Raw genomic sequence first — 55,522 nt, 5'->3', positions numbered from 1 at the left:
TGCACATCGTAAGGGCACCGATCGGCGGTATCTTCCGCCATATTTCCGACCTGGCGCTTGCCCAGACGCGCGACGGCCATCACGTCGGCGTCGTTTGCGATGCTTCCAGCGGAGGCGCGTTCGAGGATCGCGCCATCGCCGATCTCGCACCGCGGCTTGCCCTTGGCGTCAGGCGTTTTGCGATGCGCCGGGCCGTGGGGCCGGGCGATCTTTTCGCCGCTTTCGGCATTTACCGGCAAATTCGGGAGTTGAAACCCGACATTCTGCACGGTCACGGGGCCAAGGGCGGCTTCTTTGCGCGCGCCGTCGGCACGATGTTTCGCCTTCGCGGCCACAAGGTCACGCGCATTTACTGCCCCCACGGCGGAAGCCTCCACTTCGATCCCACCCGGTGGGACGGGCGCATCTACTTCCTCCTAGAACGGCTTCAGCAGGTGGTGACCGACGGTATCGTCTTCGTCTCCGATTACGAAAACGCCGCCTATGAAGCCAAGGTCGCCACTCCGAAGGTGCCGGCCCGCGTTGTCTACAACGGCCTCGCCCCGCATGAATTCGCGCCCGTCGAAGTTGACGGGGATGCAGCGGACTTCCTGTTCATCGGCATGCTGCGCGACCTGAAAGGGCCGGATCTTTTCATCCGCGCCTTGCACAATCTCACGCTCGCCCATGGGCTCACGCCGACGGCGACGATTGCCGGCGAAGGTGAGGAGCGGGCGAAATACGAGCGTATGGTTGCGGATTTCGGGCTTGAGAGCCGCGTCCGCTTCGCCGGTTCCCTTCCTGCGCGGGAAGCGTTTCGCAAGGCACGTTGCGTCGTCGTTCCCTCGCGGGCGGAAGCTATGCCCTACATCGTGCTTGAAGCCGTTGCCGCCGAAATGCCGTTGATCGCGACCCGGGTCGGAGGCGTACCGGAGATTTTCGGGCGTTTCGCGGATCGTCTGGTGGAACCGGGCGATCCGGCCGCACTTACCGCCGCGATGGTCGCCGCCTGTGTGGAGCCGGAGAAAATGCGCCGTTTCGCGGTCACGCTGCGAAAGGGGCTGGCGGAAAGCTTCAACATCGACCTGATGAACGACCGCATCACCTCGCTCTACCTCGGCGTGCGCAACGGTTCGCCGGCCGGACTGCCGCCCGCCGGCGCCGGTAGCATTCCACACCTGACACCGTCCGAAATGCTCGCGCGCACCGGCGAGGCCCCTTCCAGCCGTCAATTCGACTGAACTCTCGGGAGCGAAGATGTTCGACAACGATGCTTCGGGAAATCTGGTCAAGAAGTTCGACCTGCACGAGGTCAGCACCGATCCACACTATCCGGAGGGCTTCAGGCAGGACGAGCTTGAAGACCATCGCCTGCCACCGCGCGCGGCCGAAATCGCCCGTACATTGCAAACGTCGACGATCTCTCCGTCCGTGCTCGGCGGGTCGTTGCGCCTGATCGACCTTGTAATCGTCGGCGGGCTTGGCCTTGCAACCCTTCATTCTGCCGTTCCGGGGCTCTCCTCGGTGGGATGGATGCACATCGTCCCGCTGATTGCGGCAATCGTGCTTTCGGCGGCCTTCTTCCAGGCGGCGGATTGCTACCAGATCCCGGTCATGCGCACGGTCTTGCCTCAAGTCGGGCGCACGCTGATCGCATGGTCGATGGTTTTCGCCGTGTTCCTCATCGCCGGTACGTTCTTGAAGCCGCTTCAGGCATTGCCGAATGCCTGGTTCGGGTTGTGGTATGCGTTCGCATTGATCGCATTGACGCTTTCACGCACGGTACTTTCCGTTTTCGTGCGCGGCTGGACGAAAAAGGGCCGGCTGGAACGCCGCGCGATCATCGTCGGCGGCGGAGAGGCGGCGGCCGACCTTATCCACGAGATCGAGGCCCAGTCGGACAACGACATCCGCATCTGCGGGATATTCGACGATCGGGGCGATGATCGTTCTCCTCCGCTCGTTGCCGGGTACCCGAAGCTCGGCACCATCAAGGATCTTGTGAACTTCGCCCGTATCGCGCGCATCGACATGCTCATCGTCACAATTCCGCTGCGCGCGGAAAAGCGTCTGGTGGAGTTTCTCCAGAAGCTCTGGGTGCTTCCCGTCGATATCCGCCTGTCGGCCCATACCGACAAGGTGCGCTTTCGCGAGCGCGCATCCTCCTTCATCGGCACGGTTCCCTTCGTCGACGTGGTTGAAAAGCCGATCGCCGATTGGGACGCGATTTCGAAGCGCGTATTCGACCTTCTTTTTTCCGCTCTTCTGCTGGCCGTCCTGTCCCCGGTCATGCTTGCGGTCGCGGCTGCCATCCGTCTTGACAGCAAGGGGCCGGTGCTTTTTCGCCAAAAGCGCTACGGCTTCAACAATGAAGTCATCAACGTCTTGAAATTCCGCTCCATGTACCAAGACATGGCGGACCCGGCGGCAAGGAAGGTCGTGACAAAAAACGATCCACGCGTCACCCCTGTCGGGCGCTTTATCCGCAAGACCTCGCTCGACGAGCTGCCGCAGCTCTTCAACGTGCTGCGGGGCGAGCTTTCGCTCGTCGGCCCGCGCCCGCATGCCGTCAACGCTCACACCAACGAGCGTCTTTGGGAACAGGTCGTCGACGGTTATTACGCCCGTCACAAGGTCCGCCCCGGCGTGACCGGCTGGGCGCAGATCAACGGCTGGCGTGGCGAGGTAGATACGCCCGAGAAGATCCAGAAGCGCGTGGAGTTCGACGTTTACTACATCGAGAACTGGTCGGTGCTGTTCGACCTATACATTCTGCTTCGCACCCCCTTCGCCCTGCTCAATACGGAAAACGCCTATTGAGCACGTTCAGCGCCCCGGCGCCCCCCTTCACACACACTTTTCGTTCTCCAGTCAGGCCCACGGCCGCCGGCCTGTCTCTGGCCTCCCTTTGGGTTGCGGTATTCCTCGGCGGCTTCGTGATCCGCGAGCCAGCCCCGTATGAGCTTTTCATGCTGGTGCTCGTCAGCGTCTGGGCCTTCTTCGGGCTCAAGCTTTCATCCGGCATCGGGCCGATGGTCGTCTGCTACCTGGTCTATATCGCCGGCGGCCTGCTTTCGGTCACGGTCGCGGGCAATATCGGCCAGGCGGCCATGTATATCGCCGTCAGCGGCTTTCTGGTGATCACCGCAATCTTCTACGCCGCCGTCGTGGCGGAGGACCCACGGCGCCTGAACGTTATCCGCAGCGCCTATGTGGCAAGCAGCGCCTTGGTCGGCGGCATCGGCATTCTGGGCTATTTCGGCCTCATTCCGGGAGCGGAGCTTTTCACACTTTACGACCGGGCGAAGGGAACCTTCGAGGACCCGAACGTCTTCGGGCCGTTCCTCGTGCTTCCGGCGGCCTTTCTCATTCGCGATATCCTCACCCGTCCCTTGCGGGAATGCCTTGGCGCGATTGCGCTTACAGCGCTTCTGGTGCTGGCGATCTTCCTGTCCTTCTCGCGCGCGGCATGGGGACTTCTCGCCTTTGCCGGGCTTGGCCTCTATCTTCTGGTCTTCATCGGGGAAAAAAGCATTTCACGGCGGGCGAGGCTCGTCGGCCTTGCGATCGCCGGCACCGCTTTCCTGATCGCGCTTCTCGCCGTTGCTCTGTCTTTCGACACGGTCTCGTCGCTGTTTGAAGAGCGTGCCCGGCTGGTGCAGGACTATGACGCCTCCCGCCTTGGCCGTTTCGCGCGTCACGCCGCCGGTTTTGAAATGATCATGGACAAGCCGCTTGGCCTTGGCGCGCTGGAGTTTCGCAACTTCTTCCCCGAGGACGAGCACAACTCCTACCTAAAGGCGTTTACGAGCTACGGCTGGCTCGGCGGCTTTTCGTACCTGATCCTGATGGTGTGGACACTTGCGCGCCTGTTTCCGTTGGTCTTCCAGACGCGCGAATGGCAACCTTTCGCGCAGTGCATTTTCGTCGTCTTTTTCGGCCATGCCTTGATTGCCGTCGTCATCGATACGGACCACTGGCGGCATATGTACATGCTGGTGGGCCTCGCCTGGGGCCTCATCGCGGCGGAATCCGACGTGCTGCGCCGTCTGCGCGCCAGAGCATGTCCCCCAAAAGTGTGAACCGGTTTTGGGACAAGGACATGCGAAATATTAAATACATAGAGCGCGTCCGGCGCGTCCGATTAAACGAGACGCGCTCTAACAGCTGTGGAAGGGAAAAAGAATATCCACCGCCGTTTCAAGGCCCCTTGCGCGCGCGTCATGAAGCGGATAGGTAGAGATCACCGTTTCCTGACGGGCAGTAGCGCAGCCTGGTAGCGCACTTCACTGGGGGTGAAGGGGTCGTCGGTTCAAATCCGGCCTGCCCGACCATTTCTCGAAAAAATCGTCATTCCTGCCTTCTCGCGTAAATACACGCGGGTTTTCCTTATTTCGTCTAAAATAGTCCTTGTTCCGGCTGCTCGTCCGAGAAACGGGCACGGCGCGGGGATAATGCGATGGCAAAGCGTTTTTCGGGCAAGGTGTCAATCGTAACGGGTGCCGGCAGCGGGATCGGGCTCGCCACCGCAGGGCGTCTTGCGGCGGAAGGCGCGGTCGTCGTCGCCGCCGTTTTCGACCGAAATCAGCTCTCATCCGTCGGCAGATTCGACGGTCAGCTGCTGGACGTGCGGAGCGAGGCCGATTGGGACCGCGTCCTGGCGCAAACCGAAACGGCGCACGGCGGACTTGATATTCTGGTTAACAACGCAGGCGTGCACCGCGTCGCCAGTGCGGAGGATACCACTCGCGAACTCTGGGATTTCATCAGCGAGACTAATCTCTACGGCACATTTTTGGGCTGCCGCAAGGCGATCCCCCTTCTCCGTCGGCGCGGCGGCGGCGTGATCGTCAACCTCGCCTCCTTCGCAGCAATTCGCGGCGTGCCCAGGCAAGTGGCCTACGCGACGTCCAAAGGCGGCATACTGGCGATGACGCTTGCGCTGGCCGTCGATCATGTCCATGAAAACATTCGGGTGAACTGCGTCTGTCCGGGCGCGACCGGCACGCCCATCATCGACGCTCTCGTTGCCACAAGCGATAACCCCGACCGGTTTCGCGCGGAGCTTGCGGCGCGCTCGCCCATGGGCGCAATGGCAACGCCCGAGGAAGTCGCCGCCACCATCGCGTTCCTTGTCAGTGACGACGCCTCGCATATCACCGGAATCGCGCTTCCCGTAGATGGCGGTCGAAGCGGCAGGTGATCCACCATTTAGATTTGGGTGCTTTTCAGGAGCTGTTTTAAAGGATTGCGGCGGGATTGTATGTGCGATGAACCGCCGCTTCAGCGTCGCCCCCCTTACCGCGCCTGATCGAGAATGCGCTTGCACTCCAGAAGTTCGAAAAGCGTGGCCTGCATGCGACGTATGTCGTCTTTTGAAAGCTGACCGCCGGCCTGAGGCTCGGAGCGTTCGCGCCAGAGACGGTCCATAAAGCGCAGGCCCCCGCGCTGGCCGCCTTCGTCATCGCCGACGAGGACATCGCGCGGCGCAGGTTCCTGGTCGTCTTCCCCACCCGGCTCGGCGGTGCGGGGCTCCCCGCTCTCATCCTCCGTTTCGCCGGCCCCGGCGGCCTGCCGTGCCCGCGGCGAACGGTAGGCACGGTCGTCGTCGGGCGCCTCGTAACGTCCGGCGCCTTCACCACCGCCCCCGCCTGCCGGCGCGACGGCTGCCACAGGCACCGCGATCGCGTCTTCACGCCAGATCTGCATGACGAACCGCGGCCCCTGTTCCTTCAGGATCCGTTGCACGCCCTTGATCGTGTAGCCTTCGTTGTAGAGAAGGTGGCGGATACCGCGCAGGAGCTCGACATCGTCAGGCCGGTAATACCGCCTGCCGCCGCCGCGCTTCAGCGGCTTGATCTGTGAAAATCGCGTTTCCCAGAACCGCAGGACATGCTGCGGCAGGTCGAGCGAATCCGCCACTTCGCTGATGGTACGGAATGCGTCGGGGCTTTTGTCCGTGCTCACCGGTAGATGTCAGCCTTGTGGGTCACCCTGTCGGGACGGTTTCAGGAAATGCCGGCTTTGCTTTCGCTGGACGAGCGAACGGTCAGTCCGCCACACCCACGTAGGACAAGGCCTCGTTGATGCGCTGTTTCAGCACGTTTGATGGTTTGAAAACCATGACCCGGCGCGGTGAAATCGGCACTTCTTCGCCGGTTTTCGGATTGCGCCCGATCCTTTCCCCCTTGGACCGGACGACGAAAGACCCGAATGAGGAAAGTTTCACCGCTTCGCCCGTCACCAGGCAATCCGCAATTTCCGACAGGACGCTTTCCACGAGTTCAGCGGATTCGGATCGCGATAGCCCCACCTTCTGGTAGACCGCTTCGCAGAGATCCGCGCGAGTAACCGTCTTACCGCCCATGGCCCCTCCTTGGCCAGGATCAAAGATCTGGCTTTTATATGACACAAGTCTTTGAAGTTGCGAATTACGGTATTGGTTCAGAGGGATACGGTCAACAGCTTCCAGCGGACGTTGTGCGAAAAATGGAAAAAACTCGCCTCCAGTGGCTCTTTTACCAGCGAAGCATCACCGATCCCCAGGTAAAGCCGCCTCCCATCGCCTCCAGAAGCACCGTCTGGCCCCGTTTGATGCGCCCGTCGCGCACCGCCGCGTCAAGCGCAAGCGGAATGGACGCGGCGGAGGTGTTTCCGTGCTCGTCGACCGTCACCACCACCTTTTCGGGCGCGATGCCGAGCTTCTTGGCGCTCGCGTCGATGATGCGCCGGTTCGCCTGGTGCGGCACGAACCAGTCGAGGTTATCCGCAGAAATGCCCGTATCGTCGAAAGCGTCCTCGATCACGTCGGTAATCATGGAGACCGCGTGCTTGAAGACCTCGCGCCCTTCCATCTTCAGCGTGCCGACGGTCTGCGTCGAGGAAGGGCCACCATCCACGTAAAGCTTTTCCTTGTGCCGCCCGTCGGAGCGCAGGTGCGACGATAGAATACCCCGGTCGAAAGCCGTCCCCTCGCCTTCCTGTCCTTCAAGCACGACAGCGCCTGCCCCGTCTCCGAAGAGCACGCAGGTCGTGCGGTCGTTCCAGTCGAGGATACGCGAGAAGGTCTCCGCGCCGATCACCAGCACCCGCCGGGCGAGGCCGCCGCGGATATAGGCGTCCGCGGTCGCCATGGCATAGACGAAGCCCGAACAGACCGCGTGAACGTCGAAGGCGAAACCCGCCGTGATGCCGAGCTTTGCCTGCACCGTGACGGAGGATGCGGGAAAGGTGTTGTCCGGCGTCGCGGTTGCAAGGATGATGAGGTCGATGCTTTCGGGCGCCACGCCCGCCGCTTCCAGCGCCCTTTTCGCCGCTTCTACCGCCAGGTCCGACGTCATCTCGCCCTCGGCCGCGATATGGCGGGCCTTGATGCCCGTTCGCTGGACGATCCATTCGTCCGACGTGTCGACCATCTTTGCCAAGTCTTCATTTGTGAGCCGTTTTGCGGGCAGGTAGCTTCCCGTGCCCAGAACCACCGATCGCGTTACCGTCACTTCACACCTTCCGTCGCGCCGGCAAAACGGCCGCGATGATAATGCACGAGATCCTGTGAGATCTTGTCCAGCAGTTTGTTACGCTGCATTTCATATGCAAGTTCGACGGCGGCGGCGAAGCCTTCGGCATCCGTCCCTCCGTGGCTCTTGATGACGATGCCGTTGAGGCCGAGGAACACGCCGCCGTTCACCTTGCGCGGGTCCATCCTGTCGCGCAGCCGGTCGAATGCGCTTTTCGCCAGTATATAACCCAGTTTCGCCAGAAATGTGCGCTTCATCGCGGAGCGAAGGTATTCGCCGATCTGCTTGGCTGTGCCTTCCGCCGTCTTGAGCGCGATGTTGCCGGCGAAGCCTTCGGTCACCACCACGTCGACTGTGCCCTTGCCGAGGTCGTCGCCTTCCACGAAGCCGGCATAATCGAGCGAAGGAAGCCCCGCATCGCGCAGGAGCCGCCCGGCCGTCCGCACTTCTTCGAGGCCTTTCACCTCTTCCACGCCGATGTTCAGGAGCCCGACGCTCGGCCTCTCGATGCTGAAGAGCGCACGTGCCATCGCGCCGCCGAGAATGGAGAAATCGATCAGCTGCTGGGCATCCGCGCCGATCGTCGCGCCCACGTCGAGGACGATGGATTCGCCACGCATCGTCGGCCAGATTGCGGCGATTGCCGGGCGCTCGATATTCGCCATCGTCCTGAGGCAGAATTTCGACATGGCCATCAGCGCGCCGGTGTTGCCGGCGGAAACGGCCACATGCGCCTCGCCGGTCTTCACCGCCTCCAGAGAGCGCCACATGCTGGATTTCCAGCGCCCCTGGCGCAGTGCCTGGCTCGGCTTTGCGTCCATGGCGACGGCAATGTCGCAATGGTGGAAGGTCGAAGCCGCCTTCAGTGCGGGATAACGCTCAAGGATCGGCAGGACGATCTTTTCGTTGCCATAAATGGCAAATCTTGCGTTCGGCCGCCGTTCCAGCGCGATTGCCGCTCCCGGAATGACGACATCGGCGCCATTGTCTCCACCCATGGCGTCGAGCGATATCGTAATGGTATCCGCCATATATCGTGTCTTGCCGTTCGGCCTTTCCTCTTCGCGCGCCACCGCGCGGGGCAGCCACTTTTCGGTGCTCCAGCGCCGATCGGCAGAGCGATCAAAACCAGCGCCCCGGGGTCCAACTGCCCTTACTTTTTCTTCAGTGCAGCTTGATTGATTCTCGCAGACTCGGGCAACGTCCTAAACTCCGGACGCCCGCGAAGGCGCACCGGGAAGCCGGAACATACCCGTTTCGCAAGCGGAGACAACCGGATTCTGTTCGCTCGAAATTCTAATCCGGCATGCCCGTCTTGTCCTTGAGCGCCTGCAGCGCGGCGAAGGGCGAAGGCGGCCGTTCGTCTTTCCCCTCGTCGCCTCCCGCCCGTGCCACGATCCCGTCGGGCGATCCCGCGCCACTGGCTCTCGGGAAGGGGTCGAGCATCAGCGCGAACTGTTCGCAGGCCACCGCGCCAAGGTCGATCGACCCGCCAATGATCGCCTCCGGCGGATCGTCCCTTTCGAAGTCGACGTCGATTTCGGCATCCTCCACGCGCGGGACTGCGCGCGCCGCTTCCTCCTCCGGCAGGAAGCGCACCTGAAATGTTTCGTCGATCTCCTGCGTCACCGGTTCAAGCGTGACGACACATTCCTGCACGGCCGTGGCCCGCAGTTGGCCTTTCACGGCCACTCCGGTTTTTCGCCATGGCCTCAGTTCCATTTCGACATCGAACGACGGCAGCTCCACAAGGCCGTATGCGGCGACCATAGCGGCGCTTTCTTCCTCGCTCAGGCGAATGCTGGCGGTTTCGGGCTTGTCGCCGATACGGGTGACGTCCCGCACACGCGAGACGGGAGGAGTAAATTCCGGCATGGTTCTTTTCTTTATGCGGTAAAGGCGGTCTCGTCGATCCAGGCGATATCGCCTGAAAGCAGGCTGTCGAGCGGTTGCTTTTTCAGGTTTTCCGTCGTCGCCCCCATATAAGCGGCAATCGCGCTTGCCGCCACCGGATCTCCGTCCTCGGGAAAGATGTTACGGTCGATCGCGCGCGTCAGCGCCTCATGGTCTCCCATCTCGATCGCCTCGGTGTAAACCCCCGCGCGCCCATAGAACATTTCGGCCATCTTCTTGATCTTCTTCGGCACGATCACGTCGCCCACGCCCAGTTCGCGCAAGTTCCGGTCCATATCCTTGAAGAAAAGGTCGAACACCTCCTGGGAAAAGGCGGCCGCTTTTTCCTCCTTTTCCTTGCCGAGACGATAGAAAACAAGGATCGCATGCAGCACGACAAGGTCGTAGCGCCCGTCGATCGTGTCCGGCACGCGCAAGACTTCGTAGAAATGCGGCCGGCGCGCCTGTTCCACGATCTTGTTGTAAACCTCATAGACCGATGGATTCTCGCGCTTGCGGAAAAATCCGAACACCATTTCACGCCTCACTCCGACCACAGTTGCCAAGTGGCCTATCGCAGGTTAGGGAGTTTGCCAAGAACGGCGAAGGCAGACGGCACAGGGTGATTACAGATGAAGTCATGGCTACGCGGCGCGGTTCTGGCAAGCGCGCTCGCTCTTCCTCTCGGCGGATGTTTTACCACGACACTGACTCATGGTCATGTCATCTCGCCGGATACGGTTCAGGACGTACAGATCGGCTCCAGCCGCGAGCAGGTCGAACTGGTGCTCGGTTCCCCGTCGACCACGTCGCGCCTTAACGGCGATGCCTATTATTACATTTCTCAGATCACGGAGACGACCGCCTTTCTGCCCCCGAAAGTGGTGGAGCAGCGCGTGGTCGCGGTTTATTTCGACGATGACGGCTTCGTGCGCGATGTCGGCTTCTACAGCCTGGAAGACGGCAAGGTCGTCGACATCCTGACCCGCAAGACGCGCACGGGCGGCGAGGATTACGGCTTCCTGACGCAGATCCTGAGGGGCGCTCAGAACCCGACGCTCGGCCTTTAATCCGCTCTGTCTGTAATCGGGACGGTTGAACCAACGAAAAACCCCTCGCGAGGATCTCGCGAGGGGTGTTTTTTCATCTTCCGTACGATCAGTGCGCCAGCACCGCGAGCAGCAGAAGCGCCACGATATTGGTGATCTTGATCATCGGGTTCACGGCGGGCCCCGCCGTATCCTTGTAAGGATCGCCGACGGTATCGCCGGTCACCGAGGCCTTGTGCGCTTCCGACCCCTTCTCGTGGCGCGTTCCGTCCTTGTCGACGAAACCGTCCTCGAAAGATTTCTTGGCGTTGTCCCAGGCGCCGCCGCCCGCCGTCATGGAAATGGCGACGAAGAGCCCGGTCACGATCACGCCGAGCAGCATCGCGCCAAGGGCGGCAAAGCCGTTGTCCTTGCCCGCAATCGCCGCGATGACGAAATAGACCACGATGGGCGAGAGCACCGGCAGGAGCGAGGGCACGATCATCTCGCGGATCGCCGCCTTGGTCAGCATGTCGACTGCCCGCCCGTAATCCGGCTTTTCGGTTCCCTCCATGATGCCGGGTTTTTCGCGGAACTGGCGGCGCACTTCCTGCACCACCGCGCTGCCCGCGCGCCCGACCGCCGTCATGGAAAGCCCGCCGAAGAGGTAGGGCAAAAGGCCGCCGAACAGGAGGCCGACGACGACATAGGGGTTCGACAGCGAGAAATCCACCTGGACGCCATCGAAGAAGCCGCCGGTTCCCGCCTGCTGTTCGGCGAAGAACTTGAGATCCGACGTATAGGCCGCGAAGAGAACCAGCGCTCCGAGGCCGGCGGAGCCGATGGCATAGCCCTTGGTCACCGCCTTGGTGGTGTTGCCCACCGCGTCGAGCGCATCCGTCGTGGAGCGCACCTCGTCGGGCAGGCCCGCCATTTCGGCGATGCCGCCTGCATTGTCCGTCACCGGACCGAATGCGTCGAGCGCAACCACCATGCCGGCGAGCGCCAGCATCGTCGTCACCGCGATGGCGATGCCGAAAAGACCCGCGATATTGAAGGAGAACAATATGCCCGCGATGATGATGATCGCCGGCAGCGCGGTTGCCTCCAGCGAGACGGCAAGCCCCTGGATCACGTTCGTGCCGTGGCCCGTCACCGAGGCTTGGGCGATGGAGCGCACCGGGCGGTAGTCCGTGCCGGTGTAATATTCCGTCACCCAGATGATGAGGCCGGTCACGACGAGCCCCACAAGGCCGCACAGGAACAGCCCAAATCCGGTGAAGCTGCCGGCAACGGCGCTGGAGTACTCGGTCCCCAGGCCGAGCCACAGCGCGATGACGGCGAACAGCGCCACCGCGGAGAGCACGGCGGTTGCCACGAAACCCTTGTAGAGAGCGCCCATGATCGAGTTGTTGGCGCCGAGCTTCACGAAGAACGTGCCGATGATCGAGGTCACCACGCAGGCCGCGCCGATGACGAGCGGAAGCAGCATCAGGTCGATCGCGGCCCCGCCGGTGAAGAAGATCGAGGCGAGCACCATGGTCGCGACCACGGTCACCGCATAGGTCTCGAACAGGTCGGCGGCCATGCCGGCGCAATCGCCGACGTTGTCGCCCACGTTGTCGGCGATTGTCGCCGGGTTGCGCGGATCGTCCTCGGGAATGCCGGCTTCCACCTTGCCCACAAGATCGCCGCCGACGTCCGCACCCTTGGTGAAGATGCCGCCGCCGAGACGCGCGAAGATCGAGATCAGCGAGGCGCCGAAGCCGAGCGCCACCAGCGCGTCGATCACCACGCGGTCGGTTGGCGCGTAGCCGGCGAATTGCGTGAGGATCATGAAGTAGACGGCAACGCCAAGAAGCGCGAGACCGGCAACAAGCATCCCCGTCACCGCGCCGGATTTGAAGGCGATCTCAAGGCCCGCGGCAAGAGACTGGCTCGCCGCTTGCGCGGTCCGCACGTTCGCGCGTACGGAGACGAGCATGCCGATGAAGCCCGCTGCGGCGGAAAGCACCGCGCCGATGGCGAAGCCGATTGCAACGGGGAGCCCCAGGAGAAACACACCGATGACGAAGATGACGACGCCGACGACGGCGATCGTCGAATATTGGCGGGTGAGGTACGCCTGCGCGCCTTCCTGAATGGCGCCGGCGATTTCCTGCATCCGTTCATTGCCTGCGTCCGACGCCATGACGGACCGGATGGCCCATATGCCGTAGGCGACGGACAACAACCCACATAATACGACTAATACGAGCTCTGTCATAAGCTCCCCCCTACAAGGATGATTCCGGACGGCGAATTGTTTTTGTCTTTGTCGCCGGTGCGGAAACGGTATCCGGCCTGCGTCAGCCGTCAAGCTGGACTTTCGAGTGGGAGGAACTAACGTTGGGAAACAGTGCTAGGAAGCAACAGCTTTTCTTTCGCCCGTCACCAGCCAGACAAGCAGGACAACGCAAAGCGCCGTGAAGGGGAAGACAAGCAGGTTCACGCTGCCCCAGCCGAAGGTGTGCAGCAGCTTCCCGGAAGAAAAAGACGCTGCTGCGACAAAGCCGAAGACCAGAAAGTCGTTAACGGCCTGAACGCGCGTGCGCTCCTCGTGGCGGTAAGTGTCGGTCAGCATCGAGGTCGCGCCGATGAAGGCGAAATTCCAGCCGAGGCCTAGCAGGACGAGCGCTGCCCAGAAATTCGCGACGTCAAGGCCCGAAAGCGCTACGGCCGAACACCCTGCAAGCAGCAAAAGGCCAAGCGCGACGGTACGCTCCTTGCCGATTCGCGAAATCAGGTTGCCGGTGAAGAAGCTCGGACCGAACATCGCCAATACGTGCCACTGGATGGCAAGCGCCGCATCCGTCTCGCTCAACCCGCAGCCGATCATGGCAAGGGGTGTCGCCGTCATGACGAGGCTCATCAGCGCGTAGGTGGTGATCGCGCAGGCCGCCGCAACGAGGAAGCGTCGCTGCGCCACGATCTCGCCGAGCGGGCGGCCCTTCGCTTTCGTCTCGCCGCGAACGGGCTTCGGAATGCGCAGGAACGAAAGGACGGTGAATGAGACGAGCGCAAGCCCGCCTTGCGCCAGATAGGTTCCGGCAAAAAGGATCGGCGAGAAAAGATCCTTGGTCCAGATCACGGTCTGCGGGCCTACGATGCCGGCCAGCACGCCGCCCGCCAGAACCCAGGAAATCGCCTTCGGCTTGAAGCCCTCGCTCGCCGTATCGGCGGCTGCGAAGCGGAACTGCTGTACGAAGGCGCCGACGAAGCCGGTGCAGAGCACCGCAAGGCAAAACAGCCAGAAATCGGCCTTAAAGACCGCATAGGCCGCGACTATCGAGGCTGACGCGCCGAAAAGCGATGCCCCCATGAAGCCGGCGCGCCGCCCGAAGCGGTGCATGATCGCGCCCGCCGGCAGCGTGCCGAAGGCCGTGCCCAGCACGAAGCAGGAAACGGGCAGCGTCGCCAGCGACTTGTCGGAGCCGAGCAGGCTCGCCCCGACCAGCGATCCGGTGGCGATGACGATGGAAGCCGCCGCCCCACCCAGCGCCTGCGCGACCGCCAGCAGCATGGCGTTTCGTTTCGCCAGCCTGTCGTCGATGAAAGCCGTTGCGGAGGGGATCGCCGTCATTGCCGTCCTCAAACGAATTTCAGGCCGGGCACCTTCGGCACCCGACCCTCGAAAGCCATTTGTTTAAAGGGCTTGCAACTACTTGGCCAGCAGGAAGTCCATGAAACGAGTTACCGGCGTGAAAGCGATCGCTCATCCTCTCCGTCGTCATTCCGGCCCGCGTGCGCCAAGCGCATCGCGAAAGCGTACGGTTGCTTAAAAGAATTGTTTCTTGGCAATAGGCGGCCGCGCGGAGAATATAAGCCAAACGATTGGCGCTCGGCAGAACAGAACGGTCCGCATAATAAAACGTGAGATACCTGAAATTTAACAGCCGAACTGATGATGACTTTCTATAATTTTGACAGGATATGCGATAATGCAAAACACGTTTTGGAAAAATCTCTTGATAGTGGCGGCGCTGACCGCGCTTCCGAATACAGCAACGAGCGAAACGGACCCAATTACTAATTCAAAGCTGCAGTTGGGTGTGACATTTGTCCGCGTACAATCGAATGGATGCGTCGCATCGCTATGGGCTAGTGGCCGGTTCTCCGACGACTGGATCATACGTGCTGCGGAAGGACATATCAGCGGGAATATTGAAAAACCACAAATTACCACACCACTTATGATAGCGGTTGCGCGAAACAAGATCGACGATCTCGATACCATTTTAGACCGCGGCGGAGATCCTGACGCTACGAATGGGGTGGGTTGCAGTGCGCTGTTATGGTCCATATCGATGGGGCGCGAAGAGATATTCGACCGACTGATAGAGGCTGGCGCGGATGTGTCTCAACCCGACGCCGCAGGGCGAACGCCGTTGATGGTCGCTGCGAAAAAAGGATCGGTGCGCATGGCCGAGGAGTTAATACGACTCGGCGCCGATGTGAATAAAAGCCAAAATGGGGGAATTAATGAGGTTGGAGAGACAGCACTGATGAAAGCGGCGTGGCGGCCTCAAAACGCCGCTATGCTGGAGCTTCTTGTTGGGAAAGGCGCCGACCCGAATGCCACTAATAAACATGGAAAAACTGCACTGATGATGGCAGCTATTGCCGGCAATCTTGAGAACGCTCGGTTTCTTGTCGAAAGCGGCGCTGAGGTATCGAAAAGCTCGAACGATGGATCGACCGCGATCGATTATGCAAAAAGTTCTATTCAGTCCGATGTCGTGCGATATCTCAGTGGCTTATGATGCAGCCCGATCATTGCGCAGCAGCTTCATCAAGCTACTTCAGTCACTTCACCGCGGACGATAGCCTAAGCCTTGAAGGAGCTCAGGCTATCGCACTTGATATTGACCAGCTTCCCGAAGTGACAAAGGCTGATTAATTCAAACAATAGCGCCTCAAAAATGCTTGAAGCCCGTAATCGCCGCGAAATCGATCACGCGCCCGCCTTGCAGGAAATCGACCTTTCGCTCGCCTTCGGCAATCTCGCCGATCTGGCGCGCGGGCACGCCGGCAGCTTTCAGTTCCGCCGCGAATTGCTCGGCCCGTTCCGCCGGCACGCAGGCGAGGATCTCGTAGTCGTCGCCGCCGGCGATGCAGGTGCCAAGCTCGGCGGCATCCTTCGTGATGACCGAGAATATCGCCTTGGAGATCGGCAGCTTCTCGATATCCACCCTGGCCGACACGCCGGACGCCTCGCAGATGTGGGCGAGGTCGGCGGCAAGCCCGTCGGAAAGATCCACCGCCGCATTGGCGTGGTTTCGCACCGCCCCGGACGCTTTCACCCGCGGGCGCGGCACAAGATAGCGGTTTTCCAGGTGGCTTCGGTCGGCATCGGAAAGCTGCAGTGTTTCGGCCAGTTCCGGCTTGAGCCTGAGCTTGAGGCCAAGCGCGGCATCGCCGATCGTGCCGGTCAGAAAGATGGCATCGCCCGGCTTCGCGCCGCTGCGGCGCACGCCCGTTCCCTCCGGCAGCGTGCCTATCGCCGTGATGGAGACGAAAAACCCGTCGGGCGAGCGGATGGTATCGCCGCCGTAAAGCGTGATGCCGAAAGTCTCCTGCTCCGCCTTCAGCCCCTGGCAGAATTCGGCGAGAAAACTTTCGCTCCAGTCGCCCGGCAAGCCAAGGCCCAGCAGATAGCCCTTCGGCTCCGCGCCCTTGGCGGCAAGGTCGGACAGGTTCACCCTCAGCGCCTTCGCCGCGATCGCCGCCGGCGGATCGTCGGGAAAGAAGTGGATGCCCGCCGCCAGCATGTCCTTGGTCAGCACCAGGTCCTGTCCGGGCCAGGAGGGGATGACGGCGGCATCGTCGGTCAGCGCAAGGCTGCCGGGGTCGGTGGCGAGAGGCGCCAGATACTTGGCGATCAGTTCGAATTCGCCGGGCCTTTTATCGCCCATCAGGCGTCCTCGCCCGCGTCGCCGAATTCGCCGGAGCGCAGCCGGTGCGCCAGCTTGTCGAGCACGCCGTTCACCATGCGCGCCTCGTCGCCTTCGTAAAACGCCTTGGCGATGTCGATATATTCGTTGATCACCACTTTGGCCGGCACGTCCTTGCGGCGCAAAAGCTCGAAGCCGCCCGCGCGCAGGATCGCGCGCAGCGTGGTGTCGATGCGCTTCAGCGGCCAGTCTTCGGCCAAAGCCTTGTGGATTTCCGGATCGAGCACGCGCTGATCGGCAACGACGCCGGAAACGAGATCGCGGAACCACGCCGGATCGGCATCGCGGTACTGGTCGCCGTCGATCTCCTGTCCCAGACGGTATGCCTCGAATTCGCCCAGCACGTCGGACAGGCGCACCCCGCCCACATCCATCTGGTAAAGCGCCTGCACGGCGGCAAGCCGCGCGGCACCGCGCTTGTTGGCGGGTTTCGGCTCGCCCGGTCGCGGTTTGGAAGTCTTGTCGGTCATCTTCTCGTTCAAACGCCCAGTTCGTCCCGGACCCTGATCATGTCGAGCGCGGCCTGCGCGGCACTTCCGCCCTTGTTCTTCTGCGTCTTGTCGGCCCGCACCATCGCCTGTTCGCGATTTTCCACCGTCAGAATGCCGTTTCCAAGCGGAAGGGCCGCATCGATCACCAGCTCCATGACCGCGCGCGCGGATTCATTCGCCACGATATCATAGTGCGAGGTTTCCCCGCGAATGACACAGCCCAGCAGCACGAAGCCATCATAGTCGGCGGTGCCGTTTTCCATCGCCGCAAGGGCCATGGCAAGGGCCGCCGGAATTTCCAGCACGCCGGGCACGGAAATGCGGGTGTAGCGCGCGCCCGCACCTTCCAGCACGTCGCTCGCGCCTTCCAGCAGCGCGTCGGCGATATCCTCATAAAAGCGGGCGTCGATGATCAGGATGTTTGGAGCGGCCATGACCGTGTCGTCTTTCTCGGATTTGGGTGTCTTGGGTATCTTGGCGACGTGGCGTGTCAGGAACCACTCCCGGCCCTCAATGTCCAGTGTTTTTCGGACAAGTCCCGGTGATGCATCGCCCTCCCCGCCTCCGCTTGGTCTACGGATGTAGCCGCATCGCCTGAATATACAAACTCCGGCAGGTCCGGAGCGGTTCAGTCGCCCCCGCCGTGCCGGATTCCTTGTCGTGGTTGCACGCCGCATCTTCGGCCATTGAAATGTACGCCTTCGTGGCGTACATTTCATACATCAGAACTTGAGGAAAACGGCCATGCGCCCGTTCCACGACACCACGAAGGACATTGACGAGCGGGCGAGCGAGCGGATGAGCTTCCGCACCAAGCCGCACATCAAGCAGGCGATCAAGCGTGCGGCGGCTCTCAGCGGGGTGGACGATAGCGTGTTCACGATGAATGCCGCCTATCAGTCCGCGCTCGAAACGATAGCCGCGCATGAACGCACCGTGCTTGCGCCGGTCGATCATGCCGCCTTCTTCGATGCGCTGGACACGCCACCGCAGCCGACAGAAAAGCTCAAGGCCGCGTTTGCCCGCCATAAGTCGCGCGTCCTGTCGAAGTGAGCGACGACACCCTTCGAAAAGTTACCATAGAGCCGTTCGATCCGGACAAGCATGATCGAACGGCTTTTTCCTGCGGTGTCGAGCAGGTCGATAATTTCTTCAGGAAAACGGCCAACAAGCTGGCGAAGGCGGACAATGCCCGCGTCTACGTGATGACCGCACCGGACGGCGCGGTCATAGGCTTCTATGCGCTCAACGCCCATGCAATCGATTATCGGGACTTGCCGAAGAAATACGCGAGAACCCGGCCGGCGCATGGCTCCATCCCGGCGGCGTTCCTGTCCATGATCGGGGTGGATCGGCGCTATGCCGGTCAGGGCTTCGGTGGAGATCTGCTGGTCGATGCGCTCTTGCGTGTCGCGCAGGCGGCGGAGCAGGTAGGCATTGCCGTCATCATCCTGGATGTGCTGGCCGACGGAAATCCGCAACTCGTCGAACGACGAACAAAGCTCTATGCGGGCTATGGTTTCCAGCCCCTCCCCTCAAACCCACTTCGGATGTTCTTGCCCGTGGCAACGGTGCGGGAACTGTTTGAGGATGGCGAAGGGGCTTAGCGCCGGTCGCTTCCAGTCGAGCAGAAGCTTCATCCTTATGAAGCAATGTCCGAATTCCAGTCCAAGCCGATATTCAACCGCTATACGTTCAATGGCAGCTTCACGCCCCATTTCGGTCGTTTAAGCAACTGTCGCGGTCCGTCAAGAGCAGCCATTCGAACACATCGGACGAGACCGCATCTTCGCATCAGAAACAGCCGTTAATTGATATCCTTTACTAAGGCAATCTGATGGCGCAAAGGCCATGTGAAGCGTCTTGGAAGATGCTAGCATTGTCTTCATCGCTAAAGATGAAACGACAGACGGAGGTCGGGGCACCCAGCTCAAGAGAGGTAAATAATTGTTGATAATCTGAAGCGCAGGAAGATTGAAAATTTACCCTATTCCGGTCTGATCGAAAAATGGGCATGATCACGTTCATTTGCCATGCGGCCAGCGAAGCGAAGGACGATTTGACGAAAGATGACTTAATGAATTTCATTTCACAGATTGCGGTGATTGACATCGAAACTATAGCCTTCGCCGGAGCAACACACGAGGAACTCAACCAGGTCGCGCAATACCTGCTGTCCGGCACGAGCGTCGGACGCGGGCGGAACAATTGAAGCGGGGGGCCCAACATGAAGGACGATATCAAATCCAAGCTGGATGCCGCGTTTGAGAAACATGAGGCATCGAAGCGCGCGGCTGTTACAGCGAAACAGGTGGCGGAAACCAAGGAACAGGTATTCTTGAGCGAGTTTGTCGAAGCGAGAGACGCGATCATCCGTCCTGCGATGGAAGAGATCGGCGAGTATGTGAAAAACAAAGGTTACACTTACGAGGTCTCGACGGAAGACGACAAGCCCTCGCTGGATGGCCGGAGCCGCTCGACACCGGCTTCGATCAGGTTGACCATGTATCTCGGTGAAAGGCGCTATCCCTCCCATGAACATCCGGGCTTTTCGGTCATTTGCGAGAAGGGCCAGCAGAAGGTTCGCTTCCACGAAAACACGACTTCGCCCGGCAGGGGCGGCCACTCTGGCCCGGCTGGTGAGACGACATTGCCTGAGCTTACAAAGGATTTGCTCCAAGAGAAAATTCTAAAAGTCGTTGCCGAAGTTTTCCGGTGATCATCGCCGGGAAGCGAAGGACGGGGGCAGTAAAAAGGAAGAGGTAATCGGATGTCTTTTGCTATTAGAAGCACAAATGACCTTGTCCGCATCACCAGCGCAAGAAGCTCAAAGGACGCTCGCCTAGGCTTCGGCCCCATAACCAGTAGCAGACGGTTGCTGTGAGGCAGAGTGCCGACAAAAATTTCTGGCGTTGCGGTCGTAACGCATAGCGATCCTGCGGAACTCCTTGAGCCTACCGAACATCCGTTCGATGACGTTGCTGCGCTTGTAAAGTTATGGCGAGAAACAGTTTTTCCATTTACGTTTTCTGCGAGGCGGGATGTTGGGCAGGGGGCCGCGCGCTTCCACGATCCGGCGGATACAGTCACTGTCATAACCTTTGTCACCGTGCAAAACGCCGTTTTTCCGAAGGAGCGGCAAGAGAGCCTCTGCTTCGGAGAAGTCCGAGACAGTGGCTCTCGTAAGCCAGAAAAACCCATCAGACATCGCCAAACTCCTGTTGAGGAGCTTGGATCAGACTTCAACTGATTTGCATAGGCATTTTAGGGTCTGAAGCTTAAGCACAGGCACAAGGAGGGTTACAATAACCACAAGTACACCGGTAGCAAATGCAATTTCCTGCGCTATCGGTGTCGTGACATTGACAACAGGCGTTGGCATGACTTGCTCCTAGCGCGCCAGCAAGACCGGCGCTCGCTACTAAAGCTACTCCCGCTGCTTTCAGAAATACACTTGCGGCTTCTCGACGGGTCATCAATGACGGCATGGTGCTTTTCGAAGCGCGGTACTGGCTGACACCATTCATTCCAAGACGCCCGGCAAAGGCAAACGCATTGACTAAGTACCAGATTGTCAACACACAAGTGGCGAGTACGGACACTATCAATCCCAAGTGGAGCCCGTAGGATAGTGGGTTCAGAATGAACAAAAATGCCGTCAAACTCCAGACACTAATCATCGCATTTCTGCAAACCCTGATACAGTGAACACACGATCCAATTTTCGATAGGAAAGCATTAGTATTGTAATTCTCATTGATCGCATCGATTAATTTTTTGTTTTCTGATGTCATGATTTTTTCCCCACAATCTTGGGATTGTCGGTGCATCTCGTCAAATGAACAGTACTGATGCTTAATATTGAACGCTTTTTGCCCTACATGCAAGCTTGGCAACCGCGCCTCCCCCTGAGTAGCGTAGAAGAAAGCAACAGCATCGCACATGTCGCATATCGGACATTTATACCGGATCACAATGGCCGCTTTTTCCATAATCCGTTCATTGGTATCTCGCGCAACACACGGCGGCTTCCCACCAAAATTGGATAAAAAACGGTGGAGCGAAATACCGCTACGTTAAAGGTGCGCTACCTCGAATGCCCCAGACCATACCCTGACTGGCAAATTTTTCGATCTTATTTTCAGTGTTATAAATCGACGTCTGACCCCGGAAGCATTCGAACCTCTGACCCTGCCAACATCAAGCGGTACGCAGCGAATGACCGGTGGCTATCTGGATTGCATCTGCGGGTGTCGGCGACGGATGGGAAGCGCCCCTTATTTCGATATCCGAGACGGCATCATTCGGCTTTGCAGTAGCTCAGCCACGCCTCGCCCCGTCCTCCTATTCCCCCGAAAACTCTGCGAGCCGGGCGACGTAGCGCGCCATCATGTCGACCTCGAGGTTGACGCTGTCGCCTTCCTGCCGCTCTCCCCAGGTCGTCACTTCCAGAGTATGCGGGATGAGGAAGACGGAGAACGTATCGCCCTCCACCTCGTTGACCGTGAGCGACGTCCCGTCGAGCGCCACGCCCCCCTTCTTGGCGATGAAGCGGGCGAATTCTCGGGCCACGCGGAAGCGGAAATAGACGCTGTCCGGGCTGTCCTTGCGCTCGATGATTTCGGCAAGCCCGTCCACATGGCCTTGCACTATGTGGCCGCCCAGTTCGTCGCCGATGGCGAGCGAACGTTCCAGATTGACCCTTAGCCCCTCGTGCCAATGCGTGACGGTCGTCAGCTTCAGCGTTTCGGCGCCGGATTCCACCTCGAACCAGTCCTTGCCGCCCTGCTTGCCCTTCGCCGTCACCGTATGGCAGACGCCCGCGCAGGAGATCGACGCGCCGATGTCGATGGTGTCCGCATCGTATTCCGTCTCGATGCGAGTCCTTAAGCCCGCCGGGATCGGCTGCGCCGAAACGATCCGCCCAACGTCGGTCACGATACCGGTGAACATCGCTCACTTCCCCTTACGGATATAGTGGTCGCAGCTTTCCGACCCGACCTGAATTCGCCCCGGCGCCTTCACAAGCGCGCTTTCGTCCAGAAAGTCGAGCCCGCGCTCGCCAAAGGGCAGAATGCCGCCGCCTCCGACCGTCGCCGCGCCGTTATAGATCATCGCCTCGTCCACGGCATCGGCCTCCACGAAGCTTTTGGCGATCCGGCTGCCGCCTTCCAAAAGCAGCTTCGTGATGCCGCGCTGGCCGAGCGCGCGAAGTGCGACCTTGGGCGCTATCCGCCCCTGCCCGTCGGGTGCTACGCGGATCACGCTGCAGCCCTTCTCGCTCAGCGCGTCCGTTTTCTCGTAATCGGCGTCATTGGCGACGATCACCCAGACCGGGGTTTCGCCTGCGGTCCTCACCAGCTTGCTGTCAAGCGGCAGGTCCGCGCGCGGGTCCAGCACCACCCGCACCGGCGAGCGGTCCTCCAGCCCCGGCAGACGGCACGTCAGCGACGGATTGTCGGCAATCGCCGTGCCGATGCCGACCATGATCGCATCGCATTCCGCCCGGAAGAGGTGCACCCTGCGCTTCACGTCCTCGCCGGTGATCGCCACCTGCCCGTCATTGCGACGCCCGATGAAACCGTCGCTCGAGACCGCAAGCTTCAGGATCACGTGCGGCCGCCCGTCCCTCATCCGCCGGATGAAGCCTGCGTGATGGTCGCCCGCCTGGCCTTCGCAAACGCCGACGATGACCTCCACCCCTGCTTCGCGCAGGATCTCCACCCCACGTCCCGAGACGCGCGGGTTCGGGTCGGAAATTGCGACCACCACCCGCTTGATGCCCGCTTCCGCAAGCGCCACCGCGCAAGGTCCGGTCCTGCCCTGGTGGGAGCATGGCTCCAGCGTCACGTAGCAGGTCGCGCCCCTCGCTGCTTCCCCAGCGTCATGAAGCGCCCTCACCTCGGCGTGGGCGCCGCCCGTTGCCTGCGTCCATCCCCGCCCCCTCACAACGGGGATATAATCGCTCTCGTCGACGATCAGCGCGCCGACAGCCGGGTTCGGCCACACGCGACCGCTCGCACGCGCGGCGAGCGATATGGCGGCTGCCATGAACCGCGCGTCATGCGGCCTTTCGGAACCTTTGGATTTCTCGATAACCTTCATCGCCCGTTTTGGAATTCAATTCGCCCGCTTTGGAATTTTATTCGGCGATCATTTCGCCTTCCGGGCCGCTCATCTCATCGAGCAGCGCCTCGAAGTCCTTGGCTTCCCGGAAGTTCTTGTAAACACTGGCAAAACGGACGTAGGCGACGTCATCCAGCGCCTTCAGCCCCTCCATGACGAGGTTGCCGATGTTTTCCGCCTGGATGTCGGTTTCGCCCGAACTTTCGAGCTGGCGCACGATCCCGCTCACCATCCGCTCGATGCTTTCCGGCTCAACCGGCCGCTTTCGCATGGCAATCTGTACGGAACGCGCCAGTTTTTCGCGATCGAACGGCACCCTGCGGCCCGTTCTCTTGATCACCGTCAGCTCGCGCAGCTGCACCCGCTCGAAGGTCGTAAATCGGCCGCCGCAGGACGAACAGATCCTGCGGCGGCGGATTGCAGTATCGTCCTCGGTGGATCGCGAATCCTTCACCTGGGTTTCGCTTCCGCCGCAGAAGGGACAACGCATCGCCGGTTCAAGCTCCTGAGCTTCGCCCCTCCTTTGACCGAACGTCAGAGGGTCGGATAAATCGGAAAACGCTGCGTCAGGGCGATCACTTTCTCGCGGACCGCCGCTTCGACTCGCGCGTTGCCCTCATCATCGTTCGCCACTTTCAGTCCGTCCAGTACCTCGACGATCAACTTGCCGATTTCCCGGAATTCCGCCTGCCCGAAGCCGCGCGTCGTGCCCGCCGGGGTGCCGAGACGGATGCCCGACGTCACGAACGGCTTTTCCGGATCGAAGGGAATGCCGTTCTTGTTGCAGGTGATGTTGGCCCGGCCAAGCCCCGCTTCTGCGCGCTTGCCGGTCGAATTCTTCGGGCGAAGGTCGACAAGCATCAGGTGGTTGTCGGTCCCGCCGGAAACGATGTCGAGGCCCTCTTCCTTCAGGCTTTCGGCCAGCGCCTTGGCGTTCGCCACCACGTTCTGGGCGTAGGTCCTGAATTCGGGCCGCAGCGCCTCGCCGAAGGCGACCGCCTTGGCGGCGATCACATGCATCAGCGGACCGCCCTGCAGGCCCGGAAACACGGCGGAATTCACCTTCTTGGCGATCGCCTCGTCATTCGTCAGGATCATGCCGCCGCGCGGTCCGCGAAGCGACTTGTGCGTCGTCGTGGTCGCCACATGCGCATGCGGAAACGGCGAAGGATGCGCACCACCGGCGACGAGGCCGGCGATGTGGGCCATGTCCACCATCAGATAGGCGCCGATGGAATCGGCGATCTCGCGGAACCGCGCGAAGTCCCATGTGCGCGAGTACGCCGTGCCGCCGGCGATGATAAGCTTCGGCCTGTGCTCTTCGGCGAGCCTTGCCACCTCGTCCATGTCGAGCAGATGGTCGTCCTTGCGCACGCCATAGGAGACGACATTAAACCACTTGCCGGACATGTTGACGGGAGAACCGTGCGTCAGGTGGCCACCGGAGTTGAGATCGAGCCCCATGAAGGTGTCGCCCGGCTTCAACAACGCCAGGAACACCGCCTGGTTCATCTGGCTGCCGGAGTTCGGCTGCACGTTCGCGAACCCGCAGTCGAACAGCTTCTTCGCCCGCTCGATCGCCAGGTTTTCGGCGATATCGACGAACTGGCAGCCGCCGTAATACCGCTTGCCGGGATATCCCTCGGCATATTTGTTGGTCATGATCGAGCCTTGCGCTTCCAAAACGGCGCGCGAGACGATGTTTTCAGATGCGATCAGCTCGATCTCATGCTGCTGACGACCCAGCTCCTTGCCGATTGCCTCAGCGATTTCCGGATCGGCCTCACCCAGCGTGCGTGTGAAGAAGTCCGGATAAATGGCGGAGTCGAGCGTCGTATCTGTCAGCGACATTGACAATTCCCCTTGGTCGTTAACTCAGGTTGCGGCCGCCGTCCTGAAGGCTCCATGGCATGGGCGCGGCGGCGCGGTTCGGGACCGCGAGCGGGAAGGTGCGGGCCAGCCCATAACACGAACCCGGTAACGAACCAAGCCCGGCGGTGCGTCCCGACCCGGGCCTGAAAATCAATGCCCGAGTTGCTCCATCCGCCTTTTCAATTTGCGTACGGCAAGATCCTGCAGGCTTTTGCGCGGCGTAGAAACGGGGCCGAACACCACCACTTCCACACCTGATTGCGCATCGACCGCCGTCACCTTCATTTGCCGGCCGATCTGCGCGAATTCCAGAAAAACCTCTCCGGGCTTGCCGGCACGGCCGACCATATGATCATCCTCAGCGATTGGGCCCTCGCGCCGTTCGCGACTCATGACCCCACGAGTATGAAAATAAGGCCGCGTCCAGCGGCAATTGCAAGCTCGTGCTCCAAAACCAGCCATCAGACGCAAGCGATCATCTCGCTTCCCAAACGGAAAGGCCCGGCCGAATCCGACCGGGCCTTGCCAATTTGCGTCACGCCGGAAACGGCGAGGCGTTTTTACTGCAGGTTTGCTTCCTGCACGATGGTATCGCCCGCGAGGGAAAAGCCGTCACGGTTATATATATCGTCGCGGAAATGAACGATACCGTCCGCCGTCGACCATGCGGTTACATAGGTCATGTAAAGCGGAACCTTCGATTGCAGCTTCACGTCTTCGCGCAAACCCGCCTTGATCGTGTAGTCGACGCGGGCGCGATCCCAATCCGGCGTCGTGGACTGAAGCATCCATGTGATCAGCTCCCGCACGTTTTGCACACGCACGCAGCCAGACGAATGGAAGCGATAATCCGAGCCGAAAAGCGATTTCGACGGCGTATCGTGCAGATAGACCTGATGCTCGTTGTGGAAGTTGATGCGCACGGACCCCAGCGAATTTTCCGCACCCGGTTCCTGCCGGAACTGATACTGGGTCGCCTCGTCGGTGTTCCAGTCAATCTGGCGCCAGTCGAGTTCGTTGTCCTTCCAGTCGAAGATCCGGATCTTGTTGCGCGCCAGATACTCCGGATCCTCCTTCATCTTCGGGATCAGATCCTTGCGGATGATGGAAACCGGAACGGTCCAGTAGGGGTTGAAGTTCAATTCGTAGATTTCGGAGTTGAGAACCGGCGTCTGTCGGTCGATCTTGCCGACGACGGCTGTGTGGCGCGAGCGCACGCGCCCGTTTTCCACCGCCTCGATCTCGGCAGCGGGAATATTGACCATGACGTAGCTGTCGCCAAGGAAGCCAGACATGGAGCGAACGCGCACGAGGTTTGTCTCAAGCTGCGCGAGACGAACCTCCGCCGGGACGTTGAGCGCGGTCAGCGTGCCCGCCCCCACGGTGCCATCGGGCTTGAGGCCATGGCGAACCTGAAAACGGCGGACCGCCGCATCGACGTAGGAATCGAAGGTATCCGACTGGCCGGCATTCTGCTCCAGGTCGCCCGAAACGATCAGCCGCTTTCTCAGCGTCACTACGTGCTCGCTGCGTGCGCCGAGGCGCATCGCCTGCTTGTCGGAGGTCACACGCGGCCAGCCGCCCTGGTCGACGATCGCCTGATAGCGCGCCATCGCCAGTTCAATATGTGAGGCGGTGTCTGCGGAAAGCGTCGGCTTGTCGGATTTGATCGCCTGCAGGCTTTCAAGCGTCGCGTCGAAACGGTCTTCCCATTCCGCGCGCTGATTGAACTGCCGCGTGGCGTCCAGCGGAGATTCGGCCACGGCCGCGCCGCCCGACACCGCGAATGCAATGGCCATGATCCCAAGTTGGACGGCGGGATAGAGCCGGTTCCTTGATCCGCAGCGAACCGATTTGCGTAACACCACCACTTCAACTCCCAGTCTCGTCTCGGCACTTCAAGAAACGTGCGAAGGTTAACATCCGTATGATTAACAAAGTCTACGCCGGTAATTGCCCACACGGATTACCCGGGCAGGCATCAATTCAGGGTCATGCCGTTACCCGCCCCAGTGTCCGGCCGGAAACCGCCTTGCGTTTATCGCTGCTTGCCATGTCACGCAACTCGATCGCGAAACGGGAGCACGGCCTGTGACCGTCCAGACATTGCTATCCCAGCCCCTCATTTCGACGCTGGCCGTCACGCTTGTGATATTCACGATAATATGGCGTATTCATGTCTCGCTCGGCGATGCCGGCATCGTCGACTATTATTGGGGTCCGGGCTTTCTCGTTATCGCGGGCATATGGATGTCCCATACATCCGCCGCACCCTTGATCTTGACGATTTTCCTCGCGTTTCTGGCGCTTTGGGGGCTGCGTTTGACAGCCCATCTCGTAATTCGCCACAGAAAATTCCGACAGGAAGACAGCCGCTATACGGCCATGCGCGAACGCGGCGGCAAGAGTTGGTGGATTCGGTCCCTTTTCACGGTTTTCTGGCTTCAGGCTATCATTCTTTGGGCGGTCGCAAGCCCCGTCCATGCGCTGATGTCATCCTCCCCGGAACATAACGTCGCATGGCCGGCCGCCGTAATTGGCTCTGCCTTTTTCGTCATCGGTTTTTTGTTCGAATCCATCGGAGACCTTCAATTGTCGCGATTTCGCGACGATCCAAACAATGAAGGTAAGCTTCTGACCACCGGCCTCAGGGCCTGGTGCCGGTACCCGAGCTATTTCGGCGAATCGGTTCTCTGGTGGGGCATGGGCCTGATCGCCTATGCCGCTTCGGCGTCGCCATGGGCTTTCGCCGGTCCGCTCCTGCTTACCTTTCTTCTTCTCAAGGTATCGGGTGTTGCCATGCTCGACGGCCGCCTGAAAAGCCGAAAGGGCGGATACGAAGACTGGATTTACGCAACGAATGCGTTCATCCCGTGGCCGCCCAAAGAAAGCCAATCCACCCGCAATGAAACACCGGAAGCCGCGGAATAACTGCCCGACGAACCGTCCAATAAAAAAACCGCCCCGTACCCGGAGCGGTTTTTCCTTTGACGCCGGTCCCTGTCGGGCACCCTTATATTTCAAAGCCTGTAAAGGATCTGATCAGTCCAGAACCGCTCCAGGCGGCGAAGCGACTGGTTTAGCTGCTTGAAATCGTCCGTACCGATCTCGCCGACCTGCTCGACGGACAGCATGTGACGCTCATACAGGCCGTTCACGATTTTCGCGACCTCAAGCCCCTTGTCCGTCAGGCTGACCCGCACCGAACGCCGGTCGGTGCGCGAGCGCTGATGATGAATGAAGCCCATCTCGACAAGTTTCTTGAGGTTGTACGAAACGTTCGAGCCCAGATAATAGCCACGCGTGCGCAGTTCGCCCGCGGTCAGTTCCGAGTCGCCAATGTTGAACAGAAGCAACGCCTGCACCGCATTGATGTCGGCGCGCCCTTTCCTGTCGAACTCATCCTTGATGACGTCCAGAAGACGCCGGTGAAGCCTTTCGACCAACGTCAGCGCTTCGAGATAAAGCGGCTTGATCTCCGCTTCATCCTCGGCGCCGTCGAGTGCTTCGACTGCCCTTTTTGCCGTGATCATCTGTCTTCGCCTCTTTTGGTGTCTGTTCGGTGCGTCTTTTTCGTCACCTTGAGGCAGAGACTACAGGCCTTCTTATAAAATCATCTTAAAAAGCAGTCTGAATAAAGGCTTAAATATCAGGAAGAATTCGAGTAATTCGATTGAGAAAACATTTACCATTCGAACAACAAACAGTGGGTAAACGGTCGCCCGCAAACTCTCGCGAACGACCGAAGCACCTTACTCTTCGTCAGCTTTCCTTACCCCGCAGGAAATTTATGATGCCGGAAAAGTCTTTTCCGGCTTCACCGGCGTTACAGAAGATGTTGTAAAGCTGTGCCGCTTCGGCGCCGAGCGGAGTGGATGCGCCTGCACTTCCTGCTGCCGCCTGCGCCAGCTTGAGATCCTTCAGCATCATGCCGGCGGCGAAGCCCGGCTGGTAATCGCGGTTCGCGGGCGAAGTCGGCACCGGACCGGGGACCGGGCAATAGGACGTAAGCGACCAGCACTGGCCAGACGCGGTGGACGAGATATCGAAAAGCTTCTGATGGTCGAGGCCGAGCTTTTCGGCCAGCACGAAAGCTTCGCTTACAGCGATCATCGAGATGCCGAGGATCATGTTGTTGCAGATCTTCGCCGCCTGGCCGTTTCCGGCCCCGCCCGCATGCACGATCGTCTTGCCCATGATGTCGAGAAAGGGTTTGGCGGCCTCGAAGGCTTCGTCCGGCCCACCGACCATGAAGGTCAGCGTTCCGCCGGCCGCGCCTGCCACGCCGCCGGATACCGGCGCATCCACCATCGGCATGTCGGCGTCCGCCGCGGCCTGCGCGACGGCGCGGGCGCTGTCGACATCTATCGTCGAGGAATCGATCAGCAGCGTCCCCGGCCGGGCATGAGCCAGAATTCCGTCGTCACCGGTATAGACGGCCCGCACGTGATCGCCGGCCGGCAGCATGGTGACCACGGCATCGGCCTGGGAGACGGCTTCCGCGATAGAGCCGACAGGCGTTCCGCCCGCTTCCTTCAGGCCCGCCTTCGCCTCTTCCGAAAGGTCGAGGCCGCGCACATCATGGCCCGCCTTGACGAGATTGGCAGCCATCGGCCCGCCCATGTTGCCGAGCCCGATGAACCCGATTGTCGCCATTTATTCCTCCCTGAAGATGGTGGCGATCCCGCATCGACGGGATCACGTCCGGTTTTCACGCTCCGTCAGGTAGAGCAGCAGAAAATAGATGAGTATCGTCGCCACATAGAACGAGATTTCGTAGGGCCGGCGGCCGAAGACGTCGGCAAGGGCCGTATGCATTACCACCTGGGAAAGCGCCCGCAGGAGCCACATGACCGTGCCCCAGGATACGGTAAGCCAAAGGCCGATCGCCGCAACAAGGTCCAGCACGCCGAAAAAAACCGTCGCCGCCTGCCATTCGAGCGGCATTTGCCAGAACCATAACCCTCGCCACGGCTCGATGCCGACAATACGGGCCCAATGGATGACACCGCCGCCTATCAGAAGGACCGCCATCAGGCGCAGATACCAGATGAGAACCGTCGACCAGGGCGGTCTGTTGCGAACGATATCCTGAAGCGTCACGATCATGGCCGGGCGTCATCCCTCAAATCGAACATCGGCACACGACCTCGGCACGCCTTCAAACCGAAAGCTCCAGATCGCCGTTGCCGGGCTCGTCAAAATGCTTGTCCACGGCGCGCGAGTCCACCGCGTCGAGCGTTCGAGGCTCCCAGGCGGGTGAATTGTCCTTGTCGACCAGAACGGCGCGCACGCCCTCGTAGAAATCATGCCCCTTCATGATTTCGCTGACGATCCTGAATTCGAGCTTCATGCAGCCCGCGAAATCGAGTCGGGCCCCTTCCCTGAGCTGGCGGAACGCGACCTCCAGGCTCATCGGCGATTTCGAACGGATGGTGGCCGCCGTCTTCAAGGCCCACTCACCTTCCGCCGCTTCACCGGCCCGGTCGAGATACTCGAGTATCTCACCAAGGCTGCCTGCCGAAAACGCCGTCTCGATATCGCCCGCCCTTTCCGCGATCGGGGCGGAACCCGGGTTTATCGAGAAAGGCTCTATCGCCAGGTCGACGCTGTCAGCCTCGTAAAGCGCTTCGGCAAGGTCATCCAGCCGGTCGGACGATACGGCATGGGTGATGATCGAGCTCCACAGGCAATCCGCCTGCTTCAGGCGCCCCGCCGTCAGCGCTGCATACATGCCGGTTTCGTTCGGCATTCTGGGCAGGAAGAAGCTTCCGCCGACATCGGGAAAGAAACCGATGCCGACCTCCGGCATGGCGAAGGTCACCTTCTGCGTTCCCACCCGGTGGCTGCCGTGAACGGATATCCCCACGCCCCCGCCCATGACGATACCGTCGATGAGCGCGACATAAGGCTTCCTGTAGGTCTTGATGGTGTGATTGAGCCGGTATTCGTCGGCGAAGAAAGCGAGTTGCTCAGGATCGCCCGCCTTGCCGGCCCTGCCCATCTCGTAAAGCTTGAGAATGTCGCCACCGGCGCAAAACGCCTTGTCGCCCGCCGCCCGGACGACGACATGGCGAATGTGGTCATCACCCTCCCATTCGCGAAGCTGCGCCGCCATCGCACTGACCATCCCGTGCGTCAGCGCGTTCAGCGCTTTCGGCCGGTTAAGCGTGATCACGCCGGCCTTGCCTCGGCGCTCGAACAGGATTTCATCGCTCATGCGTATTTCATCGCTCATTTGACGTTGGCCCGCGTTCATGTCCTGAACAGATCCCGCGCGATGATGAGGCGCATGATCTCGTTGGTGCCTTCCAGAATCTGGTGAACGCGAACGTCCCGAAGATAGCGCTCTATCGGATAGTCGCGAAGATATCCATAACCGCCGTGCAGTTGCAGCGCCTCGTTGACGACGCGAAAGCCCGTATCGGTCGCCAGCCGCTTGGCCATCGCCGCCGTTCTTGTCGCGTCATGCGCCTTTTCATCGACCAGCGTCGCCGCCTTATGGAGCAGAAGGCGCGCAGCCTCCAGCTCCGTCGCCATGTCGGCCACGCGAAACTGCAGTGCCTGGAATTCGGCGATGGGTTTGCCGAACTGCTTGCGCTCCTTCATGTAGTCGACCGCGCGGTCGAGGCAGGTCTGCGCCGCGCCCAGCGAGCAAGCGCCAATATTGATGCGCCCTCCATCAAGGCCGGCCATGGCGATCTTGAAGCCCATGCCTTCACCGCCGATGAGGTTTCCGGCCGGTACGCGACAGTCAGAGAAATTCACCTGCGCGGTCGGCTGGCTCTTCCAGCCGAGCTTGACTTCCTGTGCGCCGAAGGAAAGACCGGGCGTGTCCTTTTCCACCACGATGCAGGAAATGCCTTTCGGCCCGTCGTCGCCGGTCCGCACCATGACGACGTAGATATCAGCAGCACCTCCGCCGGAAATGAAAGCCTTGGAACCGTTCAGCACGTAGTGGTCGCCATCGCGCACAGCCTTCGTGCGAAGGGCCGCGGCATCCGACCCTGAGCCCGGCTCCGTCAGGCAGTAGCTGGCGAAATGCTCCATCGTGCAAAGCTTCGGCAGGAAGCGGGTGCGCTGCTCGTCGTTGCCAAAGGTGTCGATCATCCACGACGCCATGTTGTGGATGGAGATATAGGCGGCCGTTGACGTGCAGCCTTTGGAAAGCTCCTCGAAGATCACCGCCGCATCGAGGCGCGAAAGCCCCGATCCGCCGACATCGTCACGCACATAGATGCCGCCGAAGCCGAGTGCGGCCGCCTTGCGCAGCGTTTCCACCGGAAAAATGGATTTTTCGTCCCACTCGCGGGCGTATGGCTCCATCTCGTCGCGCGCGAACTGGGCCGCGACATCGCGAAAGGCCCGCTGTTCCTCGCCCAGCGTGAAATCCATGGCGTCCTCCCGAAGGTTTCAGCCGCGCGATCCGGCATGCGGCCTCTTTGCGGTTGGTTTACAGAGCGCACAATAATTGCGGTTGGCTTACAGAGCGTAGAATAATGCGTCAATCTCGTCACATGACGGATGGCTTGCACTTGGGTCCGGCGAAACATGGTGATAGGTTCCGCCAAATTTTGAAGAATCCGGAGTTTCGCCATGACCGCCCAACCGCCATCGCCGGTGACGCTCGACACCACCACCGTAGACGAAGTCGTGGGCGGTCGCCGCATGCGCCGCAACCGGCGCACCGACTGGTCGCGCCGGCTCGTGCGCGAGAATACACTGACGGTAGACGACCTCATATGGCCGGTCTTCCTGCTTGACGGCGAAAACCAGCGTCAGGCGATCGCCTCCATGCCGGGGGTTGAGCGCCTTTCCGTCGACAACGCGGTGCGCGCCGCGGAGGAAGCTGCGAAACTCGGCATTCCCGCGATCGCGCTTTTTCCATACACAGATCCGAAATTGCGAGATGCGACGGGCAGCGAAGCGCTCAATCCGGAAAACCTTGTCTGCCGCGCCTGCCGCGCGATCAAGGCCGAAGGCATCGACGTCGGCCTTATGACCGATGTCGCGCTCGATCCTTATACAAGCCATGGCCACGACGGGCTGATGCGCGGCGAGGAGATCCTGAACGATGAAACAGTAGATCAACTCGTGCGCCAGGCGCTCATCCAGGTAGAGGCGGGGGCGGACGTCATCGCACCATCGGACATGATGGACGGGCGCATCGGCGCGATCCGCCAGGCGCTCGACATCGGCGGCCACCGCGATGTCCAGATCATGGCCTATTCGGCGAAATACGCCTCCGCCTTCTATGGCCCCTTCCGCGATGCGGTCGGCACGAACGCCACGCTTGTCGGCGACAAGCGCACCTACCAGATGGACCCGGCCAACACGAATGAAGCGATCCGCGAGGTGGAGCTTGACCTCGCCGAGGGCGCGGACATGGTGATGGTGAAACCCGGAATGCCCTATCTCGACATCATCCGCCGCATCAAGGACACCTTCCAGGTGCCGACCTACGCCTACCAGGTCTCGGGAGAATATTCGATGATCTGCGGTGCCGGCCAGAACGGCTGGATCGACCGTGAGAAGGCGATGATGGAAAGCCTGACCGCTTTCAAGCGAGCGGGGGCGGACGGCATTCTCACCTATTTCGGACTGGAAGTCGCAAGGCGCCTCAAATCGGGCGTTTAGGCTGCGGACGGGCAAGGCTGTGCACGGCATTTCAGAAGCGAACTTCACCGAACATTGAACGGGCGAGCGCCGATCTTCGTCTAATTTGGCGGTGCCCTGGTGCTTGCGCGCAAGTCCATGGCTCTTTCATCCGTTCGAAACGGCCAATGATGCGGCCGGTGCCGGAAGGCATCTTGCCGGAGCGTGGCCTTAGGCGATTCCCGTCAGCTTCGCTTCCGGTATCCGGCCTGCAGCATGCCACTGGATCAGTTTATACTTCTGTGCCTGTTCGTTGTCGTGCTCGTAGGCACGCCCGGACCGGCGAACATGTCGCTCATGGCTTGCGGCCTGACCTTCGGCGTGCGCGGCTCCCTCCCTTACCTGCTGGGCACGCTTGCAGGCCGCCAGGTCATGTTCTGCGCCAACATCGCGGGCCTTTTCGCATTGCTACAGGGCGCGCCCGTGATCTGGGATGGCCTGCGCTATCTCTGCATCGCCTATATCGCCTGGCTTGCGTGGAAGATCGTCCTTTCCAGGCCAAAATCGGCGGAGGCGAAGGATGTGCCCGGCTTCTGGCGCGGTTTCTGGGTTCATCCGCTAAATCCCAAGGCCTACGCGACGCAGATTGCGGCAATCGCCCAGTTCGTTTCGCCGGAACGATATTTCTCGGATGTCCTGATCCTCGGGCTGGTTATCGCGCTTCTTGGTGGCGCCCTTAACGCCGGCTGGCTTGCCGGAGGGAACCTGCTTGCGCGGATCACGCAAAACCCGCGCGTGCTTCTCGCCGTGAACGTAACGCTTGCCGTGCTCATGGTCACGTCCACCATCGCAAGCCTGCGCCTCGCCTGAGACCGGGCATCATTCGACCGATACCCAGACGTCGCCGTCGTGGATCCGGCAAGGAAGCGGCTGAAGCGGCGCCCGGTTCTTGGAAATATCGCCGATTTCCTGATGCTCCGCCGCGGTCCCGTCCGCCCGCAGGCTCGTACACCAGTTGAGGATCGCACCGCTCCTGATATCGAAGCAGGCATGATGCCAGCGGCAGTGAAGCCGCCCGTCGCGCTTGATCTCAATTTCCGGCGGGCGGTGCGGGTGGCCCGCTTCCCCCGCCCGGTCGAAAAACGGAAGCTTGAGATGGGGGCAGGCATTGTTGAAGGCGAAGAAACCCTCTTCGGCATGGAAGATGACAATATCGCAATCCTCGAACTCCACCACGCGCCTGCCGCCCGGCGGAATATCTCCTGCCGGACCAATGCGGCGCCAGTTGCGGCCGGCATGGCGGCTGCCGCCATTGAGCTTCCTTGCCGAAAGCTCCCTCGCCGCCACCTCGTTAAGTCCGCCGATTTCGTGGAGGGTGATGCGCTCGCTCGCCCCGCGCAGACGCACGCGCAGGAAATCCTTTTCGACCACCTTGTTCCGCACAAGATCGAACAGAGGCTTGGAGACGAGAAGACGCGTTCCCGCCTCCTTGTTGGCCTCCTCGATGCGGCTTGCCAGATTCACGACGGGCCCAACCGCCGTCAGCCTTTCAGCGCCGGGGCATCCGACGGTGCCGATGATCGCCTCGCCGTAGTGAAGGCCGATCCTGATTTCCAAATCGGCGCCGAACATCGTCTTGACGAAAGGCTTAGCGCGGTCGACCCAGTCAAGCGTTTCAAGCGCGGCATTTACCGCCAGGAGCGGCGCATCCTCGTCCCCGTCCGCTCCGAAAAGCGCCATCATGCCGTCACCGATGCACAGGCTGACATGCCCGCCATTTTTTCCGATGATTTCGCCAGCTTGCGCGAAATAGCGGTTGAGCAGAAACATCAGGTCGTAGGGCGTGATGTCCTCACAATGTCCGGTAAAGTTGACGATATCGCTGAAGAATACCGCGACCCTTTTTAGTTCGCCCGTTTGCGATGGCTGCTTTCTGTGAAGCTGGCTCGCAACCACCGCGTCGATTTCATCAAGAACGAGACGGCGAAACGTGACGTCACCCGATGGGCGAAGCTGGCAGGCAAGCCTGATACGCGGGCCAAGTCTCAGCTTTTCGGAAAGTTCCAGTTCTGCACCGACGCGGTCCGGACAGTGTTCGCCCCCGTTCAGGATCCATATCCGACAGGTGGAGCATTTCGCTATACCGCCGCAGGCGTTGGCAATCGGCAGCCCTGCGCGCAGTGCGGCGGCCAACACGCTTTCCCCATCTTCGCAAATAAACGAAACATTGTCCGGACGGGACTCAAGACGCGGCATGCGACGGCCCTCGCGGCGCTTCGGGCCTGGGCCCTTTCCAGCGCGCCGAACTTAGAGCATATCCCGCGAAATCCGAATCGGATTTCGCGATAAGTGTATGCTCAAGATATTGATCCTGGAGCGAATTCTGACCACGAAAGCGATCCCGCTTTCGTGGAAAGCGCTCTAGCGGCAAGCACGTGATTTGCTGCCAAAAATCAGAAACTTTCAAGAAAAAACGAATCCCGAATCGAAAATTCTTTCACGACACTTAATGCCATGGAAACTTAGACTTTTTCCTTTTCCAATCTGCGGTCAAACAACTATGGGCCGCCGCGAGGCCGTATGCAGGGTCGAATTGAAAGTCCTGGCCGCAAGTCTTATTTGAAAAAGGAACCGACAAAATGGATGAAGACGCAAAATGGCCATCGAAAGCACGGCGCCCCGTGTCGACAGATACGATCCGCTCAGCCGCCCCGAGTTGTTCGAAGGCGTGCGTACGCGACGGATTTTCGCATTCTTCATCGACGTGATCGCGATCGCCGTCTTGACGGTGATGATGGGAATTCTCGTTTTCTTCCTTGGAATTTTCACCCTCGGGCTCGGATTTCTGCTTTATGCGATCCTTTGGCAGGCGGTGGCTCTTGCCTATACCGCCTTCACCCTCGGCGGACCAAACGCCGCAACGCCCGGCATGCGCGCAATGGGGCTTGAAATGCGCCTCTGGCATGGTGAAAGGCCCTATCCCCTGCTCGCCGCCATGCATGCGCTTATCTTTTGGTTTTCCGTTTCCCTTCTTACCCCGCTCGTGCTCCTCGTCTCGCTTTTCAGCGACCGCAAGCGCCTGCTGCATGACCTGATTCTAGGCACGGTCGTCATGAACACGGGACGGGATACCGCCGCGTTCTGAGAACTGCTTTTTCGCGCTTCGGCCCAAAAACGAAAATCCATCCACAACAGGTACGCTCGCGCGGCGATTGAATCCGTCGACCTTGAGCGCGATAGGCTTTAGCCTATCGTCCGATAGCCGGCCCTGAAGAGCCGGAGGGCGAAAGGGACAAGGCCGACGCATGAGCTACGCCGACCTACCCATGGTTTTGACGATGGTCGTCATCCTGATGACGATCGTCCTCTATGCATTCGAACGAATTGCCATCGAACTGATCGCACTCGGATCGGTCGTGGCGCTGATCGTTATTTTCTCCCTGTTCCCGGTAGAAACGCCATCCGGCCCCCTGGGGGCCGAAAGCCTTCTGGCAGGCTTTTCCAATCCTGCCCTTCTTACCGTTATCGCGCTTCTCGTCGTCGGCCAGGGACTGTTTCAGACGGACGCGCTGGAAAAACCCGCCCAGGTCATCGTTCGCGTCAGCCGCCGCAAGCCCTGGCTTGCCGGCGGGCCGATTTTGATCGCGGTTGCCATCATCAGCGCGTTCTTGAACAACACCCCCGTCGTGGTCATGTTCCTGCCGATCCTGTCCGCCGTGGCCGTGGCGCAAGGAACTTCGTCGTCACGCTATCTGATGCCCCTTTCATTCATCGCGATCCTCGGCGGCATGATGACGCTGATCGGTTCCTCGACGAACCTTCTGGTGGCGAATGTCGCGCGCCAGACGAGCGATGTGCATCTCACCTTTTTCAGCTTTACACCTCTGGGCGCGCTGCTTGCCGGTGTCGGCGCGATATACGTGCTGGTCGTCATGCCCTTTCTCCTGAAGCCCCGCAAGACGATGGCCGACGAGCTTGCCGGCGCTTCCGGCAAGCAGTTCATCGCCCAGATCAATATCACCCACGGGCACCCTCTCGTAGGGGCGACAGCCGTTTCCGGCCTGTTTCCGGAACTCAAGGACATGACCGTGCGCCTCGTCCAGCGCGGCGAACGGCCGATCCTTCCGCCTTTCGAAAATGTCACGCTCTCGCCGGGCGATACCGTGATCGTCGCCGCCACGCGCTCGGCGCTGACGCAGGCGCTGTCGCGCCGAAACCCCTTGATGGCGACCGAAAGCGGCGACCAGGAAACCTCCCCGCAAGCTTCCGCCGGCTCGCTCACCCTTGCCGAGGTTGTCGTGGCGCCGGCATCGAGGCTGATTTCGCGCACCCTTGCCCAGACGGGTTTCCACACGATGACCGGCTGCGTGGTGATGGGCATCCAGCGCCGCTCGCGCATGCCGCGTATGGCAATGAACGATATCCGCCTTGAGGCCGGCGACGTGCTTCTGGTTGCCGGCACGCGCGAAGATATCAAGCGCTTGCGCGGCAATCGCGACGTCCTTCTGCTGGACTGGTCGGCGACAGAATTGCCGAAACGCCGGCATGCGCCTACCGCCCTTGCGATTTTCATCATCATGGTCGCGGCAGCGGCCAGCGGACTGGTGCCCATCGTCTCGGCCGCGCTTGCCGGAACCTTCGCCATGATCGTGACCGGCTGCCTGAACATCCGCCAGGCGCTGCGCGCGATCGACAGCCGCATCTTCATGCTGATCGGCGCTTCGATCGCCGCCGCCACCGCCCTGGAAGCGACCCAAGGCGCGGCTCTCATCGCCAATGGGCTCGTCGCCCTCATGGAGGGTCAGCCGCCCGCGGTCTATCTCTCCGGCCTCTTCTTGCTGGTCATGCTCTTGACGAACGTGCTCTCCAACAACGCCGCCGCCGTCCTTTTCACGCCGATCGCGGTGCGCATGGCCAATCAGATCGGAATGCCGCCGGAAGCCTTCGTGGTTTGCGTTATTTTCGCCGCGAACTGTTCATTCGCCACGCCGATCGGCTATCAAACCAACCTGATCGTCATGGGGCCGGGCCACTATCGCTTTTCGGATTTCATTGTCGCCGGCATTCCATTGGCACTGCTCCTTTGGATAACGTTCACTTTGTCTGCCCCTATGTATTATGGTTTGTCTTGAAATCGCTCCCGAGACGGCTCAATTACGTCACGGCGCACCCCTGTCGGAAAGCGATGTCGGAGGCAGAACGTGACGCGGCATTCGACCGATACACCGCAATTTTATCTGACGGCACCCTCACCCTGCCCGTATCTGGAAGGCCGGCACGAGCGCAAGGTGTTCACCCACCTTGTCGGGCCTCACGCTCCGGCCCTCAACGACATTCTTTCGCAAGGGGGATTTCGGCGAAGCCAGAACATCGCCTATCGTCCGGCCTGCGAAAACTGCAGGGCCTGCGTTTCGGTGCGCATCGTCGTGGACCGTTTCGACTGGACGAAATCGTTCAAGCGCGAGATGCGCAGGTGCTCCGATATCGTGGGGGACGTTCTGCCCGCCTCGCCCTCGTCCGAACAATATAACCTGTTCCGCCGCTACCTTGACGACCGCCACGCCCATGGCGGCATGTCCGACATGACCGTCCTCGACTACGCGATGATGGTGGAGGACACCCATGTCGACACCATGGTGATCGAATACCGGAAGAAAGGGCCCGATACCTTCATCACCGGGCGGGGCGAGGGCCCGCTCCTCGGCGTGGCGCTGACCGACCGGCTGAGCGACGGCCTGTCGATGGTCTATTCCTTTTACGATCCCGAAATCGAGGGCATCAGCCCCGGCACCTTCATGATCCTCGACCATGTGGAGCGGGCACGCGCGCTCGGCCTTCCCTATGTTTATCTAGGTTATTGGGTCAACGGCTCGCAGAAGATGGCCTACAAGGCGCGCTTCCGTCCGCAACAGCACCTCGGCGCCCGCGGCTGGCGCGAACCGGGCGAAGACGAAGAGTGATGGCCGCGAGACTCAGGGTCTGGACCTGGTCTCAGCAAGCGGCATCCACATAGGCTCTTATACGGCGAAACACATCCTGAAACATTTCCGGCGTAAGGCGACCGGTGTTCGTGTTGTAGCGCGAGCAATGATAGCTGTCGAAAAGCCTCAGGCCCGGCACAGGCTCATGCTCGCCCCCGTGCGAGAAGGGGTGGGCCGCACGGCGCGCGCCAAGCGCCGAAAGCGCCGCGTCATGCGCGATCCGGCCAAGCGCCATGACGGCCACAAGCCCAATCTGCCGGCGAATGGTTTCTCCAAGAAACGGAAGGCAGTTTCTGATTTCCGCGCCGACGGGCTTGTTCTCGGGCGGCACGCATCTGACGGCGTTGGTGATCGCCGCGTCCACCAGTTCCAGGCCGTCATCGGGCCTTGCGCGGTATGTCCCGCGCGCAAACCCGAATTCGACCATGGTTTGATAAAGCAAATCGCCCGCATAATCGCCCGTGAAAGGCCGTCCCGTGCGGTTCGCGCCTTTCAGGCCTGGCGCAAGACCGACGATCAAGAGACGTGGCGTTCCGCCGGAAAATGTCGGCACCGGCGCATTGAACCAGCCGGGTTCACGCGTCCGGTGCACTTCACGGAACGCGACCAGCCGCGGACAGGCCAGGCAGTCGCGTTCAGGATCAGTTGGCTGCATCGAAACCCGAAAAATCAATAATCGTCGTCGTCATCGTCCGTAACGGGCGCGCGCGGCGCACGCTCGGCCGGGTCCCTGCCGATCTTGTTGGCAAGTGCGGCAAGATCGATGAAATGGTCGGCCTGGCGGCGCAGATCGTCGGCGATCATCGGCGGCTGCGTCTGCAGCGTTGAGACCACGCTCACCTTTCGCCCCTTGCGTTGCAGGGCTTCAACCAGGGAGCGGAAGTCCCCGTCACCGGAAAACAGGACGATATGGTCGACATTTTCCACGATCTCCATGGCATCGACCGCAAGTTCGATGTCCATGTTGCCCTTGACCTTGCGGCGTCCGCTGGAGTCGACGAATTCCTTCACAGGTTTGGTGACAACCTTATAGCCATTATAATCCAGCCAATCAATCAAGGGCCGAATTGAAGAATATTCGCTGTCTTCGATCAAAGCCGTATAGTAATACGCTCTAAGAAGGTAGCCAGTTGATTGAAATTCCTTCAACAGTCTTTTATAATCGATATCAAAACCGATTGCTTTTGCAGTAGAATAAAGATTAGCTCCATCAATGAACAGAGCAATCTTTTCGCGTGGGTCGAACATTCTGGAAAAGCCTTTCTCTGGAATACAAGGCGTATCTATTCATTAGCATCTGGAAGTAGACTTCACGATTTGGATTTTTGACCCAATGGGCTTGCAAATTTTCACCGCCGCGAAGTCTTTCCGATATTTACCTTACGCCCTGCAATTCATCCGCACCGCGGATACGTGCCTGTGCCCTACGAGGCGTTCCCGGAAAGGGAATCCTCATTGTTCTTGGTTTTTGGACGTTCTATTGAAATGTAAACGCCGCACCACGTGCGTACACGATAATTCCACCGCTCGCAACCGGACTTGGGCGTTTTGCCGTCGGCAATTCATACGATAAATACATGTTTATCGAGCGTTATTTCCGGATCGCCTTGACATATCTGACTTTATCCTTCGACCACGCGAGACTTGCGTTCGTCTCTTTCACGCATTATGTGTCCACATTCGATTTCCCAAAGATGATATGGAGATGATGCATGGCGCGCGTAACCGTCGAAGATTGCATCGACAAGGTCGAGAATCGCTTCGAACTGGTGCTTCTTGCGAGCCATCGGGCGCGGATGATTTCGAGCGGCTCGCCGCTGACCGTCGATCGGGACAATGACAAGAATCCGGTCGTGGCGCTGCGCGAAGTGGCCGAACAGACGGTCAATCCCGAGGACCTCAAGGAAGACCTCATCCACTCGCTGCAGAAGTATGTCGAGGTTGACGAACCGGAGCCGGATGCGGTGCCCATGGTTCCGAGCCAGGCGCAAGGCCGCACCGAGGTCAATCAGGTCGACGATACCGACATCGAGTTCGACAGGATGTCCGAAGAAGATCTTCTGCGCGGGCTGGAAGGCCTTGTCCCGCCGGAGCGTTCCGACGACATTTGACCACAAGTGTATTTCCGGATGGCCGTGAACGCGGGCAATTCCTTCGTCCCGCCGTCCGGATCAGCGCCCTGCGGCGCTTCCATTTGCCGTGATCGGTTACGGCCATGATGCGCCAATACGAACTCGTCGAGCGGGTTCAACGCTACAATCCCAACGCCGACGAGGCACTGCTCAACAAGGCGTACGTCTATGCTATGCAAAAACATGGCAGCCAGACGCGCGCCTCAGGCGACCCCTATTTTTCCCACCCGCTTGAAGTTGCCGCCATTCTGACGGACCTGCGCCTCGACGAGGCGACCATCGCCGTCGCCCTTTTGCATGACACCATCGAGGATACGGACGCCACCCGGGCAGAGATCGACAAGCTGTTCGGCGAAGAGATCGGCAACCTTGTAGAGGGCCTGACGAAGATCAAGCGTCTGGATCTCGTTTCCAAAAAAGCCAAGCAGGCTGAAAACTTCCGCAAACTGCTTCTCGCGATCGCCGACGACGTGCGCGCCCTTCTCGTGAAGCTCGCCGACCGGCTGCACAACATGCGCACGCTCCAGTTCATGCCGGAACACAAGCGCGGGCGTATCGCCGAAGAGACGATGGAAATCTATGCGCCACTTGCCGGGCGCATGGGCATGCACGACATGCGCGAGGAGCTGGAAGACCTCGCCTTCATCACACTCAATCCCGATGCATATCAGACGATCACCGAGCGCCTTACGCAAATTCACGAAAAAAACGAAGGCCTTATCGCCGATATCGAAAGCAACCTGACTGAGCGCCTCGCGGAGCGAGGTATCGCTGCGATCGTCAAGGGCCGCGAGAAACGCCCCTATTCGATCTTCCGCAAGATGCAGTCGAAGTCGATCGCCTTCGAACAGTTATCGGACATTTACGGCTTCCGCATCGTTGTCGGTACGGTGGAAGCCTGCTACCGGGTCGTCGGCGTCATCCATACCGCTTGGCCCACGGTACCGGGCCGTTTCAAGGACTATATCTCCACGCCGAAGCAGAACGACTACCGCTCGCTTCACACCACCGTCGTCGGGCCGAGCAGGCAGCGTGTCGAACTGCAGATCCGCACTTTCGCCATGGACCGCGTCGCCGAATACGGCATTGCCGCCCACGCGCTCTACAAGGATGGAGAATTCGGCGGGCGCAATATCGCAAAGATTCAGGAGGAAAGCCGCGCATACGAATGGCTGCGGCGGACGATCGACCTGTTGTCTCTGGGCGATACGCCCGAAGAGTTTCTGGAGAACACGAAGCTCGAGCTTTTCCATGACCAGGTCTTCTGCTTCACGCCGAAAGGGCGGTTGATCGCGCTGCCGCGTGGTGCGACGCCCATCGACTTCGCCTATGCCGTTCACACGGACGTTGGCAACACCTGCGTCGGGTCCAAGATCAACGGACACATCATGCCGCTCGTCACCGAACTCAGAAACGGCGACGAGGTGGAGATCATCCGCAGCCAGGCGCAAACTCCGCCGCCGGCCTGGGAATCCATCGCGGTCACGGGCAAGGCGCGGGCCGCTATCCGCCGCGCAACGCGCGAATCCGCCAGAAAGCAGTACGGCGCGCTGGGCCGGCATATCCTGGAGCGGGCGTTCGACCGCGCGGGACGGGAACTGAGCGACGAAAACCTGACCGCCGCCCTCGGATCGCTCGGCCAGAACAATCTGCTGGACCTGCTGGCCGCCATAGGCCGTGGAGAAATCCGCGCGGCGGAAGTTCTGGGCACGCTTTATCCCGACCACGAGCCCGGGCAGCCCGAACAGCGTCTTCTCGTCTCCCACGCGGCGGCGGAGGACGGGTGGTTCGACCTGGAGGCCGGTTCGGGCATGAAGTTTCGCGTGCCGGAAGGCGCGGTCACCACCGACGATGGCCCCTCGATCCCCATACGCGGCTTGCAGGGCGACCTGCCGGTCCGCTTCGCGCCCGACGGCGGCGCGGTGCCGGGGGATCGGATCGTCGGCATCCTGACGCCGGGCGTGGGCATCACGATCTACCCGATCCAGTCTCCCGCGCTCAAGGAATTCGAGGATGAGCCTGAAAGCTGGCTCGACGTACGCTGGGACCTCGAAGGGGACCGGCGCGAACGCTTTCCCGCGCGCATCGCGGTCGCCGCCCTTAATGAGCCTGGCTCGCTTGCTACGATTGCCGGTACGATCGCGGACCTCGAGGCCAATATCGATAACCTGAAAATGGTGCGCCGGGCGCATGATTTTCACGAAATGATTATCGATCTCGAGGTATGGGACCTCAAGCACCTGAATAGGGTAATCAATCAGCTCAGGGCGCGCTCGAACGTCTCCAGCGTGGCAAGGGTGAACGGCTGATCGCATGGCGAAGGAGAGCGAAGACATGACCCGGGAAGAGGTTCTCAGCATATTCAGGGAGGCCGGCGCGATTCTCGAAGGTCATTTCATCCTCTCCTCGGGATTACGCAGCCCCGTGTTCGTTCAGAAAGCGCGTGTATTCATGTACCCGGACAAGACGGAGCGTCTTTGCCGCGCCCTTGCCGAACGCATCCGCGCCGCGGATCTCGGCGATATCGACTATGTGATCTCGCCCGCCCTCGGCGGGCTGATACCGGGCTATGAGACGGCGCGCCATCTGGGCATTCCCGCCATGTGGGTCGAACGGGAGGATGGCCGGTTTCGCCTGCGCCGATTCGAGATGGAGAAGGGTGCGCGCGTCGTCATCGTGGAAGATATCGTAACAACGGGCCTTTCGAGCCGCGAAACGGTGAATGCGCTCAAGGAGCTTGGGGCGCGGGTATTGGGTGTCGCCTGCCTGATCGACCGGTCCGCCGGCGAAGCCGACCCCGGTGCACCGCTGATTTCGCTTTGCGATTTCAAGGTGCCCGCCTATTCGCCGGACGACCTGCCGCCGGAACTCGCCGCCATTCCGGCCGTGAAGCCGGGCAGCCGCGGCCTCACGTAACGATGAAGAAGAACGGCGTCAGCATCCAAAATTCTGTTGGCAATTCGTCGCCACTCCAACTGTGCCTCAATTGTCTTCGGATTTACCGCCGCATGACCTGATAGAAATACGTGAACGCCGAACTCAACAACAAATACAATCCACGCCAAAGATCGAGATGCTCTTCCAACGCCGACAGAAACCGAACCAGATACAGCGCCTGAGAGTGGCCGTTTGGCCGCGCCACAGCTGGTCGCGTTCTCTGCGATATTTTTCGAAACGTATCCTGCGGCTGACAGGCTCGCCACATGCCATCGCGCTCGGTTTTGCGGCCGGCGCCTTTGCTTCCATTACACCGCTTATCGGCTTTCACTTTATCTTGAGTTTCATCATCGCCTTTATCATCGGCGGCAACATGCTCGCCGCCGCCCTTGGCACGGTCGTCGGCAACCCCTTCACCTTTCCCTTCATCTGGGCTTCGACCTATAAGCTCGGCACCTTGATCCTGCACGGCGAAGCAAGGCGATTGCGCTCCGACGCGCTGAAGGGGGAGCTTGGCGAAACGCTGCTTGAGAAATCGCTCGACACACTCTGGCCGGTCCTGAAACCCATGTTCGTGGGCGCGCTCCCGCTCGGGCTCATTATCGGAATCCTTTCGTACTTTGCCGTGTTCTACAGCGTACGCGCCTATCAAAGAGGGCGGCGCCAGCGTCTTGCGGCGCGCCGCTCGCTTCCGCGCCGTAGCGTGACGTCGGCAGAGTGAGGCGATGCTTGCGCCTGAGCGCTTATCTTTCGTTCACTGGCCTCGCCCACCCTGTTCTTTGATATGAATTTCGCCTCTCAAACCGGATCGGTTTCAAAATGATAGTCGGCATCGGATCGGACCTCATCGACATCAGGCGCATCGAAAAAACGCTTTCGCGTTTCGGCGATCGCTTCACGAATCGGGTCTTTACCGAAATCGAAAGAGCCAAGTCCGACCGCCGTGCGGAACGCGCCGCCTCCTATGCCAAGCGGTTTGCGGCGAAAGAGGCCTGTTCGAAGGCGCTCGGCACCGGAATTCGCATGGGGGTCGCCTGGCGGGAAATGGGCGTCGTCAACCTACCGTCGGGAAAACCGACCATGGAGCTCAGCGGCAGCGCGCTTAAGCGTCTGGAATCATTGGTACCTGACGGGTTTTCCGCGAGGATAGACCTGACGATCACGGACGACTTTCCGCTCGCACAAGCCTTTGTCGTCATCACTGCCTGGCCGCCTGATTGGCCGAGCCTCGAGACGCTTCGACGATTGAAAGACTGAATGGTTCGGCGCTATTCGTTGCGTTGCACCAGTCGAACCGATAGAAGATTTTACGCCTGCGGCCGGTACAGACTCGATCCGGTCGCAACGTTTGATTGCCATTGGGACAACTTTTTCGCGCCGGGGCCAGCCGCGCGGATGGTGGAACCTTGAATTGAAAGACGAAGGATGAAATGAGCGTGTCCGAAGAAAAGAAGGCAAAGGAAGGCGGTCTGTACGAAACCGTCAAGGTGATCGTGCAGGCTCTGATCCTGGCGCTCGTCGTCCGCACGCTCTTCTTCCAGCCTTTCAACATCCCCTCCGGCTCGATGATGGATACGCTCCTCATCGGGGATTATCTGTTCGTCTCCAAATACAGCTACGGCTATTCCAAGCACTCCTTTCCTTACGGCCTCGCACCGGTGGAAGGGCGTATCTGGGCGGAGGAACCCGAGCGCGGCGACATCGCGGTATTCAAACTGCCGAAGGATAATTCCACCGATTACATCAAGCGCGTTATCGGCCTGCCCGGCGACGAGATCCAGATGATCGACGGCGTCCTGCACATCAATGGCGAAGCGGTGAAACGCGAGCGGATCGATGACTATATCGAGACGGATCCCTTCGGCAATGTGCGCCGCGTGCCCCGATATCGCGAGACGCTTCCGAACGGCGTAACCTACGATACGCTGGACCTGACCCAGCGCGGAACGTGGGACAACACCCGCGTCTACAAAGTGCCGCCCGGCCACTTCTTCATGATGGGCGACAACCGCGACAATTCCACCGACAGCCGGGTCCTGTCGGCCGTCGGCTATGTGCCCTTCGAGAATTTTGTTGGTCGCGCGGAAGTCATCTTCTTTTCCATCGACGAGGACGCTTCCGCCTGGATGGTCTGGAAATGGCCCTGGACTGTCCGCTGGAACCGTATTTTCCGCGGTCTTTGACCGGCGCGACAGCTTCGGAGAAACAGAAAATGGGCCGCCGCCGCACCGACCTGGCGCTGGAGGAACGCATAGGCTATCGCTTTCGCGATCCCGGCCTGCTGGAACGCGCACTCACCCACGCCTCCTCCGTCGCGGGAGAAGGTGTTGCGACGGAAAGCTACCAGCGGCTGGAGTTTCTGGGAGACCGGGTGCTGGGGCTTGCCATCGCGTCGATGCTCTATGCCGCCTTCCCGCAAGCCGAGGAAGGCGAGCTTGCCCGCCGGTTGAACCAGCTTGTCAAGCGCGAGACTTGTGCGCAGGTCGCGTCCGAACTGCAAATCGGCGAGGCGCTGCGCGTCGGCGGCGGCGAGGCGCAAACGGGCGGGCGCAAGAAGACGGCGATCCTGGCCGACGTCTGCGAATCCCTGATCGCCGCCATCTATCTCGATGGCGGATATGAAACCGCTGCCGATTTCGTCGACAGGTTCTGGCGCAAGCGCATGACGGAATTCACGGGTCACTTGCGCGACGCCAAGACAAGCCTGCAGGAGTGGGCGCAGGGCCGCGGGCTGGAGCCGCCATCCTACAAGATCACCAGCCGGGGCGGCCCGGATCATGCGCCCGAATTCACCGTGACCGTGTATATTGACGGAACGGAGACGGCCACCGGCACCGGCGGGTCGAAGCGTATCGCGGAGCAAAACGCAGCCGAAGCCGCCCTTGTGCGCGAAGGCGTGTGGACAGGAAACAAAAACGGTGACTAGCCACGATAACGGCACGTCCGGCATGCCGGCAGATGCCGATGCCCCCGACGGGCCGACAAGGGCAGGTTTCGTCGCGCTGATCGGTGCGCCGAACGCGGGCAAATCCACCCTTCTCAACCAGCTTGTCGGGACAAAGGTTTCCATCGTCACCCACAAGGTGCAAACGACCCGCGCGATCATTCGCGGCATCTCAATGCAAGGGGCATCGCAGGTCATTTTCGTCGATACGCCGGGGATTTTCCGACCCAAGCGCAGGCTCGACCGCGCGATGGTGGACACCGCATGGGGCGGTGCGAAAGATGCCGACATCGTGGCGCTTTTGATCGACGCGCGCAAAGGGCTCGACGAGCAGAACGAGAAGATCCTCGAAAAGCTTGCCGATATCAAACTGAAGAAGATCCTGATCCTCAACAAGATCGATACCGTCAGGCGCGACAGCCTGCTTGCGCTTGCACAGTTGATCAACGCGCGCGCCCAATTCGAGCAGACCTTCATGGTCTCCGCACTTAATGGTGACGGCGTTTCCGATCTCGTCTCCTATTTCGCCGAAAACGTCCCCGAAGGGCCCTGGCTTTATCCTGAGGACCAGGCGTCCGACCTTCCCTTGCGCATGCTTGCCGCAGAAGTCACCCGTGAGAAGCTTTTCCTGCGGCTGCACGAGGAGTTGCCCTATATCTCCACGGTGGAGACGGAAAGCTGGCAGGAGCGCAAAGATGGCTCGGTCAGGATCGAACAGACCATCTTCGTGGAACGCGACAGCCAGAAGAGCATCGTTCTCGGCAAGCGCGGGCAGACGATCAAGGCGATCTCCCAGGCCGCACGCGAGGAAATCTCACAAATGCTGGAGCAGCCGGTCCATCTTTTCCTTTTCGTGAAGGTGCGTGGAAACTGGGCCGACGATCCGGAACGCTACCGCGAGATGGGGCTGGAGTTTCCCCACTAGAACATCCTGCGTTCGAATGAAGGCGGACAAGATGCTCCAGGATTTTGAACGCGATCAACTTTTCGGCGTTCAGGTGGCTCCACCTGAACGCGGGTTGGTCTGAGGGCATGTCATGGAGTGGACGGGGCAAGGCATCATTCTCGGCTGCCGCCGCCATGGAGAGCATGATGTCATCGCCGAGGTGATGACGCGAGACCGGGGTAGGCATCTCGGCCTCGTCCGTGGCGGGCGCAGCCGCCGTCATCAGGCCACACTTCAGCCTGGCAACGAGGTCGGTCTTGTCTGGCGCGCGCGCCTTGACGGTCATCTCGGCAATTTCACCGTGGAGCCGTCACACCTTCGCGCGGCATCGCTGATGCAATCGGCCGAAGGGACCTACGGCATTCAGGCCGTAGCAGCACTTCTGCGCCTTCTGCCGGAGCGCGATCCCCACCCCGCCCTTTTCGACGCGCTCGAGGTTATCCTCGAACATGCCGACACGCCGGAAATCGTCGGCGCGCTTGTCGTGCGCCTTGAATTGCAGATGCTGAACGAGCTTGGCTTCGGCCTCGATCTTTCGCGCTGTGCCGCAACCGGCACCAAGGCCGATCTCATCTACGTTTCACCGAAATCGGGCCGGGCCGTCAGCCTGGAGGCCGGGCGCCCCTACCACGACAAGCTTCTGACGCTGCCCGCTTTCTTGCGCGAAGGCGAGGAAGGGGTTCCCCGCTCCGCCGATACCGCCTCGCTGGAGGCTGCATTCCGCCTCACCGGCTTTTTCCTGCACCGTCACGTGTGGGAACCGCGCGGGATTGAACCCTCACCCGCGCGCGACGGTTTCATTCAGGCGGTCCTGCGTGACGCGACCTGACCGCTTCCCAGCCGGAATTGGCGGAATTCCGCGAAAACTTGTGCAAAGGCCAACCCTGACGAATTGATTCGCCGTGGCAATGCGGTTAACTGGAACATATGGGAAACGAGCTGATTCCGCCCGGTGGCGTCGAACCGATCAACCTGCGCGAGGCGTTGGAGGAGCGTTACCTCTCCTACGCCTTGTCGACGATCATGCACCGCGCGCTGCCGGATGTGCGCGACGGGTTGAAGCCGGTTCACCGCCGCCTGCTTTACGCCATGCGTCTCTTGCGGCTCGACCCGGGCGCAGGGTTCAAGAAGTGCGCGCGCGTCGTCGGCGACGTCATCGGTAAATATCATCCTCATGGCGATCAGGCCGTCTATGACGCGCTTGTCCGACTTGCGCAGGATTTCGCGCAGCGTTACCCGTTGGTCGACGGTCAGGGCAACTTCGGCAATATCGACGGCGATAATGCCGCCGCCATGCGCTACACCGAAGCGCGGCTGACCGACGTCGCCAAACGCCTGCTTGACGGTCTTGACGAAAACGCAGTCGATTTCCGCGAAACCTACGACGGCGAAGAGAAAGAACCGATCGTCCTTCCCGCCGGCTTCCCGAATCTGCTCGCCAACGGTTCGTCGGGCATCGCGGTCGGCATGGCAACCTCGATTCCGCCGCACAACGCTGCGGAACTTTGCGAAGCCGCCCTTCACCTCATCAAGAACCCAAAGGCGGAGACCTCCGAACTTCTGCAGTTCGTGAAGGGGCCGGATTTCCCGACAGGCGGCCTTCTCGTCGCCGATCAGGCAAGCCTGCTTGAGGCTTACGAGACGGGCCGTGGCGGTTTCCGTGTCCGCGCGCGCTGGGAGGTGGAGGATCTTGGCCGCGGCACCTGGCAGATCGTCGTCACTGAAATCCCCTACCAGGTGCAGAAATCGCGGCTGATCGAGAAGATCGCCGAATTGCTTCAGGCCCGTAAACTGCCGCTTCTCGACGATATTCGCGATGAATCTGCGGAGGACGTGCGCGTCGTTCTCGTGCCCCGCTCCAAAAACGTCGACCCGGCCTTGATGATGGAGTCGCTTTTCAAGCTCACCGACCTTGAAAACCGCTTCCCGCTCAACATGAACGTGCTGTCGCGCGGGCGAGTGCCAACGGTAATGGGCCTGAAGCGCGCGCTGCAGGAATGGCTGGAGCACCGCAAGGAAGTTCTTGTCCGCCGCTCCGAGCATCGATTGGCCCAGATCGAACATCGCCTGGAGGTCCTGGAAGGCTATCTGATCGCATATCTGAACCTCGACGAGGTGATCCGCATCATCCGCGAGGAGGACGAGCCGAAGGCCGAGCTTATCCGTACCTTCAAGCTGACCGACGTTCAGGCGGAAGCGATCCTCAACATGCGCTTGAGAAGTCTGCGCAAGCTTGAGGAAATGGAAATTCGCAAGGAGCACGCAAAGCTCACCGCAGAGCGGGACGAGCTTGTCAAGCTGCTCGGCTCCGACCAGCGCCAATGGACGCGGATCAGCAAGGAAGTGGCCGAAATCGGCAAGGCCTTCGGGCCGGAGACCGAGCTTGGCCGCCGCCATACCGACCTGACGGAAGCACCTGACCATGATCTTGGCGACATCCAGCAGGCGATGATCGAGAAGGAACCGATCACCGTCATCGTTTCCGAAAAAGGGTGGATCCGCGCGCTCAAGGGTCATCAGGCGGATTTGTCGAGCCTTGCCTTCAAGCAGGGCGACAAACTCAAGATTTCCTTCTTCGCCGAGACGACGGACAAGATCCTCGTCTTCTCCACTGGCGGCAAGGTTTTCACGATCGCCGCCGACCGTCTGCCGGGCGGGCGCGGACACGGCGAGCCGATCCGCCTTATGGTCGACATGGAGGAAGGCCAGGACGTCGTCGAATGCTTCGTCCACAAGCCTGGACGCAAGCTTCTCGTCGCCTCGTCGGAGGCGCGCGGCTTCATCGTTTCGGAATCCGATGTGGTCGCCAATACCCGCAAGGGCAAGCAGGTGCTGAATGTCTCCAGCCCGGCGGAAGCCAAGATCTGCGTTGCCGCCGATGGCGATCATGTCGCGGTGATCGGGCAGAACCGCAAGCTTCTGGTTTTCCCGCTGGCGCAGATCGCGGAGATGTCGCGCGGGCGTGGCGTAAGGCTCCAGCGCTATCGTGATGGCGAAATTTCGGATGCCGTCGTCTTCAAGGCCGAAGAAGGCCTCACCTGGATCGATTCCTCCGGCAGGAGCTTCACCCGCTCACTGGATGAACTGACGGACTGGCGCGGAGATCGCGCACAAGCGGGCCGCCTGCCGCCAACCGGCTTCCCAAGGTCCAACATGTTCGGCCGGCGGACGCTTTGAGGGCGAAATGCCCGTAAGGCGCTACAGGCCTGATGACGCTTCGCGTCTGAGCGATATCTACAAGGCAGCGGTATTGGTAATCGGCGCGCGGTATTATTCGCCCGATCAGCTGCGCGCCTGGGCGGCTCTCGCGCCCACGCCGAAGCGTTTCGCGGAATTGATGGGCGACGGGCGCATTGCGCTGGTCGCAACCGACAAAGACGATCAGGCCGTCGCATTTGCCGACCTTGAACCCGACGGCCATATCCATTTCCTTTATGCCGCTCCTGAAGCGGCCGGCACTGGCGCCGTCTCGACACTTTACGATCGTCTGGAAGAAAAGGCCCGCGACCTCGGCTTCATACGCCTTTATGCGGAGGCGAGCGAAGCCGCGCTTCGCTTTTTTCTGAAAAAGGGATTCACTAAAACCGCCCGCCGAGAATTTGAGGTCGAAGGCGTTCCCATCCACAACTACGCGGTCGAAAAGCGGCTTTAGCCAACCGCGCCACCCTCACCCTGGCCTTCTCCCTTCAAGGGAGAGGCCGGCGCGGATCGGGCCGGGTGAGGGTGAAGTCGCTTCCACTTATATGGGCCTTTGCCTGCCGCCCTTACCCGAGTTCCGGATCGGCGAGATGCTGGCGCAGCATCTCCGTATATTGCTTCACCATCTCCTCGACGAACTCCTCGTGATTTTCCACCTCGAGCACCGCCTTGGCGACATGGGCGTTGTAGCGCGCCGCCGCCCAGAGAAATGCCATCTGCAAGTCTGTCGCCGGGATCTTCCGGTTCTCGCGGTTCGCGACGTCGATGAACTTTCCCGCGACATCGAGAAAGCCCTTGGTGTCGAGATTGCCCTCGGCGCGTTGCGCGCGGCGCTCCTGCCTGTTCATGCCGTCTCCACCATCATGAATCCATCCGCCTTATTTTGATAATCTTATGCCACTTCGAACCGGGCCGTCATGCCGGCTGCCTGATGCTCCAGCATGTGACAGTGGATCATCCATTTGCCGGGATTATCCGCGACGAAAGCAACCTCCACCTTCTCTCCCGGCTCCGTCAGCACGGTGTCGTGCCAGATTTCGCGAGCCGGTTTCACGCCATTACGCGACAGCACCTTGAAGTGGTGGCCGTGAATATGCATGGCATGCGGAAAGCTGGTGTCGTTGATTATGGGCATCCGTATCGTGCGCCCGCGCGCGACCGAAAAAAGGGCCTGGTCATGGTGCGAGCCCACGATACCGTTGAACGCCCAGACCTTGCCTTCCTGCGCAAGGGACCTCAGGTCCTTTGTTTCTCCGTTGAGGCTCGCTTCGCGTAATCCGCCCATCGCGCCGCCCTGCATCAACAGATCGACAGCAAGCGCGTCGTCGAACGAAAGTGACCGGTTGAGCGGGTTTGGAGAAAGCGAGATATCCCCCGGCAAGGGCTTATCGCGTGTGATGGCCGCCCCTTCGGCGACGATTTCACCGGCAGAAAAAGGCGCGCCGGAAACTTCTTCAACCTTGAACACGCCGGGATTTGAGGGAACGTCCACGATCAGATCGGCGCGCTGGGACGGCGCAATCACCAGAGTGTCTGCTTCCAACTCATACGGCGCCACCGGCTGCCCATCGAGGGCGATAACCTGTGGCTTCAGCCTTGAGAAGCGGAAGGAAAGCACCCGCGCATTCGCCGTGTTGACAACCCGCACACGAAGCCGTTCGCCGGGTCGCGCACGCTCCTTGAAATACGGCAGGCCGTTCGTCGTCAGCACATTGCCGAGGCGCCCCGCATGGCTCCAGTCATGAAGGTTTCCAAAGCTTGCCTCGTCGATCTGTCGTTCTTCGTTCAGTCGCCAGTCGTCGAAGACGAACAGAAGTTCGCGGTCATAGGCTTTCGCCCCCGCCTCTTCCACGATAAGCACGCCGTAAAGCCCGCGCGCCAGTTGCTCCCACGAGCGGTTATGCGGGTGATACCAGAAGGTGCCGGCATCCGGCGCCTTGATACGGTAGTCGAAACTTTGGCCCGGCTCGACGGCTTCCTGCGTCAGTCCCGCCACGCCGTCATATGCGTTATCAAGGCGAATACCATGCCAATGGATCGTCGAAGGCTGCTTAAGCCGGTTCACGAAACGCACGGGCAGCGTCTCGCCCTGGCGAACCCAGATCACCGGGCCGGGCACCCTGCCCTCGTATCCCCAGATATCGGCCTTCGGTCCGCCTTCTTCCCAAAGTTCCGCGGTGCCTTCCCGCGCTTCGATCGTCAGCGGTCCATCGTCGGCCGCCATCACGCCGTTCGGCAGGCAGGACAACGTCCAAAGCGCTGCCCCTCCCTTCAGGAGATCGCGGCGGGTGGGGGAATAAACTCGTCTGTTGGGCATATGTCAGATACCGCAATTTTTCTCGCTGACCGAAACCCTATCACGACCAATCCGGCGAAACGACGGCACATCCGGACGCCACGTCTTCAGCCGTCCGGATCGGTGATCTTCGTCGCGAAACCGGAGATCAGCGTTGCAACGCAGGCAAGCACCATGACAAGCACGAGGGGCCAGATCGTGCCTGGCCACAAGACACCTGAAAGCAACCACCCCACGAGCGCCGATGCGATCGCCCCGAACCCGATCTGCATGCTCCCCGCCAGACCCGATGCCGCCCCGGCAAGATCCGGACGCACACTCACGGCACCCGCGATCGAACTCGGCAGGCAGATGCCGTTCGCGATTCCGACAAAAAAGATCGGCCCGAACAGAGAAAGCGGATGTATGTATCCCGCCGCGAAGAATACGGCGATTGCAGCGATTGCCGCCAGCAGGAGCAGGTTGCCGGCGGTGATCATTTTCAGCACGCCGGCGCTCGAGGCATGGCGGCCCGAAACCCAGTTGCCGACGATATAACCGGCCGCGACGAGCATGAAATAGAGCCCGTATTCCGACGGCGACATGTCAAGCAGTTCCGAGGCAATGAACGGACCGCCGCCAAGGAACGCGAAAAACGTTATCGACGTAAACGCGGCGGTGAGCGCATAGGCCCAAAACGCGGGAAGCGTCATAAGTGTGCCGAAGTTCCTGAACAATTCGCCGACGCCGCCGGACATTTTGTAGTGGTTCGTCTCATGCAGGTTGACGAAAGCGGCAAGCATAACGGCCAGGCCGATGGCGATCACGAAGATCGAAATCGCCACAACGCCGAACGCCTGGTCGAGCACGCCGCCGATGGCAGGACCGACCATCGGCGCGACCGCCATGCCCATCGTCACATAGCCGATCATGCTTGCCGCCTGTCTGCGGTCGAAAAGGTCGCGTACGATGGCCCGTCCAAGCACGATGCCCGCACATCCGCCTGCCGCCTGCAGGATGCGCCCGACGAGGAAAACCGAAATCGACTGTGCGAACACGCAAATCATCGATCCGGCAAGAAAAATGCCGAGCCCCCACAACAGCACCGGCCGCCGTCCGAAGCGATCGGACAGCGGCCCTATGGCGATCTGCGCCAAAGCCACGGCCGCAAGATAAAGCGATAGCGTAAGCTGCACTTCGCTCATGGTCGTTCCGAAGAACTCCACCAGCCTGGGCATCGACGGAAGATAAATGTTCATTGCCAATGGGTTGACGGCCGAAATGGCAACGAGGATGGCAATTGACGGACGCCGGGCCGTAACCGGCGTTAAGACATCTTGTTTCATGCAAACCTATATCGCCTGCGATCCATGTCGCGACAAGGCAGGATTGCTGGAAAAAGCGTTTCCTGTTCCGCGACACCGGCCCGAGCACAGCAGGCGCGGCGTCACCGCATCGTCATTATCCGCGGCGCTCGCTCAAAGCTGGAACCAGCCCCGCCATTGCTCCGGATATTCGGCAACGTATCCTGACACGAATTTCGCATATCTATGGACGATACGCCGTGGCGTCGGCTCGCCGTCCTTATAGGTCGCCGGATCGTTGAGGTTGGGCC

General features: G+C 60.5%; 57 protein-coding genes and 1 tRNA gene (2 of these 58 running past the window's edge). 28 read left to right on the top strand and 30 right to left on the bottom strand.

All coding sequences use genetic code 11. From position 1 onward, the window contains the following. The 5 genes from HPQ64_RS12105 to HPQ64_RS12085 form a co-directional block, all read left to right on the top strand. Positions 1-1,220, top strand: partial view of a glycosyltransferase gene (locus tag HPQ64_RS12105; protein ID WP_172888767.1) — the 3' portion only. 25 nt of this gene lie to the left of the window's left edge; 1,220 of the gene's 1,245 nt are visible here — the last part of the coding sequence; the start codon falls outside the window, past its left edge; it ends in the stop codon at positions 1,218-1,220. 16 nt (positions 1,221-1,236) lie between these two features. After that, the gene (locus HPQ64_RS12100; protein ID WP_172888766.1) at positions 1,237-2,799 is read left to right on the top strand and encodes an undecaprenyl-phosphate glucose phosphotransferase; all 1,563 of its coding nucleotides are present in this window, start codon (positions 1,237-1,239) and stop codon (positions 2,797-2,799) included. Next, complete coding sequence (locus tag HPQ64_RS12095) at positions 2,796-4,061, top strand: O-antigen ligase family protein (RefSeq protein WP_172888765.1); 1,266 nt, start codon at positions 2,796-2,798, stop codon at positions 4,059-4,061. The genes HPQ64_RS12100 and HPQ64_RS12095 overlap by 4 nt, the downstream gene beginning before the upstream one ends. Before the next feature lie 175 nt (positions 4,062-4,236). Then, positions 4,237-4,313 (top strand) — tRNA-Pro (locus tag HPQ64_RS12090). Positions 4,314-4,438: 125 nt separating this feature from the next. Beyond that, positions 4,439-5,182, top strand: a complete 744-nt coding sequence (locus HPQ64_RS12085) for an SDR family NAD(P)-dependent oxidoreductase (RefSeq protein WP_172888764.1) — start codon at positions 4,439-4,441, stop codon at positions 5,180-5,182. A 95-nt stretch (positions 5,183-5,277) separates the two neighbouring features. Here HPQ64_RS12085 and HPQ64_RS12080 read toward each other — a convergent pair whose 3' ends face one another. From HPQ64_RS12080 to HPQ64_RS12055, 6 genes are all read right to left on the bottom strand, one after another. Further along, on the bottom strand, positions 5,278-5,946 hold the full coding sequence (locus HPQ64_RS12080; RefSeq protein WP_172888763.1) for a MerR family transcriptional regulator: 669 nt from the start codon (positions 5,944-5,946) through the stop codon (positions 5,278-5,280). Positions 5,947-6,028: 82 nt separating this feature from the next. Beyond that, positions 6,029-6,346, bottom strand: a complete 318-nt coding sequence (locus tag HPQ64_RS12075; RefSeq protein WP_172888762.1) for an integration host factor subunit alpha — start codon at positions 6,344-6,346, stop codon at positions 6,029-6,031. A gap of 151 nt (positions 6,347-6,497) precedes the next feature. Next, a complete protein-coding gene (locus HPQ64_RS12070; protein WP_172888761.1) occupies positions 6,498-7,475 on the bottom strand; it encodes a beta-ketoacyl-ACP synthase 3 in 978 nt (325 codons plus the stop codon). Then, a complete protein-coding gene (plsX, locus tag HPQ64_RS12065) occupies positions 7,472-8,527 on the bottom strand; it encodes a phosphate acyltransferase PlsX (RefSeq protein ID WP_172888760.1) in 1,056 nt (351 codons plus the stop codon). The genes HPQ64_RS12070 and plsX overlap by 4 nt, the downstream gene beginning before the upstream one ends. Positions 8,528-8,792: 265 nt before the next feature. Next, complete coding sequence (locus HPQ64_RS12060; protein ID WP_172888759.1) at positions 8,793-9,371, bottom strand: DUF177 domain-containing protein; 579 nt, start codon at positions 9,369-9,371, stop codon at positions 8,793-8,795. 11 nt (positions 9,372-9,382) lie between these two features. Beyond that, positions 9,383-9,925 (bottom strand): ubiquinol-cytochrome C chaperone family protein, encoded by a 543-nt coding sequence (locus HPQ64_RS12055; RefSeq protein ID WP_172888758.1) that lies wholly within the window; start codon positions 9,923-9,925, stop codon positions 9,383-9,385. A 96-nt stretch (positions 9,926-10,021) separates the two neighbouring features. On the opposite strand from HPQ64_RS12055, the gene HPQ64_RS12050 reads away from it, so the two are divergent. Beyond that, entirely contained in the window at positions 10,022-10,459 is a 438-nt protein-coding gene (locus tag HPQ64_RS12050) for an outer membrane protein assembly factor BamE (RefSeq protein WP_172888757.1), read from the top strand. A gap of 88 nt (positions 10,460-10,547) precedes the next feature. Here the strand turns inward: HPQ64_RS12050 and HPQ64_RS12045 are convergent, their stop codons facing one another. After that, on the bottom strand, positions 10,548-12,683 hold the full coding sequence (locus HPQ64_RS12045; protein WP_172888756.1) for a sodium-translocating pyrophosphatase: 2,136 nt from the start codon (positions 12,681-12,683) through the stop codon (positions 10,548-10,550). Positions 12,684-12,818: 135 nt separating this feature from the next. Then, on the bottom strand, positions 12,819-14,039 hold the full coding sequence (locus HPQ64_RS12040) for an MFS transporter (RefSeq protein WP_172888755.1): 1,221 nt from the start codon (positions 14,037-14,039) through the stop codon (positions 12,819-12,821). A gap of 358 nt (positions 14,040-14,397) precedes the next feature. On the opposite strand from HPQ64_RS12040, the gene HPQ64_RS12035 reads away from it, so the two are divergent. Then, entirely contained in the window at positions 14,398-15,219 is an 822-nt protein-coding gene (locus HPQ64_RS12035; RefSeq protein WP_172888754.1) for an ankyrin repeat domain-containing protein, read from the top strand. Between the two features lie 153 nt (positions 15,220-15,372). Here HPQ64_RS12035 and thiL read toward each other — a convergent pair whose 3' ends face one another. From thiL to HPQ64_RS12020, 3 genes are read right to left on the bottom strand one after another with little or no spacing between them, the layout of a single operon-like run. Further along, positions 15,373-16,371 carry a thiamine-phosphate kinase gene (gene thiL / locus HPQ64_RS12030; protein WP_172888753.1) on the bottom strand — a complete coding sequence of 333 codons (999 nt, stop codon included), beginning with the start codon at positions 16,369-16,371 and terminating at the stop codon, positions 15,373-15,375. Next, on the bottom strand, positions 16,371-16,880 hold the full coding sequence (nusB, locus tag HPQ64_RS12025; protein ID WP_172888752.1) for a transcription antitermination factor NusB: 510 nt from the start codon (positions 16,878-16,880) through the stop codon (positions 16,371-16,373). Before nusB ends, thiL begins: the two co-directional genes overlap by 1 nt. 8 nt (positions 16,881-16,888) lie before the next feature. Further along, positions 16,889-17,335 carry a 6,7-dimethyl-8-ribityllumazine synthase gene (locus HPQ64_RS12020; RefSeq protein WP_172888751.1) on the bottom strand — a complete coding sequence of 149 codons (447 nt, stop codon included), beginning with the start codon at positions 17,333-17,335 and terminating at the stop codon, positions 16,889-16,891. Positions 17,336-17,645: 310 nt separating this feature from the next. Here HPQ64_RS12020 and HPQ64_RS12015 point away from each other — a divergent pair, with 310 nt between their 5' ends. The 4 genes from HPQ64_RS12015 to HPQ64_RS12000 all read left to right on the top strand — a co-directional run bounded on the left by HPQ64_RS12015 (position 17,646) and on the right by HPQ64_RS12000 (position 19,620). Next, entirely contained in the window at positions 17,646-17,954 is a 309-nt protein-coding gene (locus tag HPQ64_RS12015; protein WP_172888750.1) for a type II toxin-antitoxin system TacA family antitoxin, read from the top strand. Further along, entirely contained in the window at positions 17,951-18,508 is a 558-nt protein-coding gene (locus HPQ64_RS12010) for an N-acetyltransferase (protein WP_172888749.1), read from the top strand. The genes HPQ64_RS12015 and HPQ64_RS12010 overlap by 4 nt, the downstream gene beginning before the upstream one ends. Before the next feature lie 407 nt (positions 18,509-18,915). Further along, complete coding sequence (locus tag HPQ64_RS12005) at positions 18,916-19,113, top strand: hypothetical protein (protein WP_172888748.1); 198 nt, start codon at positions 18,916-18,918, stop codon at positions 19,111-19,113. Positions 19,114-19,128: 15 nt separating this feature from the next. After that, entirely contained in the window at positions 19,129-19,620 is a 492-nt protein-coding gene (locus HPQ64_RS12000; protein ID WP_172888747.1) for a hypothetical protein, read from the top strand. A 559-nt stretch (positions 19,621-20,179) separates the two neighbouring features. On the opposite strand, the gene HPQ64_RS11990 is transcribed toward HPQ64_RS12000, so the two are convergent. The 7 genes from HPQ64_RS11990 to HPQ64_RS11960 all read right to left on the bottom strand — a co-directional run bounded on the left by HPQ64_RS11990 (position 20,180) and on the right by HPQ64_RS11960 (position 26,698). Continuing rightward, positions 20,180-20,845 carry a hypothetical protein gene (locus tag HPQ64_RS11990; RefSeq protein ID WP_172888746.1) on the bottom strand — a complete coding sequence of 222 codons (666 nt, stop codon included), beginning with the start codon at positions 20,843-20,845 and terminating at the stop codon, positions 20,180-20,182. Positions 20,846-21,245: 400 nt separating this feature from the next. Continuing rightward, positions 21,246-21,854: a riboflavin synthase gene (locus HPQ64_RS11985; RefSeq protein WP_172888745.1), complete on the bottom strand. Its 609-nt coding sequence runs from the start codon at positions 21,852-21,854 to the stop codon at positions 21,246-21,248. A gap of 3 nt (positions 21,855-21,857) precedes the next feature. Then, entirely contained in the window at positions 21,858-23,006 is a 1,149-nt protein-coding gene (gene ribD, locus HPQ64_RS11980; RefSeq protein WP_172888744.1) for a bifunctional diaminohydroxyphosphoribosylaminopyrimidine deaminase/5-amino-6-(5-phosphoribosylamino)uracil reductase RibD, read from the bottom strand. 37 nt (positions 23,007-23,043) lie between these two features. Next, the gene (gene nrdR / locus HPQ64_RS11975) at positions 23,044-23,517 is read right to left on the bottom strand and encodes a transcriptional regulator NrdR (protein ID WP_172888743.1); all 474 of its coding nucleotides are present in this window, start codon (positions 23,515-23,517) and stop codon (positions 23,044-23,046) included. Positions 23,518-23,561: 44 nt separating this feature from the next. Beyond that, a complete protein-coding gene (glyA, locus tag HPQ64_RS11970) occupies positions 23,562-24,878 on the bottom strand; it encodes a serine hydroxymethyltransferase (RefSeq protein ID WP_210260257.1) in 1,317 nt (438 codons plus the stop codon). A 171-nt stretch (positions 24,879-25,049) separates the two neighbouring features. Further along, a complete protein-coding gene (locus HPQ64_RS11965; RefSeq protein ID WP_172888742.1) occupies positions 25,050-25,247 on the bottom strand; it encodes a DUF6898 family protein in 198 nt (65 codons plus the stop codon). A 212-nt stretch (positions 25,248-25,459) separates the two neighbouring features. Further along, the gene (locus tag HPQ64_RS11960) at positions 25,460-26,698 is read right to left on the bottom strand and encodes a L,D-transpeptidase family protein (RefSeq protein WP_172888741.1); all 1,239 of its coding nucleotides are present in this window, start codon (positions 26,696-26,698) and stop codon (positions 25,460-25,462) included. A gap of 292 nt (positions 26,699-26,990) precedes the next feature. On the opposite strand from HPQ64_RS11960, the gene HPQ64_RS11955 reads away from it, so the two are divergent. Further along, entirely contained in the window at positions 26,991-27,830 is an 840-nt protein-coding gene (locus tag HPQ64_RS11955) for a DUF1295 domain-containing protein (protein ID WP_172888740.1), read from the top strand. A gap of 89 nt (positions 27,831-27,919) precedes the next feature. Here the strand turns inward: HPQ64_RS11955 and ldtR are convergent, their stop codons facing one another. The 5 genes from ldtR to HPQ64_RS11930 form a co-directional block, all read right to left on the bottom strand. Beyond that, positions 27,920-28,432 (bottom strand): transcriptional regulator LdtR, encoded by a 513-nt coding sequence (ldtR, locus tag HPQ64_RS11950; protein WP_172888739.1) that lies wholly within the window; start codon positions 28,430-28,432, stop codon positions 27,920-27,922. A 229-nt stretch (positions 28,433-28,661) separates the two neighbouring features. Next, a complete protein-coding gene (mmsB, locus tag HPQ64_RS11945; RefSeq protein WP_172888738.1) occupies positions 28,662-29,555 on the bottom strand; it encodes a 3-hydroxyisobutyrate dehydrogenase in 894 nt (297 codons plus the stop codon). A gap of 42 nt (positions 29,556-29,597) precedes the next feature. Then, on the bottom strand, positions 29,598-30,008 hold the full coding sequence (locus tag HPQ64_RS11940; RefSeq protein ID WP_172888737.1) for a DUF6163 family protein: 411 nt from the start codon (positions 30,006-30,008) through the stop codon (positions 29,598-29,600). Positions 30,009-30,060: 52 nt separating this feature from the next. Then, positions 30,061-31,137, bottom strand: coding sequence for an enoyl-CoA hydratase/isomerase family protein (locus tag HPQ64_RS11935; RefSeq protein ID WP_210260256.1), 1,077 nt, complete (start codon positions 31,135-31,137; stop codon positions 30,061-30,063). Positions 31,138-31,154: 17 nt separating this feature from the next. Next, complete coding sequence (locus HPQ64_RS11930) at positions 31,155-32,294, bottom strand: isobutyryl-CoA dehydrogenase (RefSeq protein WP_172888736.1); 1,140 nt, start codon at positions 32,292-32,294, stop codon at positions 31,155-31,157. A 201-nt stretch (positions 32,295-32,495) separates the two neighbouring features. Between HPQ64_RS11930 and hemB the strand changes: the two genes are divergently transcribed. Both hemB and HPQ64_RS11920 read left to right on the top strand, forming a co-directional pair. After that, the gene (hemB, locus tag HPQ64_RS11925) at positions 32,496-33,536 is read left to right on the top strand and encodes a porphobilinogen synthase (protein ID WP_172888735.1); all 1,041 of its coding nucleotides are present in this window, start codon (positions 32,496-32,498) and stop codon (positions 33,534-33,536) included. Between the two features lie 234 nt (positions 33,537-33,770). Further along, positions 33,771-34,364 carry a LysE family translocator gene (locus HPQ64_RS11920; protein ID WP_172888734.1) on the top strand — a complete coding sequence of 198 codons (594 nt, stop codon included), beginning with the start codon at positions 33,771-33,773 and terminating at the stop codon, positions 34,362-34,364. Between the two features lie 9 nt (positions 34,365-34,373). On the opposite strand, the gene HPQ64_RS11915 is transcribed toward HPQ64_RS11920, so the two are convergent. Further along, positions 34,374-35,750, bottom strand: a complete 1,377-nt coding sequence (locus HPQ64_RS11915) for an adenylate/guanylate cyclase domain-containing protein (RefSeq protein ID WP_172888733.1) — start codon at positions 35,748-35,750, stop codon at positions 34,374-34,376. Positions 35,751-36,150: 400 nt separating this feature from the next. On the opposite strand from HPQ64_RS11915, the gene HPQ64_RS11910 reads away from it, so the two are divergent. From HPQ64_RS11910 to HPQ64_RS11900, 3 genes are all read left to right on the top strand, one after another. Then, the gene (locus HPQ64_RS11910; RefSeq protein ID WP_172888732.1) at positions 36,151-36,639 is read left to right on the top strand and encodes an RDD family protein; all 489 of its coding nucleotides are present in this window, start codon (positions 36,151-36,153) and stop codon (positions 36,637-36,639) included. A 160-nt stretch (positions 36,640-36,799) separates the two neighbouring features. Continuing rightward, positions 36,800-38,626 (top strand): SLC13 family permease, encoded by a 1,827-nt coding sequence (locus HPQ64_RS11905; RefSeq protein WP_172888731.1) that lies wholly within the window; start codon positions 36,800-36,802, stop codon positions 38,624-38,626. A 69-nt stretch (positions 38,627-38,695) separates the two neighbouring features. Continuing rightward, positions 38,696-39,454: an arginyltransferase gene (locus HPQ64_RS11900; RefSeq protein ID WP_172888730.1), complete on the top strand. Its 759-nt coding sequence runs from the start codon at positions 38,696-38,698 to the stop codon at positions 39,452-39,454. Positions 39,455-39,485: 31 nt separating this feature from the next. Here HPQ64_RS11900 and HPQ64_RS11895 read toward each other — a convergent pair whose 3' ends face one another. Continuing rightward, positions 39,486-40,130 (bottom strand): uracil-DNA glycosylase, encoded by a 645-nt coding sequence (locus HPQ64_RS11895; RefSeq protein WP_172888729.1) that lies wholly within the window; start codon positions 40,128-40,130, stop codon positions 39,486-39,488. 14 nt (positions 40,131-40,144) lie between these two features. After that, complete coding sequence (locus HPQ64_RS11890) at positions 40,145-40,723, bottom strand: LabA-like NYN domain-containing protein (RefSeq protein WP_172888728.1); 579 nt, start codon at positions 40,721-40,723, stop codon at positions 40,145-40,147. A 464-nt stretch (positions 40,724-41,187) separates the two neighbouring features. On the opposite strand from HPQ64_RS11890, the gene rpoZ reads away from it, so the two are divergent. The 11 genes from rpoZ to HPQ64_RS11835 all read left to right on the top strand — a co-directional run bounded on the left by rpoZ (position 41,188) and on the right by HPQ64_RS11835 (position 52,086). Next, positions 41,188-41,586, top strand: coding sequence for a DNA-directed RNA polymerase subunit omega (rpoZ, locus tag HPQ64_RS11885; protein WP_172888727.1), 399 nt, complete (start codon positions 41,188-41,190; stop codon positions 41,584-41,586). 104 nt (positions 41,587-41,690) lie between these two features. Next, on the top strand, positions 41,691-43,916 hold the full coding sequence (locus HPQ64_RS11880; RefSeq protein ID WP_172888726.1) for a RelA/SpoT family protein: 2,226 nt from the start codon (positions 41,691-41,693) through the stop codon (positions 43,914-43,916). A 25-nt stretch (positions 43,917-43,941) separates the two neighbouring features. Beyond that, entirely contained in the window at positions 43,942-44,523 is a 582-nt protein-coding gene (pyrE, locus tag HPQ64_RS11875; RefSeq protein WP_172889567.1) for an orotate phosphoribosyltransferase, read from the top strand. Between the two features lie 157 nt (positions 44,524-44,680). Next, positions 44,681-45,265, top strand: coding sequence for a DUF2062 domain-containing protein (locus HPQ64_RS11870; protein WP_172888725.1), 585 nt, complete (start codon positions 44,681-44,683; stop codon positions 45,263-45,265). Positions 45,266-45,363: 98 nt separating this feature from the next. Then, a complete protein-coding gene (gene acpS, locus HPQ64_RS11865) occupies positions 45,364-45,801 on the top strand; it encodes a holo-ACP synthase (protein ID WP_172888724.1) in 438 nt (145 codons plus the stop codon). 173 nt (positions 45,802-45,974) lie between these two features. Beyond that, entirely contained in the window at positions 45,975-46,727 is a 753-nt protein-coding gene (gene lepB / locus HPQ64_RS11860) for a signal peptidase I (protein WP_172888723.1), read from the top strand. 29 nt (positions 46,728-46,756) lie between these two features. Next, positions 46,757-47,470, top strand: a complete 714-nt coding sequence (gene rnc / locus HPQ64_RS11855; RefSeq protein ID WP_172888722.1) for a ribonuclease III — start codon at positions 46,757-46,759, stop codon at positions 47,468-47,470. A 22-nt stretch (positions 47,471-47,492) separates the two neighbouring features. After that, positions 47,493-48,413, top strand: a complete 921-nt coding sequence (era, locus tag HPQ64_RS11850; RefSeq protein ID WP_172889566.1) for a GTPase Era — start codon at positions 47,493-47,495, stop codon at positions 48,411-48,413. A 112-nt stretch (positions 48,414-48,525) separates the two neighbouring features. Beyond that, complete coding sequence (recO, locus tag HPQ64_RS11845; RefSeq protein ID WP_172888721.1) at positions 48,526-49,263, top strand: DNA repair protein RecO; 738 nt, start codon at positions 48,526-48,528, stop codon at positions 49,261-49,263. Between the two features lie 98 nt (positions 49,264-49,361). Then, on the top strand, positions 49,362-51,611 hold the full coding sequence (gene parC / locus HPQ64_RS11840; protein ID WP_172888720.1) for a DNA topoisomerase IV subunit A: 2,250 nt from the start codon (positions 49,362-49,364) through the stop codon (positions 51,609-51,611). Positions 51,612-51,618: 7 nt separating this feature from the next. Then, entirely contained in the window at positions 51,619-52,086 is a 468-nt protein-coding gene (locus HPQ64_RS11835) for a GNAT family N-acetyltransferase (protein WP_172888719.1), read from the top strand. A gap of 112 nt (positions 52,087-52,198) precedes the next feature. Here HPQ64_RS11835 and HPQ64_RS11830 read toward each other — a convergent pair whose 3' ends face one another. From HPQ64_RS11830 to HPQ64_RS11815, 4 genes are all read right to left on the bottom strand, one after another. Further along, on the bottom strand, positions 52,199-52,480 hold the full coding sequence (locus tag HPQ64_RS11830; protein ID WP_172888718.1) for a DUF3144 domain-containing protein: 282 nt from the start codon (positions 52,478-52,480) through the stop codon (positions 52,199-52,201). Positions 52,481-52,524: 44 nt separating this feature from the next. After that, positions 52,525-53,949 carry a multicopper oxidase family protein gene (locus tag HPQ64_RS11825; protein ID WP_172888717.1) on the bottom strand — a complete coding sequence of 475 codons (1,425 nt, stop codon included), beginning with the start codon at positions 53,947-53,949 and terminating at the stop codon, positions 52,525-52,527. A gap of 86 nt (positions 53,950-54,035) precedes the next feature. Then, entirely contained in the window at positions 54,036-55,253 is a 1,218-nt protein-coding gene (locus HPQ64_RS11820) for a multidrug effflux MFS transporter (protein WP_172888716.1), read from the bottom strand. A 132-nt stretch (positions 55,254-55,385) separates the two neighbouring features. Then, on the bottom strand, positions 55,386-55,522 hold the 3' portion of the coding sequence (locus HPQ64_RS11815) for a lysophospholipid acyltransferase family protein (protein WP_172888715.1). It continues 793 nt past the right edge of the window; 137 of the gene's 930 nt are visible here — the last part of the coding sequence; its start codon lies beyond the right edge, outside the window; it ends in the stop codon at positions 55,386-55,388.

This window comes from Hongsoonwoonella zoysiae (genome assembly GCF_013266695.1).
GTDB classification, from domain to species: Bacteria; Pseudomonadota; Alphaproteobacteria; order Rhizobiales; family Stappiaceae; genus Hongsoonwoonella; species Hongsoonwoonella zoysiae.
Note: the sequence above shows the minus strand (reverse complement) of the source record. Positions and strands in the feature narration are given on the sequence as shown.

Bases quoted from the DNA above. Each gene is read 5' to 3' on its own strand.
- HPQ64_RS12100 (WP_172888766.1), top strand. From the start codon at position 1,237: ATGTTCGACAACGATGCTTCGGGAAATCTGGTCAAGAAGTTCGACCTG.
- HPQ64_RS12085 (WP_172888764.1), top strand. From the start codon at position 4,439: ATGGCAAAGCGTTTTTCGGGCAAGGTGTCAATCGTAACGGGTGCCGGC.
- HPQ64_RS12075 (WP_172888762.1), bottom strand. From the start codon at position 6,346: ATGGGCGGTAAGACGGTTACTCGCGCGGATCTCTGCGAAGCGGTCTAC.
- plsX (WP_172888760.1), bottom strand. From the start codon at position 8,527: ATGGCGGATACCATTACGATATCGCTCGACGCCATGGGTGGAGACAAT.
- HPQ64_RS12060 (WP_172888759.1), bottom strand. From the start codon at position 9,371: ATGCCGGAATTTACTCCTCCCGTCTCGCGTGTGCGGGACGTCACCCGT.
- HPQ64_RS12055 (WP_172888758.1), bottom strand. From the start codon at position 9,925: ATGGTGTTCGGATTTTTCCGCAAGCGCGAGAATCCATCGGTCTATGAG.
- HPQ64_RS12050 (WP_172888757.1), top strand. From the start codon at position 10,022: ATGAAGTCATGGCTACGCGGCGCGGTTCTGGCAAGCGCGCTCGCTCTT.
- HPQ64_RS12045 (WP_172888756.1), bottom strand. From the start codon at position 12,683: ATGACAGAGCTCGTATTAGTCGTATTATGTGGGTTGTTGTCCGTCGCC.
- HPQ64_RS12040 (WP_172888755.1), bottom strand. From the start codon at position 14,039: ATGACGGCGATCCCCTCCGCAACGGCTTTCATCGACGACAGGCTGGCG.
- HPQ64_RS12035 (WP_172888754.1), top strand. From the start codon at position 14,398: ATGCAAAACACGTTTTGGAAAAATCTCTTGATAGTGGCGGCGCTGACC.
- thiL (WP_172888753.1), bottom strand. From the start codon at position 16,371: ATGGGCGATAAAAGGCCCGGCGAATTCGAACTGATCGCCAAGTATCTG.
- nusB (WP_172888752.1), bottom strand. From the start codon at position 16,880: ATGACCGACAAGACTTCCAAACCGCGACCGGGCGAGCCGAAACCCGCC.
- HPQ64_RS12020 (WP_172888751.1), bottom strand. From the start codon at position 17,335: ATGGCCGCTCCAAACATCCTGATCATCGACGCCCGCTTTTATGAGGAT.
- HPQ64_RS12015 (WP_172888750.1), top strand. From the start codon at position 17,646: ATGCGCCCGTTCCACGACACCACGAAGGACATTGACGAGCGGGCGAGC.
- HPQ64_RS12005 (WP_172888748.1), top strand. From the start codon at position 18,916: ATGATCACGTTCATTTGCCATGCGGCCAGCGAAGCGAAGGACGATTTG.
- HPQ64_RS12000 (WP_172888747.1), top strand. From the start codon at position 19,129: ATGAAGGACGATATCAAATCCAAGCTGGATGCCGCGTTTGAGAAACAT.
- HPQ64_RS11990 (WP_172888746.1), bottom strand. From the start codon at position 20,845: ATGTGCGATGCTGTTGCTTTCTTCTACGCTACTCAGGGGGAGGCGCGG.
- HPQ64_RS11985 (WP_172888745.1), bottom strand. From the start codon at position 21,854: ATGTTCACCGGTATCGTGACCGACGTTGGGCGGATCGTTTCGGCGCAG.
- ribD (WP_172888744.1), bottom strand. From the start codon at position 23,006: ATGAAGGTTATCGAGAAATCCAAAGGTTCCGAAAGGCCGCATGACGCG.
- nrdR (WP_172888743.1), bottom strand. From the start codon at position 23,517: ATGCGTTGTCCCTTCTGCGGCGGAAGCGAAACCCAGGTGAAGGATTCG.
- glyA (WP_210260257.1), bottom strand. From the start codon at position 24,878: ATGTCGCTGACAGATACGACGCTCGACTCCGCCATTTATCCGGACTTC.
- HPQ64_RS11965 (WP_172888742.1), bottom strand. From the start codon at position 25,247: ATGGTCGGCCGTGCCGGCAAGCCCGGAGAGGTTTTTCTGGAATTCGCG.
- HPQ64_RS11960 (WP_172888741.1), bottom strand. From the start codon at position 26,698: ATGGCCATTGCATTCGCGGTGTCGGGCGGCGCGGCCGTGGCCGAATCT.
- ldtR (WP_172888739.1), bottom strand. From the start codon at position 28,432: ATGATCACGGCAAAAAGGGCAGTCGAAGCACTCGACGGCGCCGAGGAT.
- mmsB (WP_172888738.1), bottom strand. From the start codon at position 29,555: ATGGCGACAATCGGGTTCATCGGGCTCGGCAACATGGGCGGGCCGATG.
- HPQ64_RS11940 (WP_172888737.1), bottom strand. From the start codon at position 30,008: ATGATCGTGACGCTTCAGGATATCGTTCGCAACAGACCGCCCTGGTCG.
- HPQ64_RS11935 (WP_210260256.1), bottom strand. From the start codon at position 31,137: ATGAGCGATGAAATACGCATGAGCGATGAAATCCTGTTCGAGCGCCGA.
- HPQ64_RS11930 (WP_172888736.1), bottom strand. From the start codon at position 32,294: ATGGATTTCACGCTGGGCGAGGAACAGCGGGCCTTTCGCGATGTCGCG.
- hemB (WP_172888735.1), top strand. From the start codon at position 32,496: ATGACCGCCCAACCGCCATCGCCGGTGACGCTCGACACCACCACCGTA.
- HPQ64_RS11920 (WP_172888734.1), top strand. From the start codon at position 33,771: ATGCCACTGGATCAGTTTATACTTCTGTGCCTGTTCGTTGTCGTGCTC.
- HPQ64_RS11915 (WP_172888733.1), bottom strand. From the start codon at position 35,750: ATGCCGCGTCTTGAGTCCCGTCCGGACAATGTTTCGTTTATTTGCGAA.
- HPQ64_RS11910 (WP_172888732.1), top strand. From the start codon at position 36,151: ATGGCCATCGAAAGCACGGCGCCCCGTGTCGACAGATACGATCCGCTC.
- HPQ64_RS11905 (WP_172888731.1), top strand. From the start codon at position 36,800: ATGAGCTACGCCGACCTACCCATGGTTTTGACGATGGTCGTCATCCTG.
- HPQ64_RS11895 (WP_172888729.1), bottom strand. From the start codon at position 40,130: ATGCAGCCAACTGATCCTGAACGCGACTGCCTGGCCTGTCCGCGGCTG.
- HPQ64_RS11890 (WP_172888728.1), bottom strand. From the start codon at position 40,723: ATGTTCGACCCACGCGAAAAGATTGCTCTGTTCATTGATGGAGCTAAT.
- rpoZ (WP_172888727.1), top strand. From the start codon at position 41,188: ATGGCGCGCGTAACCGTCGAAGATTGCATCGACAAGGTCGAGAATCGC.
- HPQ64_RS11880 (WP_172888726.1), top strand. From the start codon at position 41,691: ATGATGCGCCAATACGAACTCGTCGAGCGGGTTCAACGCTACAATCCC.
- pyrE (WP_172889567.1), top strand. From the start codon at position 43,942: ATGACCCGGGAAGAGGTTCTCAGCATATTCAGGGAGGCCGGCGCGATT.
- HPQ64_RS11870 (WP_172888725.1), top strand. From the start codon at position 44,681: ATGCTCTTCCAACGCCGACAGAAACCGAACCAGATACAGCGCCTGAGA.
- acpS (WP_172888724.1), top strand. From the start codon at position 45,364: ATGATAGTCGGCATCGGATCGGACCTCATCGACATCAGGCGCATCGAA.
- lepB (WP_172888723.1), top strand. From the start codon at position 45,975: ATGAGCGTGTCCGAAGAAAAGAAGGCAAAGGAAGGCGGTCTGTACGAA.
- rnc (WP_172888722.1), top strand. From the start codon at position 46,757: ATGGGCCGCCGCCGCACCGACCTGGCGCTGGAGGAACGCATAGGCTAT.
- era (WP_172889566.1), top strand. From the start codon at position 47,493: ATGCCGGCAGATGCCGATGCCCCCGACGGGCCGACAAGGGCAGGTTTC.
- recO (WP_172888721.1), top strand. From the start codon at position 48,526: ATGGAGTGGACGGGGCAAGGCATCATTCTCGGCTGCCGCCGCCATGGA.
- parC (WP_172888720.1), top strand. From the start codon at position 49,362: ATGGGAAACGAGCTGATTCCGCCCGGTGGCGTCGAACCGATCAACCTG.
- HPQ64_RS11835 (WP_172888719.1), top strand. From the start codon at position 51,619: ATGCCCGTAAGGCGCTACAGGCCTGATGACGCTTCGCGTCTGAGCGAT.
- HPQ64_RS11830 (WP_172888718.1), bottom strand. From the start codon at position 52,480: ATGAACAGGCAGGAGCGCCGCGCGCAACGCGCCGAGGGCAATCTCGAC.
- HPQ64_RS11825 (WP_172888717.1), bottom strand. From the start codon at position 53,949: ATGCCCAACAGACGAGTTTATTCCCCCACCCGCCGCGATCTCCTGAAG.
- HPQ64_RS11820 (WP_172888716.1), bottom strand. From the start codon at position 55,253: ATGAAACAAGATGTCTTAACGCCGGTTACGGCCCGGCGTCCGTCAATT.